The 51,179-nt window shown below is 50.0% G+C and carries 44 protein-coding genes and 1 pseudogene; 24 read left to right on the forward strand and 21 right to left on the reverse strand.

The genetic code is table 11. The features are described from left to right. Positions 1-141 precede the first annotated feature (141 nt). From JW878_06790 to nuoE, 4 genes are all read right to left on the reverse strand, one after another. The gene (locus JW878_06790) at positions 142-405 is read right to left on the reverse strand and encodes a hypothetical protein (GenBank protein MBN1762764.1); all 264 of its coding nucleotides are present in this window, start codon (positions 403-405) and stop codon (positions 142-144) included. Positions 406-638: 233 nt separating this feature from the next. Further along, a complete protein-coding gene (locus JW878_06795; protein MBN1762765.1) occupies positions 639-2,078 on the reverse strand; it encodes a Coenzyme F420 hydrogenase/dehydrogenase, beta subunit C-terminal domain in 1,440 nt (479 codons plus the stop codon). After that, positions 2,075-4,015, reverse strand: a complete 1,941-nt coding sequence (locus JW878_06800; protein MBN1762766.1) for an NADH-quinone oxidoreductase subunit NuoF — start codon at positions 4,013-4,015, stop codon at positions 2,075-2,077. The genes JW878_06795 and JW878_06800 overlap by 4 nt, the downstream gene beginning before the upstream one ends. 21 nt (positions 4,016-4,036) lie before the next feature. After that, positions 4,037-4,492, reverse strand: coding sequence for an NADH-quinone oxidoreductase subunit NuoE (nuoE, locus tag JW878_06805; protein ID MBN1762767.1), 456 nt, complete (start codon positions 4,490-4,492; stop codon positions 4,037-4,039). Positions 4,493-4,832: 340 nt separating this feature from the next. Between nuoE and JW878_06810 the strand changes: the two genes are divergently transcribed. Continuing rightward, positions 4,833-6,080 carry a Glu/Leu/Phe/Val dehydrogenase gene (locus tag JW878_06810; protein ID MBN1762768.1) on the forward strand — a complete coding sequence of 416 codons (1,248 nt, stop codon included), beginning with the start codon at positions 4,833-4,835 and terminating at the stop codon, positions 6,078-6,080. Between the two features lie 271 nt (positions 6,081-6,351). Here JW878_06810 and carB read toward each other — a convergent pair whose 3' ends face one another. The 3 genes from carB to purL form a co-directional block, all read right to left on the reverse strand. Further along, positions 6,352-9,570, reverse strand: coding sequence for a carbamoyl-phosphate synthase large subunit (carB, locus tag JW878_06815; GenBank protein MBN1762769.1), 3,219 nt, complete (start codon positions 9,568-9,570; stop codon positions 6,352-6,354). Positions 9,571-10,035: 465 nt separating this feature from the next. Then, positions 10,036-10,305 carry a hypothetical protein gene (locus JW878_06820; GenBank protein ID MBN1762770.1) on the reverse strand — a complete coding sequence of 90 codons (270 nt, stop codon included), beginning with the start codon at positions 10,303-10,305 and terminating at the stop codon, positions 10,036-10,038. Between the two features lie 242 nt (positions 10,306-10,547). Then, positions 10,548-12,872 carry a phosphoribosylformylglycinamidine synthase subunit PurL gene (purL, locus tag JW878_06825; protein ID MBN1762771.1) on the reverse strand — a complete coding sequence of 775 codons (2,325 nt, stop codon included), beginning with the start codon at positions 12,870-12,872 and terminating at the stop codon, positions 10,548-10,550. A gap of 295 nt (positions 12,873-13,167) precedes the next feature. Between purL and JW878_06830 the strand changes: the two genes are divergently transcribed. Beyond that, entirely contained in the window at positions 13,168-14,142 is a 975-nt protein-coding gene (locus JW878_06830; protein ID MBN1762772.1) for a protein translocase subunit SecF, read from the forward strand. 178 nt (positions 14,143-14,320) lie between these two features. Continuing rightward, positions 14,321-14,683 carry a hypothetical protein gene (locus JW878_06835; GenBank protein MBN1762773.1) on the forward strand — a complete coding sequence of 121 codons (363 nt, stop codon included), beginning with the start codon at positions 14,321-14,323 and terminating at the stop codon, positions 14,681-14,683. Positions 14,684-14,836: 153 nt separating this feature from the next. Here JW878_06835 and JW878_06840 read toward each other — a convergent pair whose 3' ends face one another. The 7 genes from JW878_06840 to JW878_06870 form a co-directional block, all read right to left on the reverse strand. Beyond that, on the reverse strand, positions 14,837-16,861 hold the full coding sequence (locus JW878_06840) for an ATP-dependent DNA helicase (protein MBN1762774.1): 2,025 nt from the start codon (positions 16,859-16,861) through the stop codon (positions 14,837-14,839). Between the two features lie 287 nt (positions 16,862-17,148). Then, positions 17,149-17,292, reverse strand: coding sequence for a hypothetical protein (locus JW878_06845; protein MBN1762775.1), 144 nt, complete (start codon positions 17,290-17,292; stop codon positions 17,149-17,151). Positions 17,293-17,409: 117 nt separating this feature from the next. Beyond that, the gene (locus JW878_06850; GenBank protein MBN1762776.1) at positions 17,410-18,336 is read right to left on the reverse strand and encodes a DMT family transporter; all 927 of its coding nucleotides are present in this window, start codon (positions 18,334-18,336) and stop codon (positions 17,410-17,412) included. 79 nt (positions 18,337-18,415) lie between these two features. Next, the gene (locus tag JW878_06855) at positions 18,416-19,228 is read right to left on the reverse strand and encodes a methyltransferase domain-containing protein (GenBank protein ID MBN1762777.1); all 813 of its coding nucleotides are present in this window, start codon (positions 19,226-19,228) and stop codon (positions 18,416-18,418) included. A gap of 71 nt (positions 19,229-19,299) precedes the next feature. Next, positions 19,300-20,685: a sodium:alanine symporter family protein gene (locus tag JW878_06860; GenBank protein MBN1762778.1), complete on the reverse strand. Its 1,386-nt coding sequence runs from the start codon at positions 20,683-20,685 to the stop codon at positions 19,300-19,302. Positions 20,686-21,121: 436 nt separating this feature from the next. Continuing rightward, a complete protein-coding gene (locus JW878_06865; GenBank protein ID MBN1762779.1) occupies positions 21,122-21,547 on the reverse strand; it encodes a type II toxin-antitoxin system VapC family toxin in 426 nt (141 codons plus the stop codon). Beyond that, positions 21,526-21,756, reverse strand: coding sequence for a hypothetical protein (locus JW878_06870; protein MBN1762780.1), 231 nt, complete (start codon positions 21,754-21,756; stop codon positions 21,526-21,528). The genes JW878_06865 and JW878_06870 overlap by 22 nt, the downstream gene beginning before the upstream one ends. A gap of 357 nt (positions 21,757-22,113) precedes the next feature. Between JW878_06870 and JW878_06875 the strand changes: the two genes are divergently transcribed. From JW878_06875 to JW878_06935, 13 genes and pseudogenes are all read left to right on the forward strand, one after another. After that, positions 22,114-25,581 carry an Eco57I restriction-modification methylase domain-containing protein gene (locus tag JW878_06875; GenBank protein ID MBN1762781.1) on the forward strand — a complete coding sequence of 1,156 codons (3,468 nt, stop codon included), beginning with the start codon at positions 22,114-22,116 and terminating at the stop codon, positions 25,579-25,581. After that, positions 25,574-26,605, forward strand: coding sequence for a DUF1016 family protein (locus JW878_06880; GenBank protein ID MBN1762782.1), 1,032 nt, complete (start codon positions 25,574-25,576; stop codon positions 26,603-26,605). Before JW878_06875 ends, JW878_06880 begins: the two co-directional genes overlap by 8 nt. Then, on the forward strand, positions 26,602-29,763 hold the full coding sequence (locus JW878_06885; protein ID MBN1762783.1) for a hypothetical protein: 3,162 nt from the start codon (positions 26,602-26,604) through the stop codon (positions 29,761-29,763). The genes JW878_06880 and JW878_06885 overlap by 4 nt, the downstream gene beginning before the upstream one ends. Positions 29,764-30,021: 258 nt before the next feature. Next, a complete protein-coding gene (locus JW878_06890; protein MBN1762784.1) occupies positions 30,022-30,243 on the forward strand; it encodes an AbrB/MazE/SpoVT family DNA-binding domain-containing protein in 222 nt (73 codons plus the stop codon). After that, positions 30,230-30,616, forward strand: a complete 387-nt coding sequence (locus tag JW878_06895) for a type II toxin-antitoxin system VapC family toxin (GenBank protein MBN1762785.1) — start codon at positions 30,230-30,232, stop codon at positions 30,614-30,616. The genes JW878_06890 and JW878_06895 overlap by 14 nt, the downstream gene beginning before the upstream one ends. A gap of 91 nt (positions 30,617-30,707) precedes the next feature. Next, positions 30,708-31,283 (forward strand): nitroreductase family protein, encoded by a 576-nt coding sequence (locus tag JW878_06900; protein ID MBN1762786.1) that lies wholly within the window; start codon positions 30,708-30,710, stop codon positions 31,281-31,283. A gap of 225 nt (positions 31,284-31,508) precedes the next feature. Then, positions 31,509-31,757 carry a hypothetical protein gene (locus JW878_06905; protein MBN1762787.1) on the forward strand — a complete coding sequence of 83 codons (249 nt, stop codon included), beginning with the start codon at positions 31,509-31,511 and terminating at the stop codon, positions 31,755-31,757. Positions 31,758-32,197: 440 nt separating this feature from the next. Next, positions 32,198-32,635 (forward strand): pyridoxamine 5'-phosphate oxidase family protein, encoded by a 438-nt coding sequence (locus JW878_06910; protein ID MBN1762788.1) that lies wholly within the window; start codon positions 32,198-32,200, stop codon positions 32,633-32,635. An 86-nt stretch (positions 32,636-32,721) separates the two neighbouring features. Continuing rightward, the gene (locus tag JW878_06915) at positions 32,722-33,090 is read left to right on the forward strand and encodes a hypothetical protein (GenBank protein MBN1762789.1); all 369 of its coding nucleotides are present in this window, start codon (positions 32,722-32,724) and stop codon (positions 33,088-33,090) included. Between the two features lie 33 nt (positions 33,091-33,123). Beyond that, positions 33,124-33,632: pseudogene (locus JW878_06920) on the forward strand (type 1 glutamine amidotransferase). A gap of 355 nt (positions 33,633-33,987) precedes the next feature. Further along, positions 33,988-34,206, forward strand: a complete 219-nt coding sequence (locus JW878_06925; protein MBN1762790.1) for a TRAM domain-containing protein — start codon at positions 33,988-33,990, stop codon at positions 34,204-34,206. Positions 34,207-34,477: 271 nt separating this feature from the next. Beyond that, positions 34,478-34,666, forward strand: a complete 189-nt coding sequence (locus JW878_06930) for a hypothetical protein (GenBank protein MBN1762791.1) — start codon at positions 34,478-34,480, stop codon at positions 34,664-34,666. Then, positions 34,663-36,498, forward strand: coding sequence for a cation:proton antiporter (locus JW878_06935; GenBank protein ID MBN1762792.1), 1,836 nt, complete (start codon positions 34,663-34,665; stop codon positions 36,496-36,498). Before JW878_06930 ends, JW878_06935 begins: the two co-directional genes overlap by 4 nt. 51 nt (positions 36,499-36,549) lie before the next feature. On the opposite strand, the gene JW878_06940 is transcribed toward JW878_06935, so the two are convergent. The 3 genes from JW878_06940 to JW878_06950 are packed head-to-tail and all read right to left on the reverse strand — an operon-like array spanning position 36,550 to position 39,713. Then, a complete protein-coding gene (locus JW878_06940; protein ID MBN1762793.1) occupies positions 36,550-37,200 on the reverse strand; it encodes a DUF2119 family protein in 651 nt (216 codons plus the stop codon). 27 nt (positions 37,201-37,227) lie between these two features. Continuing rightward, positions 37,228-37,590: a peptidyl-tRNA hydrolase gene (locus JW878_06945; protein MBN1762794.1), complete on the reverse strand. Its 363-nt coding sequence runs from the start codon at positions 37,588-37,590 to the stop codon at positions 37,228-37,230. After that, positions 37,587-39,713, reverse strand: coding sequence for a tetratricopeptide repeat protein (locus tag JW878_06950; protein MBN1762795.1), 2,127 nt, complete (start codon positions 39,711-39,713; stop codon positions 37,587-37,589). Before JW878_06950 ends, JW878_06945 begins: the two co-directional genes overlap by 4 nt. Before the next feature lie 90 nt (positions 39,714-39,803). On the opposite strand from JW878_06950, the gene JW878_06955 reads away from it, so the two are divergent. Genes JW878_06955 through moaC form a run of 3 tightly spaced genes read left to right on the forward strand, consistent with a single transcriptional unit; the run spans position 39,804 to position 43,014 of the window. After that, positions 39,804-42,236 carry a valine--tRNA ligase gene (locus JW878_06955; protein MBN1762796.1) on the forward strand — a complete coding sequence of 811 codons (2,433 nt, stop codon included), beginning with the start codon at positions 39,804-39,806 and terminating at the stop codon, positions 42,234-42,236. Between the two features lie 41 nt (positions 42,237-42,277). Then, positions 42,278-42,505: a preprotein translocase subunit Sec61beta gene (locus tag JW878_06960; GenBank protein MBN1762797.1), complete on the forward strand. Its 228-nt coding sequence runs from the start codon at positions 42,278-42,280 to the stop codon at positions 42,503-42,505. Between the two features lie 41 nt (positions 42,506-42,546). Next, on the forward strand, positions 42,547-43,014 hold the full coding sequence (gene moaC / locus JW878_06965; protein MBN1762798.1) for a cyclic pyranopterin monophosphate synthase MoaC: 468 nt from the start codon (positions 42,547-42,549) through the stop codon (positions 43,012-43,014). Between the two features lie 261 nt (positions 43,015-43,275). Here the strand turns inward: moaC and JW878_06970 are convergent, their stop codons facing one another. Continuing rightward, positions 43,276-44,277, reverse strand: a complete 1,002-nt coding sequence (locus JW878_06970) for a hypothetical protein (protein ID MBN1762799.1) — start codon at positions 44,275-44,277, stop codon at positions 43,276-43,278. 301 nt (positions 44,278-44,578) lie between these two features. Between JW878_06970 and JW878_06975 the strand changes: the two genes are divergently transcribed. Then, entirely contained in the window at positions 44,579-45,682 is a 1,104-nt protein-coding gene (locus JW878_06975; GenBank protein ID MBN1762800.1) for a DUF1464 family protein, read from the forward strand. A gap of 164 nt (positions 45,683-45,846) precedes the next feature. Here the strand turns inward: JW878_06975 and JW878_06980 are convergent, their stop codons facing one another. The 3 genes from JW878_06980 to JW878_06990 form a co-directional block, all read right to left on the reverse strand. Next, a complete protein-coding gene (locus JW878_06980) occupies positions 45,847-46,062 on the reverse strand; it encodes a hypothetical protein (GenBank protein ID MBN1762801.1) in 216 nt (71 codons plus the stop codon). 62 nt (positions 46,063-46,124) lie between these two features. Next, positions 46,125-46,331: a hypothetical protein gene (locus tag JW878_06985; protein MBN1762802.1), complete on the reverse strand. Its 207-nt coding sequence runs from the start codon at positions 46,329-46,331 to the stop codon at positions 46,125-46,127. 42 nt (positions 46,332-46,373) lie between these two features. Continuing rightward, positions 46,374-47,351, reverse strand: a complete 978-nt coding sequence (locus tag JW878_06990) for a hypothetical protein (GenBank protein ID MBN1762803.1) — start codon at positions 47,349-47,351, stop codon at positions 46,374-46,376. A gap of 141 nt (positions 47,352-47,492) precedes the next feature. On the opposite strand from JW878_06990, the gene JW878_06995 reads away from it, so the two are divergent. From JW878_06995 to JW878_07010, 4 genes are all read left to right on the forward strand, one after another. Beyond that, entirely contained in the window at positions 47,493-48,479 is a 987-nt protein-coding gene (locus JW878_06995; GenBank protein ID MBN1762804.1) for a GHMP kinase, read from the forward strand. Continuing rightward, positions 48,473-49,621, forward strand: a complete 1,149-nt coding sequence (locus JW878_07000; GenBank protein MBN1762805.1) for a DUF1464 family protein — start codon at positions 48,473-48,475, stop codon at positions 49,619-49,621. The genes JW878_06995 and JW878_07000 overlap by 7 nt, the downstream gene beginning before the upstream one ends. Positions 49,622-49,675: 54 nt before the next feature. Next, complete coding sequence (locus tag JW878_07005) at positions 49,676-50,809, forward strand: DUF1464 family protein (protein MBN1762806.1); 1,134 nt, start codon at positions 49,676-49,678, stop codon at positions 50,807-50,809. A 129-nt stretch (positions 50,810-50,938) separates the two neighbouring features. Further along, positions 50,939-51,112, forward strand: a complete 174-nt coding sequence (locus JW878_07010) for an AAA family ATPase (GenBank protein ID MBN1762807.1) — start codon at positions 50,939-50,941, stop codon at positions 51,110-51,112. The last annotated feature ends 67 nt before the right edge of the window (positions 51,113-51,179 follow it).

Genomic DNA, 51,179 nt, shown 5'->3' on the forward strand with positions numbered 1-51,179 from the left:
CTTGATGATGGTGCCCGTGTTCCCCTTTCGGTAGTCCGGGCAATCCCGATTCAAACATATCTGGTCATTTGAAGTTGCTCCAGCCATAGAGTAAGTTATTAGATCGGGTACTTATAAAGGTCATGGTTTGTGGGACATTACCTAAAACTCTTTCCAATCCTTCTTCCCCTGCTCTCTAATTATTTTGATATAAGGCCGGTTTTTAAAACCCCTTTTGCGATGATACGCATGATAAACTTGTGTTATGAAGACAGAGAGAGGTAATGAAAATGCTACAAGACCAGCAATTAACAAACCATCATCGGAAAGGTCCCAGCCCATTGCTAACAAACCTAAAACTATTAGTGTGATAAGAAAAGCTCCTGGTCCGGTTAGCGTTGGAATGACCTCTCTAAATTCATCCATCTTTTCGCTCTTGGTTAATAGGGTTTATACATTCAGATAGAACTAATATCCATTATATAAATTCCTAGTATTTGGTATACGTCCAAAAATCGATCACCGTTGAGGGGCTCCCTCTGATTTTGAGAATAAATGGGAAGAGCTTGTTTATCTCTAAACCCTCGCGGCTTTCTCCTACCCGTTTTGCTAAGGTTCAGAACTTGTATGAACGTTTCTCAAATAGCTTAATGGTGAGGTCACACTTCATGATCAGCGGCTCGCTTCCTCTTATACTTCGTTAGCCGCTTTATCTCCTTGAGATCGACATCCCCGGTAACTTCTATATAGCCCTGCGCCTCTGCGCCCTTGAGCAAGTCCTCGCCCCTCTCCGTCCGGGTCAGAACAGTAGACCACCCCGGCTCAGAGCCGACAGAGCCGACCGAAATATCTGCCAGTTCCGCGGTATAATCAGAACAGACGAAACAGCCGGTATTGCCATAGCCCTCGACGTCGCCGAATGGAACGACATGCAGGTTCCCTTCCTGATCATAAACGCGGAATTCCTTACCTTTGATGTCCAACTTCTTTATAGCCTCCAACGGGAGAACCTTCTCCTCGAAATACGCCATCAGCTCTTGCTTGAACGTCTCCATACAGAACAAGCCGATGAGCAGTTTTATCTTCGCTTTCGCTATGCCGTACGGTTGATCCGAGGTTATCACTTTCCGTATACCACCAATCTGGCAGGGCGTTCCGACAAAGCCTATAGCATCACAACCTGCGGCAGCAGCTTCGAGGAGCCCGATACCACTGGGATAAACGGTATATTTCGTACCCGCACCATCTTTAAAATCATCCGAACTCCGTGCAACCTTCGCGCTCGGCTCCCAGTTCCGATCCGCAACCGTAATGGCCGCACAGTCCAAGATACCTGCATCGAGTGCATACCCGAGCAACGCGGTAACCGCGCCTCCATCCTGTGCTTTCTTCAATAACTCTGCGTCGGTCGATCGAACCGCGTAAGCATTTTTGTAAATACCCACGATCTCGTCCTCTGCTCTCTGCCGACCGAACGTTCGCTCTTCGACCTTGGCAAACGGGAACGAGCTCCTTATTTTCCTGTACAGATCCTCAACCTTGATTGTTCCTGTTGGACAAACGTACGCACATGCACCACAGCCGATGCACACCTCAGATAAGTTCACGCCCAACGGTTCTTCAAGTGGCCCCTCTATTGCGCGATCAATACCGCGCTCAACAAAATTAATCGCACTCACACCAACCCGTTCGTCACAAATCCGCGTACACAATCCACAAAGGATACATGTTTCGTCTTCCTTCGTGAACCGAGGTTTTTCCACACCGTACTCCTTAGCCAGATCTTGTAGTATCTCCACGGTGGGACAGCGCGCGAGCAATAATTCGATGAGCATTTTTCGAATCGCAACAATCTCCGGGGGATTAGTCTCGACGATTAACCCCTTTTCCACCGGGTAGTTACACGCGGTGACAACTTTGCTTCGCCCTCGTTTCGTTATCTTCACCGAGCAGAGTCGACAGGCACCAAAAGGTTCCACCAGGGGATGATAACAGAGTGTGGGAATAGCAATACCAATCTCTTTTGCTGCTTCTAAAATCGTTGTCCCCTCCTCAGCCGTGACTTTCTTGCCGTCTATCTCAAAACTAACGGTGCTCATTTCGGCGCGCCTCCTTTCGTCTTGCTGGTTGACAGTTTCCGTTTCGCTTCGGGCAGTGGCGGAGGCACTGGCTCGCCCGATAGTTTCTTCACCGCCCCGAATTTCGGCGGACAGACATCAAGACACGTCCCGCATTTCGTGCATTTCGATTGATCAATGACGTGTATCAGCTTCTTGTCTCCGATTACCGCATCAACCGGACACGCCTTGAGACAGCGCAGGCATGCCCCACATTTGCTTGGATCAATGTAATACGCGATTAAGTCCTTACAGGAGAGTGCGGGGCAGCGCTTATCGAGAATGTGCGCGTCATATTCATCTTTAAAATACCGAATAGTCGTTAATACCGGATTGGCTGCCGTGGTGCCTAAGGCGCAGAGAGAAGCATTTTTCATTACCCGCCCTATCTCCTCAAGCAGCGCTAAATCTTCCTCGTTACCCGCCCCTTCGACGACACGGCTCAGTATCTCCCGCAGGTGCTTTAACCCCTCTCTGCAGGGCACGCATTTACCACAGGATTCATCGCAGAGGAAATCCACGAAGTACCGGGCTACATCCACCATGCAGGTGTCCTCATCCATCACAATCATCCCGCCAGAGCCCATCATCGAGCCGAGTTTGGTGAGCGCGTCGAAATCCACAGGCGTATCGAGATATTGTTCGGGGATGCACCCTCCGGACGGCCCGCCGGTCTGCACAGCCTTGAACTTCTTGTCACCTGGGATTCCGCCCCCGATCTTGTAAATAATGTCCCGCAGGGTTGTGCCCATCGGAACTTCCACCAGGCCGGTATTGTTCACTTTGCCCACCAAGGAGAATATCTTTGTCCCTTTACTCCCTTCGGTACCAATAGAAGCGAACCAATCAGCGCCATTATTAATGATGAGCGGCACATTCGCCCAGGTCTCTACGTTGTTGAGATTGCTTGGTTTGTCCCACAAGCCACTATCAGACGTGTGGACGTACTTGGGTCGCGGCTCGCCCACTTCGCCTTCTATTGCGTTCATCAACGCGCTTGACTCACCGGAGACGAAAGCGCCCGCACCTCTATGCACGGTTACCTTGAAGTCAAAGCCCGAGCCGAGGATATTCTCACCGAGGAAGCCATAATCCTCTGCCTGCTTGATCGCAAGGATCGTATTCTTCACTGCCAATGGATACTCCTGACGGACGTAGATGAAGCCCTCCTGGGCGCCAATGGCATAAGCACCAATGGCCAATCCTTCAAGGACGCTGTGAGGATTGCCTTCCATGAGTGCGCGATCCATAAACGCACCCGGATCCCCTTCGTCGCAGTTAACAATAACATATTTCGGGTCGCCCGGTGCATTCCGTGTAGATTCCCATTTCCTGCCGGTAGGAAAGCCGCCGCCACCGCGACCTCGTAACTGCGATCTCTTCACTTCTTCAATAACCTCTTCGGGCGTAAACTTAAACAAAACCGTGCTCAGTGCACGATACCCACCCGTGGCGATATAATCCTTGATCTTTTGGGGGTCAATCTGGATATTATTGCCAATGATGAGGCGCTTTTGATATTTATAAAAAGGGATGTCAGATTCAGGGATTGCTTTTTCACCGGTTTTGGGATCAGTGTAGACCAAACGATCGATTACCTGCTTCTCCTTTATGGTCTTGGCGATAATCTCAGGGACATCCTCGGGCTGGACCTGAAGATAGCAGACCTCCTCAGGGTAAATGACCACGATGGTGCCCTTTTCGCAGAAACCAGGACAGCCTGTTTCTCTTATGTCCACTTCAGCTTCTAAGCCGTGCTCCTTGAGTTCTTTTTTGAACGCTGCGATAACGTTATGGCAGCCGAGGGCGATACAGCCAGTTCCCGCACAGATCGCAATACAGGGCTTTTCAGGGTCTCTCTTTGCCACGATCTCTTCTCTCAATCTTTCCAGCTCAGCAGGCGAATTTAGTCGTGCCATTGCTTCTCCTCTCTTCATCCTTTAGTCGTAACGTGCTAAAATATCCTTCACCTCTGTAGGCTTTAGCTTTCCGTGGTAATCGTTATCAATTATCATCACGGGCCCTAAGGCACAACAGCCGATACAATTCACCCGATTAACGGTGAATTTCATGTCGTCCGTTGTCGTACCCGCCCCAATCCCCAGTACGTTCTCCACCTCCGCTAAAATCCGCGGGCCGCCACGTACATGACAGGCTGTGCCTAAACAGACTTGAATCACATGGCGACCTACCGGCTTTAAGCTCAAGACCTTATAAAAGCTGACTATACGATAGATATGGCTTAGAGGAATCTGAAGCCTCGTGCTTATCCGTTCGATAGCTTCCTTTGGGATCCAGTTGAATTCACGCTGTATATCTAACAGCAGTTGAATTAAAAACCCTTCTTCTCCCTCGTATTTATCTATAATCTCATCCACACGCTTATCAGATGCCATTTCTACTTAACCTCCGTATGCTGCAGAGTTACAGATGGATCAGCGCCACCTATGTCTCTATCAATGTAACAGAATATAAAAACAATAGATTTGGTTTTTCGTGGTGTTTGCGAAAAACGGATTTTCGAAATGAAGCCTGCCGTGTCGTCACGCGTTGCTCAAGCTCACCCCATAAGTCCTTTTCCGATTAGATCAATTCCGGTGTTCTCTACAAGAGTTCACAGAATGCCCGTGCGATTACAGCACCTCAGTCCATTTACAACCCGTTTCACAGCTGCAGTGAGATGAAGATATTTAAGCTGGAACGTAGTTAGATAGAACATAAAAGCAGGTAAAAGAAATGACGAAAGAAAACCCTTTTGAGATGGCACAGAAGCAGTTGGACGATTGTGCAGAGATACTCAAGTTGGACCCGAGTGCACACGAGATCCTCCGGCATCCCATGCGTGAATTTCATGTCTCTATTCCCGTTCGCATGGATGACGGCTCGACCCGAGTATTTCAAGGATACCGGGTGCAATATAACGATGCGCTGGGACCGACGAAAGGCGGCATTCGATTCCATCCTGAGGAAACGATTGATACCGTGCGGGCGCTCGCAGCGTGGATGACTTGGAAGTGCGCGCTTCTTGGTCTGCCTCTGGGCGGCGGGAAAGGCGGGGTGATCTGCAATCCAAAAGAACTTTCTGAGGGGGAGCTGGAACGGTTAAGCCGTGCCTACATCGATCAGGTCTGGCAGTTCATCGGTCCGAACAAGGATATTCCCGCGCCTGATGTGTATACCACGCCGCAGATAATGGCCTGGATGATGGATGAATACTCGAAGATAGTCGGGAGGAATACCTTTGGCTGTATTACCGGTAAGCCGGTCTGCATCGGTGGCTCGTGTGGTCGTGAGGATGCCACCGCCCGAGGCGGTATGTACGCGATCCGGGAAGCGGCAAAAGCGCTCGGTATGAACCTGAAGAACGCTACCGTTGCGATACAGGGCTATGGCAATGCAGGCTGTCATGCCGCGTTTTTATGCCAAGAGCTCTTCGGTGCTAAGGTCGTAGCGGTTAGTGACTCGAAAGGTGGCGTTTACAAGAAGGACGGCCTGCCGCTCGAGAACGTCTGCGACTACAAGACGAAGACCAGGTCGGTCGTCAGCACCCCGGATGTGGAGCAGATCTCGAATGAAGAGCTGCTGGAGCTTGATGTGGATGTACTCATTGCAGCAGCCCTCGAGAATGCTATTACACGGGACAACGCGGCTAACGTCAAAGCGAAGATTCTGGCGGAGTTGGCGAACGGCCCGACGACACCGGATGCAGATGTGATCCTGTACGACAACGGTGTGCACGTGATACCCGATTTCCTCTGCAATGCAGGCGGCGTAACGGTCTCCTACTTCGAGATGGTGCAGAACATTTATATGTACTGCTGGGGCCTGGAGGAGGTTTACGAACGCTTAAATACCAAAATGACCGAAGCGTATCGCTCGGTGTTGGATGCGTCAAAGGTCTACGACATCAATATGCGTAAGGCGGCCTATGTGGTTGCCGTTGACCGCGTCGTCGAAGCAATGAGATTGCGCGGCTGGGTGTAGTGCACTCGCGCTTGTAGTGCACTCGCGCTATTTATTCAACAGATCACGAAGGGGCGGGCTAGAGAAAGGCGGAAATGACGTACCTGCCCCAAAATGATTTTTTAATGTTTTGCACTCCTTCTCAGGTGCGCTAGTGTAACGGACTTGTTGCAAGAATAAAGACGGCCACAGTCTGACCAACTCTCGTGAAACGTTATGCTAACGTCAAACTAAATCGCGGGAATACCGCTTGCTGTAGCATCTTCACTTCACTAACCATCGCACGGCGCGGCTAATTCGTGAAACCGGCCTGTTTATGATAGTCCTGAATTGCCTTCACCTCGGCCTGTCCGCGTTTCACCGTCTCGATACCTGCGACGGTAGCCAATGCGGCTGCGGTCGTGGTAATGTACGGGATCTTGTACTGGATTGCAGCCTGCCGGATATAGCTGTCGTCATGTTTCCCTTTACCGCCAGCAGGCGTGTTAATCACCAGTTGTATCTGCCTATTACGGATCTCATCTGTTATGTCAGGTCGGCCTTCGTGCAGCTTCACCGCCAACTCCGCTTTCATGTCGTGCTCCGCCAAAAATGCCTTCGTCCCTTTGGTTGCACGTATGGTGAACCCCAGTTTGGCGAGGCGTGCTGCGACCTCAAGAATCTCCGGCTTATCAGGATCTGTAGCGGATATCAGGACCGTGCCCTCGGTGGGCACTTGCATACTCGCAGCTTCTTGCGCTTTGTAGAATGCCAGTCCAAAGGAGGGTGCAATACCCAGCACCTCGCCCGTACTCTTCATCTCCGGCCCCAGCACCGGATCAACGTCTGGGAACATATTGAACGGAAATACCGCTTCCTTTACACCGAAATACGGAAGGATCTTATCGCCACGGTCCAATGTCTTGAGTAAGTCCTTCAACTTCCTGCCTAGCATCACTTTCGTCGCTACTTTGGCGATCGGGATGCCGGTAACCTTGCTTACCAGCGGCACGGTACGAGAAGCGCGTGGATTTGCCTCCAGTATGTACACCTTCTCATCGGCGATTGCGTACTGGATATTCATCAGTCCGACGACCTTGAACGTATTGGCGATTTTCTTCGTGTACTCCGCTATCGTTGCGAGATGCTCCGATGAAATCGTCCGCGAGGGGATCACGCAGGCGCTATCGCCGGAATGGATCCCGGCAAGCTCGATATGCTCCATTACCGCGGCGATGAATACGTCCTCGCCGTCCGCGATGGCATCCACCTCGGCCTCGATCGCGTGCTCTAGGAACTTATCGATGAGCATTGGATACTCTGGACTCACGTCTACCGCCTCCTTCGCGTAATTCAGGAGCATCTTCTCGTCGTAGACGATCTCCATGCCCCGGCCACCAAGCACAAAGGATGGCCGCACCATCAACGGAAAGCCTATCTCTCGTGCCACGTTCAATGCCTCCTCGACTGAACGCGCGATGCCACTCTCGGGCTGTGGAATCTCCAGCTCGTTCATCATCGTGCGGAAGAGCTCGCGGTCCTCTGCCAAATGGATGCTTTCGGGGCTCGTGCCCAGTATCTGCACGCCAGATTCGTGGAGTTCCTTCGCGATGTTCAGTGGAGTCTGGCCTCCAAACTGCACGATCACACCATCCGGCTGCTCCTTAATATAGCAGTTTAACACGTCTTCAATCGTAAGCGGTTCGAAATAAAGCTTGTTCGAAGTGTCATAATCGGTGGAGACGGTCTCGGGATTGCAATTGATCATCACGGATTCGATGCCCTCTTCCCGTAATGCGAACGCAGCGTGGACACAGGTGTAATCGAACTCGATGCCCTGCCCGATCCGGTTCGGTCCACCGCCTAAGATCATTATCTTCCGCTCGGGCGATACCGAAACGGAATCTGATGCGTTGTAGGTTGAATAATAATATGCGGCGTCAGCACCGCTCACCGGCACCGCTTCATAAGCGACTGTTTTTCCTGCATTGAGTCGCTGTGTCCGGATTTCCAGCTCGGTCTTCCTCAGTAGTTGCGCGAGGTAGCGATCCGAGAACCCGCATTCCTTCGCCGTCTTGAGCAGCTCAGTGGGCAGCTCTCGGCCCCGGTACGTCTTTATCAATTCCTCGAGCTCGACGAGCTCCTGCATCTGACGGATGAACCATCGGCCGATTTTCGTCGTCTGATACAGTTCCTCACTGGACGCACCTTTGCGCAGCGCTTCGTACATCAGGAAGATGCGCTCGCTTGAAGGGGTGACCAATCGTGCTCTGAGTTCATCGAGAGAGAGCGAAGCGAAGTCCTTTGCGCTGCCTACGCCGTATCGTTTGATCTCCAGCGACCGAATCGCTTTTTGAAACGCCTCCTTGAAGCTCTTCCCGATGCTCATCACCTCGCCTACGGCTTTCATCTGCGTGCCCAATTGATCGCGAGTCTGACGGAACTTCTCAAATGCCCAGCGTGCAAACTTCACGACGACGTAATCCCCGCCGGGCGTATAAGTATCCAGCGTGCCGCCCCTCCAGTACGGTATCTCGTCCAGAGTGATGCCCGCGGCAAGTTTCGCGGATATTCGCGCGATCGGAAAGCCCGTTGCCTTTGACGCTAAAGCCGATGACCGCGACGTACGCGGGTTAATCTCAATTACAACGACTCGATCATCCTCGAGGTTATGTGCAAATTGTATGTTCGTGCCACCGATAACGCCAATCGCATCAACGATCCGGTACGAGAACTCCTGCAGCTTCATCTGCAGTTCTTCAGGCACCGTCAGCATTGGCGCCACGCAGAAACTGTCACCGGTATGCACGCCCATTGCGTCAACGTTCTCAATGAAACAAACGGTAATCATGCTGCCCTTCTTGTCCCGAATCACTTCGAGTTCAAGCTCTTCCCAGCCTAAAACCGATTCTTCGACGAGCACCTGACCGATGAGGCTCGCTGCGATGCCGCGGGCAACAATTGTCCGTAACTCTTCGACGTTATACACAAGCCCGCCGCCGGTTCCACCTAGGGTGTACGCGGGTCTGATGACGACCGGATAGCCCAGTTCCTGCGCGATCTGCTCTGCTTCCTCGATCGCGTAGGCAGGGGAGCTCTTCGGCATCGGAATGCCCAGTTTCGCCATCGTCTCTTTGAAAGCAATACGGTCTTCGCCGCGTTCGATCGCGTCAGCCTCTACGCCGATTATCGTAACCCCATAGGTATCCAGAATACCCTGCTTGCTCAGTTTCGCAGAAAGGTTGAGGCCGGTCTGTCCGCCGAGGTTGGGCAGCAGCGCATCGGGCCGCTCCTTCGCGATGATCTTCTCCAGGTTCTCCACGGTCAGCGGCTCGATATACGTCCGGTCCGCCATCTCCGGATCGGTCATGATGGTAGCGGGATTGGAATTCACCAAAACGACCTCATAGCCTTCCTCGTGGAGCGCTTTGCACGCTTGCGTACCCGAGTAATCAAACTCGCAGGCTTGACCAATCACGATGGGACCTGACCCTATCACCAGCACCTTCTTGATGTCTTCTCTTTTCGGCACGTCCTCTCGTATTCTTCAAAAGACTTCCGGAATAAAAATGAATGAGTCAATATATGTTTCTCGGCAAAGTTGTAAGATAATCCAACGGAATGCTTTTTTGATATCCTCTACAGTTGAATAACACAGAAATCGTACCGTACTTAGATGCAGGGTATGTGACTTTTGTATAGCCTCAGGTAACACTTGTGAATTTTATCAAATCTGCTAAACCTATTATTTTTGAGAAACTGATCTTTCAGAGTAAGACTTATAATCATATCCAAATTCTCGTAAGTGAATTATAATAATTATTACAGAAAATACTATGAACTCTGCTAGGACAATTGTTAATCTTTCCGTATAAAAGAATACAGCCAAGGATGCTACTAAACCTAAAAAACCAAAGTTTAAAAATTTTTCTTGGATAATCCAGAATAGTCTCCTATAATTTGTAAGCACCTCAATCTTATAAGAGCAAAGAAAAAGTCAAAAGCTGTATATGAGAATGATAATTATATCAATAGCTCTTTGAATATCTGCAGAATATGCATCAATTAGAAGGGCAATTCCCGCAAAAGTAAGACCACTAAGAGTTAGCGCTCTGAGATTATATTCTCTTGATTCAGGCGTAATATTCTCGCCTTTCGTTCTATCGAATGGACTCAAAATAAGTTCCTTGTTGGTGAATAGTAGGACTGCAAGCTCTAGACACATCCAGGTAAATAGTCCAATCGTAACGCTCAATCCGAGTTTCATTATCTATTTGTACCCACAGTTCCAGCATTTGGAGTTTTCAGGTGGGTTTGTCTTCCCGCATCTGGGGCATTCCCAGTTACGAGCTTTAATGATTACATTGGCAAGTCTACCACAATTCGGACATTCGGAAGCACCCGCAGGTAAAGGTTCCCCACACCCGCTACAAACCATCTTCTCACCTCTACTAATATTTGATTGTAACATATAAAATGATTTTTAATTTTGCAATCTAAAAAAAGATGTCAAAGTGCCCCTAGCCACGCTTTTCTTGCTTCTTCTAATGGGAGATTCAGTAACGCACGATTCGTATTACGAACACAAATTTGCTTCTCATCCATCGTGTTCCCTATGTTGCATATACAAACTCCACGCGTATCCATCAACCCCTCGAGTCTTCGCGCTTCTTCGTTCCGGATTTCAACTACCCAGCGTGAGTTCGATTCGGAGAACAATGCAAAATCATCCCGTATTTTTGGATTTACGCGTGCGATATCAAGAGAAGCCCCAATGTCTCCTCCTAACAGCATCTCGCAGACCGCAACGGCAAGCCCGCCTTCGGAAACGTCATGGCAACTTGCGATTGAACCCGCCCTCATCGCTTCCCGTAACACGTCCATACTCTTTCCCAACACCGCCGGATCGGTTCGCGGCACGATACCCGCATTTGAACCCCGCAACCTGGAATATTCACTGCCGCCTAATTCCGCTTTCGTCTCTCCGAGCAGATAGAGCGGATTGCCAACTTCCTTGACGTCCGCCGTTACGCACTCACGCACGTCCTCGCAGATACCGATACCAAGGATACTGGGGGTAGGCGGAATGGATTCGTTGAGCACGACGGATTCGTTATAGAAGCTTACATTTCCGCTCACAAACGGTACGCCGAGCGCGGATGCCATATACCCGAGCCCGCGACAGCATTCGTAGAAATTGCCCATACGGTCAGACTTCTCCGGATTGCCAAAGTTCAAGCAGTCGGCAAGCGCATGAGGGACCGCACCGACCGCAGTCAAATTCCTGCAGACCTCGTCTATTGCACTTGCAGCACCCCAAAACGGATTCAGTTTGCAAAAGGTCGGATTCACATCGGCGGTAATCGCAAGCCCTTTAAAAGAGCTTTCTAACGGCTTTATTACCGCGGCATCGCCGTGCGTCTCCTTCCCACGCCTACCCTGTAACGGTTTTATTATCGTCGAAGCACGCACTTCATGGTCATACTGCCGTATCACGGATTCTCGCGACGCGATGTTCGGAGCGGCAAGCAGTAATTGTAAAAGCTGGTTGTAGTCTTCAGGCTCGTCCAGTCCCACGAGCTCTTCGCGTTCTTTTATCCGCATCTCCATCGGGCGTGCATAAACCGGACAAGAGACGAGAAAATCCGTTTCGAGCTCAAATACCTGCTCGTCATGGTAAACAATCCTGATTTTGGGAACGGTAGAAACCTCTCTGCTTGCACTTTTCTTCGATGTTTGACCTAAGACCACTGCATCGACGTCCCATTTATCAAAGAGATCGAGAACCTCGTCCACGTTCTCTGGCTTGAGCGCCAGTAAAAACCGCTCTTGCGATTCCGATATCCAGATCTCCCAGGGGCTCAGGCCCTCTTCCTTCAGTTTCACTCGATCCAGATGGATCTCTCCACCACAGCCTCCGGCATGGCACATCTCGCTCACCGCGCAGGATAAGCCACCGCCACCGAGGTCTTTCATGCCGCTTATCAACCGTTTCTCATTCGCCTCGAGTATCGCATGTACGAGCGGCTCTTTCGTTATCGGATCGCCAACCTGGACTGCGCTCCGTGTTTCCTCATCGCCCGTAAGTTCCACGGAAGCAAAGGTGACGCCGTGTATACCGTCTCTCCCGGTCTTGCCACCGACCAGAACGAGCACCTCTCCGGGCTTTGCCCTGCTTCTGCTCAAATCAGACTTTTTCATTATCCCAACGCAGCCGACGTTCACCACGCAATTGCCCACGTAACCCTCGTCGAAGTAAACCATACCCGCACACGTTGGAATGCCGATCCGGTTCCCGTAGTCTCGTATCCCCGCAACGACGCCGTCAAAGATGAATCGTGGATGCTTCACCTCCGGAGGCAGCTTCTCGTAGTCGTAATCCAGCGGGCCGAAGAATAACGGATCGATCAACGCTATAGGCTGCGCGCCCATACAAACCACGTCCCGCACGATCCCGCCGATTCCCGTTGCGGCACCTCCATACGGCTCGATGGCCGAAGGATGGTTATGGCTCTCGAGCGCGAGCACGTACGCATGGTCTTTATCGAAATCCAGAACGCCTGCATCCTCGGATATTACTAACATATTCTGCGGCGCCTGAATGCCAAAGACGAAGCTTTTCAAAGCGTTTTTCGAACTCTTGTAACAGCAATGTTCCGACCACGCCTGTGCGATACTCTGGAGCTCCACATCGGTTGGCTCTCGGTTTTTCGCACTGAAATAGCCCTTTATCCGCCGCATCTCCTCCACGCTAAGCGAAAGACCCATTACCTCGCTCACACGCGCCAACTCGTCATCGCCAGCATCCGTTATCGGTACTTCAAATCGGTTCATGCACTGCTCTGTTAAAAAGAATCATTTACTAAAGATATAACTTGATCGTTGACTGATAGCCGCTCAAGCGATCTCAGCTAGAATGCACACGCCCCCCCCCCAAAAAAAACCTGTCGCTGTACTCGATAGCGTTCCGCGGTGAAAGCGCATCTCTCTTTTAGCACCGGTCAGCATTTACGAAAAGAATAACTTAAGTAATAAATGACCGTATAAGCCATTTTATTGGCGTCCCATACCCATTACGTTACCCACAAAGGATGAAGGTTTTTATTACACTAAATATAAAGGAAGTTGCATGCAAATACCAGACGTAGACAGCCTGTTCGAGAAAGTGGATATAACGAAATATCCAGTGAGAAAGTTTATTGCGATACCTCTGATCATTCTCTTCATTGCGTTTGCCGTGCTCGCGTACACGCAGGTCAGCATCGACTCGCCAGTTCGGTTAGGAACGGATTTCGAAGGCGGGACGGTGGTGAAAGTGGTAACAGGTGAGTCGCAAGAAGCGCTCGAAGCGCGATTTGCCGCATATCCCGTCTCCTCGATAAGAGCCTCCGGCGGTGAGAACGAGATGAGCATAGAATTCGGCCAGATGAGTGATTCGCAGAAGGATGAATTGATAGCTATGCTTCAAGCGGATTACGGCTCGTATGAGCTGCGCGACATCAGCCCGCTATTTGGCGAGGAATTGCAGGGGCAGGCCAAGGATGCCGTGGTGGTCGCATTCATTCTGATGGCACTCGTCGTTTTCGTGGTGTTCAGAACGGTTATTCCACCGTTAGCGGTTATCTTCGCCGCGTTCTCCAATATCGTTGTTGCTCTCGCCTGCATGAACGTCGTAGGCCTGGAATTGTCGCTCGGGACGGTCGCCGCACTGCTTATGCTCATCGGCTACTCTGTGGACTCGAATATCTTACTGACGACGAATCTGCTGCGTAAGAAGGGCGATTTAAACGAGAAGGTCCGGAATACCATGAAGACCGGTGTGACGATGACGTTCACGACGTTCGTTGCGATATTTGCCATGTTCCTCGTTTCTTCTACTATCCATCTGTTCTCCGCGCATTTCGCGCCCATACCCATTTTACGGGACATATCACTCGTGATCTTGTTCGGTCTCGTAATGGACTTGATGAACACGTGGCTCTTTAACGCCGGGGTATTACGGTGGTACTTGGAGCGGAAGGAGAGCAAGAAATACGGTAAACGACCGGTGAAAAGCGGCGCGACAAAAAAGAAGAATGCGAAGAACAAAAGTAGCATGGTGTAATTCTATCCTCTGTACAAAGTATCTTCTCTTTTTTTGATTGACCTTTTTAGCGTGGCGTTCGTGCGGCATCCGAGCGCTTCAAGAGGGTAGGTGTACTGCAGTTGGTTACCTTAGGCCACCTACTTTATATACCAACAGACAATCAATGTTAATAAGTAAGAGGAAGGTGAAGGATACTATGAGCGGAATGGGAACCACTATAAAGACGATAAAAGATGCTGGCTACAGAGTAATAATAAAGAACGAGGATGGCAGCCCAAAGAAAGTTTGGCGATGCCTCGTTAAAGAAGGGAATTACGGCAAGTTCATCTCGGTCGAGCAGCATTGGGTACGGAAGACGGAAGGCGAGAAGATAACGGAAAGCGATTGGGCGCGGAAATCAATAAATTTTCCGTACGATAAAGATAAAGCGTTTGCAACGTGGAATTCCATAATGGAGTTATTAGAAAGTGCTTTCGGTGCGGGTGAGAGTGCGGACCTGGAGCGCGAGGTAGAAGAGGAATTCGGTGAGGAACTCGAAGGGCTCGAAGACGAGCTGTAGTTCCCCTTAGCCGAGCCGTCAGAATCCCCAGGGCAGGGCAGGTATAGAGAATCCGGTAGAATTATCACGAGAGTCAGTCAGCGAGCGTACGTAATCCTGCTTTGCGTGTGTGGTTTGCACTGTCCGGTGGTGGATTTCTCTTGCAGCGGTGAGTCAGAAGAACTTTCGACAGAGCATTTCCGCGCGATCGGTGAAGGTAACCTTGTAATCAGAGGGGAGGCAGTTTTTATACGGGAACTGCGCGAACCGGTAATCCATAAGCACAATGATGCATCGGTCGTGCTCGCTTCGTATGCCTCTGCCAGCCGCTTGCAGTACCTTGGTCACCGCGGGGTAGAGATAGCCGTACAACCTTCCCTTTTCCGATCCGTATTTGCCGGTATAATAGCTTTCGATCGTTTTCACTTCCAGTGTGGGCGGACTTAACGGGAGTCCAACGACGATAATCGCCTTGAGCGTGTTGGACTCGTAATCCAGGCCCTCAGAGAACGAACCGCCCTGCACGGCGAGCAAGATCCCATCGGTCGTGTCCCGGAGCAACTCGTATAAACGGTTCTTCTCATTCTTGTTCATCTCGCGGCGCTCCACCATTGCCCGTCTGTGTACGTCATCCGGCAGATACGCGGCTATGTTGTTGAGAAGCGCATACGAGGGGAAGAAGACCGCCATGCCGCCTCGCACGTAGCGGGCCACGTCGCTTATCTTCCCTGCTACTTTCCGGTACATCTCCTCGCCCCGTTTTGTATATTTCGTGGTGAGCTCTTTCGTAACGACAATTGGGCGGTTCTCTTCAGGGAACGGCGACTGATACTCGCGCATCACGATCTCTTTGCCCCGAGTTCGGGCAGGCGTAACGCCGAGCACATCGGCATACATCTCGGCAGGGCATAACGTGCCGCTCATCATGATGGCTGCATGCACCCGGGCGAAGATCGGCGCGCTGACTACCGCGGGGTCGAGCAGTTTGAAGTAGAGCGCTGGATTCTCACGCTGTGCGAGCGAGAATATCCGTATGCATCGCTCGCGTGTGCGCCAGGTATCCAGGAACTCCGCAACGTTGAGGATATTCCGCTGTGCCGCCTCGAGATCCTTATTATATTTTGCGTGGCGCGTCGTGCTTGCGGAGCGGTATTGGTCCTTCTTCAAGCTTTTGAGGAGCCGTTTCTCTTCCGCGGAGAGCACGGAGTTGGCGCTTTCAGCGGTTTGCACTTCGTTTGTTCCCGTATCGAGCTCACCGGCAAGGCTTTGAAGCCTGGTTACGAACTCATCATAGCCTATCGCCTCGATCCGCCGTCTTAAGACCTTCTCCATCTCTTCGAGCAGGAAATTCCGCTCCACCGGTATCTCAGCCGCGTTGGTTTCACTCGCTTTCAATGCCAATTTCGCGAAGATCTTTTCTACTTCCAGGAGGTTGCCGTACATCTCGCGGTCGCTGTACTTGATTTCCCGTGCGGCACCGGTGATCGTGCTCAGTCGCAGGGTGTTGCTGAGATTGTTGCGAATGCGGTCCGGCAGGTTATGCGCTTCGTCAACGATCACAATCAGGTCGTCCAAACCCGCCTCAAGCTTCTCTAACATCCGCTCCGCAATGCCAGGATCAAAGAGGTAATTATAATCGCACACGACCACGTCAGCACGTGCAGCCACTTCCAGAGCCGCTTTATACGGGCATACGCCGCGACCGGTGCACCAATCGCAGAGCTCCTCCACGTGCAGTATGTCATCCATTATTCGCCGCAGAGCTTCTTCGTCGTTCTTGAGGAAATACCGGCAGCGTTTGTTCTTCTGCTCAGACCTGCAGAACTCGTGGAAGAGCGAATGGTACTCACGATAGATCGAGACCGCGCGTGGGCACATGGACTGCTTCGAGGTGATATCAACCGCGACGAACTTGAGGTTGGCATGCGCTTTTATCAACCGGAGCGTGTCGATCGCGATCTTGTGCTGGCTGCGTTTGGACGTGAGGAATAAGACCGTCTTTTCGTTCGCCAGTGCGTACTGTAAGGTGGGAACGAGCGCAGCAGCGGTCTTCCCGATTCCGGTCGGCGCATGCGCGAAGAGGATGTTCTCGGATTCCACCGAGTCCCGTACATCGTCCATGAACTCACGCTGACCCTCGCGTATCGAAGGGAAGGGGAAATATGCGTCGCCTCCTGGGTTAGTCGCGATTTTTGGCATTTACAGTACCACCAGAGAGAAATGGCATGGCCATAACACCTTATTTGTAAGTTGTTCTTGTTGATGTTAAATGCCCTGCACGCACCGTACCGCACCGCTCCATACCGAGGGGGGAGAGTAGCAGTTAGACCCCTGCAGGATTAAAGGGATAGGCGACGTCATCGAGTTTTATCGGAAACGGGGCTTTGAACCGCGCTGAAATTGCCTGAGCTATTCCAGAGTGGAGAGTATCAGGAGCAACTTAACATACCGCCATCCCGAAGCAAACGGTGCCGTAGCGTGCGAACTTAACTTTTCATCGGGCTAGAATACCGAACGCCCTTTACCTCGAAGATATTATTCCCCAGCCGAACGGTCTTTCCTAAGAAAGAGGCATCGTTGAGGACTTCCTCGAGTTTAAATCTCTCCCACACCGCTTTTTGCGCCGCCATCACAACCACCACTCCTTCTATACGAAATGAACCATATATATAGTGAACGGTTTACAATATTGCCAAATTTGAGCAATTCCGCCGCGCGGGTAGCTCGGTGGACTGCTCTACGTGTGCTCACCGACCGAGATTGATGGAGGGACGATTGACGAGATAAATGCCGGCACCGACGAGTATGAGGCCAAGCCAGAGTAACAGAGGTAAGGGTTCTTTTAACACCAGACCGCTCAGGATAACGCCGAAGAGCGGAGCCAGGAAGGTAAATGCCGTGAGTCGGCTCACGGGGAAGCGATGAATCATCCAGAACCAGAGCAGATAGCTGAAGAACGCGACGACGACGCACTGATAGCCGATGGCCCCTAACACCAGCGTGTTCAGCGAAAGAGGCTCGTCCAGCTCGAAGATCAGAAATGCGGCAGCCATGAGCGGAAGAGAAAAGAAGAGCTGCGCGAAGAGGGTTTGATAATGCGTGAAATCGCGGGTCTCCACGATCTTTTTGATATAAACGGTCGTAGCAGCCCAGAAGAATGTGGCAGCCAGCACCATCAGATCGCCTATCCAGAAGTGCGGACCCAGCGTTGGCGAGCGCGATCCAAAAACTAAAATAAGCCCGCCAAAAGCTGATACCAACCCGCCAGCTTTGAGCGCGGTGAGGCGATCGTTCATGAGGAGGAGATGAGCGCCGAGCGCAACCCAGAACGGGTGCATATAGAGGAATATAGTGCCCCGGGAAGCGTGGGTGAAATCCAGCCCCTGGTAGAGGCAGAGGAATTCGAGCCCGAAGAGGGTGCCAATGACCATGCCGTGCCGCAGCTCACCTCTTTTCAGAAATACCCCTTTTCCCAAGAAGCGGGCATACACCCAGAGAAGGCACGCGGCAACACCTGACCGGATCGTAGCGGCCAGAAGCGGTGGAATACCTTGATTGCTGATCTTGATGCTGACCTGGTTCCCACCCCAGAGAAAGCAGAGCAGTACGAGCGTTACACTCGCGGCAAGCGGTATGGTTCCAGAAGGCTTTCCGGTGATGTGAGGTCTTTCCATTCTCTCGTTCTCTTCAACCCGCGATAGGCAGGCAGTTACTCTCAGCCGGGTTTTCCGGCCGTGATGCTACAGTGCACTTTCATTTCGTTGCGGTGCCTTTAAAGAAGGTATAGCAGAAGGTGCCATCGGGCTCGGTTGTCCGGTAGAGGTCTGCGATTCCGTTTGCCCAGGTTTCCGCATCGATCAGGTTTAACGCTAACGCCTGCTCTCTGACGCCCTCGACCATGGCAATGAAGGTATTTTTGGTGAAGCCTTCTACCAGGTGGGGCTTGCTTGAATCGACGTAGACCATACGCGGGGCTACCCGGACATTGTCAAATCGCGCGGTGGAGAGCAGCGGGTAGAGCTGGCGGCCGATCAGGGCGTTGCCGTTCATGCGCGCCTGGATATCAATCAGGCACTGTATAGTTCGCAATGCGTCCTTACTTTCGGGATAGAAATAGGCCGAGCCGTGGTCGCCCTCGATGACGGTAATCGAGCCGCCTGGTTTCAGCACGGTCTTTAAACACGCTAGTGCGTTCGCGGGGTCTTGTAAATGTTCAAGCACGAAGCAGACAAAGATATGGTCAAACCGCTCGGGTTCAAATGGCAGCTCAAAGATGTCCTCTTTTTGAAATCTAACATTGTGTACCCCTTCTCGTTCGCATAATGCGCGTGCTTGACTGATCGACGTTTTGGAGATATCAATGGCAGTGAACTGCGCTTCAGGGCTGTTTCGTGTCAGGATAACCGTTTGAGCACCGACGCCGCAGCCGACTTCCAGAACCTCGCTTCCGGCCGGGTAAGCGGTATCGTAATGCAACAGCTCAGCTAACGTATTTGCCTGATCGTATAATCGGGCCAGTTCTCGATCCGAATAGCCATGGACGTACGCACGCCGCTCGGGATTCATTTGCGTCACTTATCGGTTTTATATTTCTTTTTGTTTGTTACGTTAAAGATGGTCTGAAGGTCTTGAGTCAGTCAGAACGGGAAATAATCCTTGAACAAGTTTACCACAATCTTACTTAGCAGAACTAACCCGATCAAGTTGGGAATGGCCATCAGCGCATTGGTGATATCAGAGAAAAGCCAGATATCCACGAGGTAGGTAGCCGCGCGTGGAAGGTCCACGACACCGGCACCGATGACGAGCCCCACCAGGAACACAGCATAGTATACCTTGAGGAATACCTGGTAGAATCCGGGGTCTTCTGACACTCGTTTCAGAAAGTATGCGAGGCACTGCTTGCCGTAGAATGACCAGGTCAGTATGGTGGTAAAGGCAAATAGCACCATGCCGAATGTTATCACCAAATCGCCCGCATAGCCGATCTGGGAGTTGAATGCGTGGATGCTCAGCGAGGTGCTGGTCTTGCCGGTCTCCCACGCACCGGTGGAGACAATGGCCAGCCCGGTCACGGAACAGACCACGACGGTATCAACGAACGGCCCGAGCATGGCAATCAAGCCCTGCTGGACGCTGTGTGGTGTCATTGCCGTGGCATGCGCCATGGGCGTGCTGCCCATACCCGCTTCATTGGAGAAGACCCCTCGGGCGATGCCGTACCGCACGGCTTGAGCCACGGTAGCACCGGTGAATCCGCCAACCGCTGCGTGGCCTGATATGGCGCTCTCGATGATCAGCACGAAAGCCCCGGGTACCGCCTCGAAGTTCAGTATCAAAACGACCATGGCCGCGGAAACGTAAAGAGCAGCCATGAACGGCACCAGATTCCCGGCCACATAGCCCAGTCTCTTTATGCCGCCAATGACCACCAGCCCCACTACAACTGCCAGCAGTAAGCCCGTGACAATTCCGGGGATGTGGAACGTATCCTTTACTGCAAGGGAGAGCGAGTTAGCCTGGGCCATATTGCCGATGCCAAAGGACGAGAAGACGCAACAGGTAGCAAATGCCATACCCAGTGCCAGGCCCAATCGCGGATTGTTCAAGCCCCGTTCAAGATAATAGAATGGTCCGCCGATCATGGTACCGTCAGGCAGCTCTTCCCGGAAATGGATGGCAAGTGTAGCTTCGACGAACGTGGTTGCCATGCCCACGAGGGCGGTCAGCCACATCCAGAAGAGCGCGCCCGGACCGCCGAGCGAGATTGCCGTGGCAACGCCGGCGATATTGCCCGTGCCGATGGCGCCCGAGAGCGAGGTCATAAACGCACGAAACGGCGATATGTCCCCTTCGCCCTCTTCCTTACGGGTGAGTATGAGCCGGAGCGCAGACGGCAGTTTACGCGCCTGAAGTCCCCGTAACCTGAGCGTGAGGAATATGCCGGTCCCGATGAGCAGAAGCATCATAACCGGACCCCAGACAATAGCATCGACCGCGGTGAGAATCTGGTGTATCATCATTTATGGCATCCTCCGATAAGCAAGCCCTCTTCCACACATATGTTACAGCCATCCGCTACTGAAGTACAGAGCAGGCACGTAAGCAGGCACGAAACGAAGGCTCAGGTGTGGCGTACTGAAACTATACCGATACGAAGGATAGATTTATCGCGGAGTAGAAAAGCTTTTCTGTCTGTCCTGTGGCTGCCTGCTGAATGAACTACTCTCGTTCGGTATCTGTGACACATATGCGCTGGTGCTCTCTCGGCAGCCTCCAAACACGTTCTTTGCGGCACTAGTGAACCTGCCCTTTTCGACGAGGATAAGGTAGAGGGTGAAGAGGTAAGTGGAATGCTGAACGAGAGTGCGTCCATATGATATAGTATAGTTCCGTCTATCAAGGGTTTACTAGTCAATCAGGCAATACCTAACGGTCAGATTATACGCACGCGCTGTTCTATTTTAGCTCTCTAATGTGCGTCAGATTTATAAGATCCTTAGCTTTGGCTACCAGTTCTTCATCCGCAGTCACCAAGCGCGCATTGACGATCCCGGCCAGAGCAACATAACTGGCGTCGTAAACGGTGATATCGAGATCCATCGCCACTTTCGCTACCTTTTGCCCGTAGGCCAGCCGTAAATCCCACAGTTCTATTCCGTACCGCTCCAGGGATCTGACAACACTCATCAGTGCATCCTTTGTGTATACACCACTGTATCGCAACGCGTTAAGAACCTCATAGGGCATAATACAGGGGCTCGCAAGTTCAACCTTGCCGCTGATGTACTTATCTCTGAGCCGAAGCGCTTCAGTGCTGTAAACTTCCTCCAGGAACCATTTTGCGACTACAGACGCATCAATTACGACCTTCTCTGCCGCCATCGTTTTATCTCCCGGGTACTGTCCCAGCCTTCAGGAGCTTTTTTGCGGAGCCGCTCGTTCAACAGAACAGCTTCCGCGAGATTCCTGCTGCTTCCCTCCTTTATCTTCGCTTCCACGGTGTTCCGTATCACCTCACTCCAGTTGATATGCTTGAGCTTCTCCATTTCACGCTTTAACTGCTCATCCACGCGCACGGTTACCACGGGCATAGTTGTACATTATTGTATAGACGTATATAAAAATCTTCTCAAGCCGCTCGGGTAAAGGCTGGTTGTTTGTAAGTAACGTAAGGTTTGCACTGCTTCACCTTTTTCGCTTCCGGCTTGCTGCCGTTGCGCAAGGACGCAAAGCACGGGCTACAAAACAAAAGCCCCAGGTAGCAGCAATCCGAAAAAGCATGAGCGTGAACCTGCCCTTTGTCTACGCGGATAAGAACGAGCGTGAAAACGAAAAGCAGTGAGTAGGGGCTAGGGAAAGCATAACGTCAAAAAAACACACAAACAGGAAAAAAGCGAAAGCCATATATAGATGTTTTGTCTTAGGTAAAACTTGACACAGGTGCCATGATGGTGAGTACGACAGATTGGCGAAGAATCCTACCAGTTCTTCAAGATCTAAATGACATCGAAACCCTAAGAAGACTCTTTATCGACGAACTGAATTATGATTATGAAAACCAAGATCTGGTTATCGAATATCCTGAGAGTATACGCGAAGCGATACACTCGACGAAGATAATTGCAGAAAAGGGCGCGTTTAAGATTGTTCTCTGCAACATCGAGACTCTTTTAAAAGGCATTGAACTCCATGCTGTCAAAGCTATCTCGCGTTACTATCTCTATAATCTCATCGTTTTTACGAATCCAAAGAGCGACGAGTTCCATTTCGTGAACACCAAATATATTGGCGGTATAAGACCCAATAATGTTCGCGGATTCCGGAGGATCACCGTTGGTAAAACCGAGAGGCTGAGAACCGCTGCGGATAGATTGGCAAGAATATTCGCTCCCGAAGGCATAGCGCCGTCGGCTCTGATGGCTCAATGTGAAGATGCCTTCGATGTCGAGGCAGTCTCTAAAGCGTTCTATGAAGAGTTTGTGAAAAGATACAAGGATTTAAGAGACGCTATTAAATCGCATAACCGTCTGCTGGATAAAAAGGACGCTGACAAGCTGACGCAAGAGATTACAAACCGCTTGATATTCCTGTACTTCATCCAGAAAAAAGGCTGGCTCAATCAAGATTACAGCTTCCTTTACAACGGCTTCACACGGCTAAATTCAGAAAACCGGGAGTTTTACAAAGAGTTCCTCGTGCCGCTCTTTAAGAGGCTCTCTGACCCTGATTTCGACCATCCTGAGTTTGAAACGATTCCATTCCTTAATGGTGGTTTGTTCGAGTTCGATGACGGGCTTGAGGGTAACGTCACTATACCAAACGACGCCTTCAAGAGCCTGTTTGATGACCTGTTGGAACGATTCAATTTCACCATACGCGAGGACACCGAGTACGAAGAGGAAGTCGCAATCGACCCCGAGATGCTGGGCCGAATCTTCGAGCAGCTTATCCTTTCGTTAGAATCCGAACAGTTCAAAGATATTCCTGATCCCCGTCGCGCATCGGGCAGTTATTACACGCCACGCTTTATCGTCTCGTTCATGGTGAAACAGGCGCTTTTGAATTATCTCGTCACTGAATTACCCCAAATTCCAAGAGAAGCGTTAAAGGCGCTCGTGTTCGAGCTCTCTACCGAGGGAATTGACGACCCGGCACTTGTAAAGGAGAAACTCCTCGTATTGAAGATCGTTGACCCTGGTGTCGGGTCAGGTGCCTTTTCCGTCGATATCCTCAATAAATTGGTGAGTTTGATCGAGAAGCTCAATGAGCACTTAGGCACACAGGAAGAGCGGTATTACTTGAGAAAGAAGCTCATTGAGGATTGCATTTACGGCGTTGACTGCCAGGAGAGAGCGGTGCATCTTGCACGGCTGCGATTGTGGCTCTCCTTAATTGTAGACATTGAAGTTGAAGATCTCGGGGCTATTCCACCGCTGATTAACCTCGATTTCAAAATTGTCAGAGGCAACAGCCTGGTATCAAAGATCTGCGGCTTCTCGTTTGATCTCGAAACCCAACTGAGTGGCAAGGTGAAGAAATCAGAGGAGCAGATGAGGCTGCTGGGGTTGCGAGGGAAATATAACTCCCTGAAACTCAAATACGCCGAGGCGATAACGGCTGCCGAAAAAGAGAAGCTGAAATCGCAAATAGACAAAACGAGACGGGAAATCACCATCTGGGTGCTCGAGCGTATCCGCACCAAGAAGGAGAAAGATTTGAAGGCCGTAGGTGCCCAACGCACCCTGGTCGAAAAGAGCACAAGGGAGCTTGCTAATGAAGAGCGCTTGAGGGAGGCGATTAAGCAGGAATTATCAGATATCGACGAAAAGATCAGGGAAATCAAAGCGGGCAAGGAGATCGATGCGTTCAACTGGGAGCTGAACTTCTTCGAGGTGATGGACGTTAGTAGAGGCGGGTTTGATATTGTTATTGCCAACCCTCCTTACGGCGTTGCGGTTGATAAATCGATTTCTAATGCGGAATTTGGTCTCGGTAGTAAAGACAGTTACGGTGTCTTTGCTGCGCTTGGTGTAAACATCTTAAAGCCCGGCGGCACGCTCTGCTACATCATGAGCGATACGTGGCAGACCATCCGAACGCACTATCCGTTGAGAAAGAAACTGTTCGAAGAGACCAAAGCGCAGTATCTCATATCCGTGCCGATGCGGACATTCAAAGCCACCGTTAACACCGGCATTTATCTCTTCAAGAAAAGCGCTCCTGACAAGATTAAAAACAATTTTATTATAGCTGCAGACTTCCACGGGCGGGATATCAAAACCGGGGATTTAGAAACCGCCTTTGATACCTTGATTCAAATTGAACCAGATGAGACTGCGCAAGACGGGTATACCATCATCTCAGATGAAGAGAAGGCGATCTATGTCTACCGGCAGAAGATGATCAAACGGTTTTCCAATCTCTCGTTCTTCATCGCCTCGCCGAAATTATTTGCGCTGATGGACGATACTACAAACGTTATCCCGGGGAATCCGCCGGTGATGAGCGTCAAGTTCAATGGAAAAGCTATTGAACTGGTGAGACTTGGAAATATTGCAAAGGTACTGGCGGGGCTTCAAACCAGTGACAATAAGTATTATTTACGGCAATTTCCAAATACCAAAGGTTCGAATTACCGGGAGATTGACTTAAGTCTCGTGTTAAAAGAAGAAGAACTTGAGAAGATAAGAGAAGATGAGAAACTGAAGCAAGAGATCATCGAAAAAGGTATATCCACAAACCCGATACATCAACACCGATATTTTGGTGGTAGATACTTTGTCCCTTATGACAAAGGTGGTGCATCAGATGTTGAAGAAGGCTGGCTGCCAAACTATTATGTGCCTACGCCTTACTTCATCGACTGGTCTGAAAAAGCAGTGAAAAATCTTTTAGAAGGCACACTCATCAGAGCGCAATCAAAAAAACCATATCCAAGAAATATTAGGTATTACTTCAAAGAAGGAATTAGCTTTTCTTCGAGAGGCTTGTTTTCCCCAACCTTTAGATTGGGCTCTATTTCACCATTTGATAAAGAAAGTTCTTGCATTTTTGTGGATAATGAATATTGGTATCTAGGTTTGCTCTCTTCTAAGTTTGCAAAATTTATATTTAGATCTTATATTCAACATACCGTATCATCTGATGTTGATTCATTGAAAAAGATAATAATACCCTTTAATATATCCAACAATAAAAAAATTGAAGATTATGTTATATCTATTATTTCAACACAAAAACAAAATCCAAAATATGACTACATGACCAACGAGCAGCTTGAGATTGATAAGCGGGTATACGAGCTGTACAATCTCAACGAAGAAGACATCCAGGAAGTTGAGAACTGGTATTACCGCAGGTATCCGAAGTTAGCACACGCGATTGAAGAGCGGTTGAAGGCGAAGAACAATGGCTGAGTTGAGCGAATACACGGCGTTTCTGAACGAGCTGAAAGTAAAAATACGGCACGCGCAGTACCGGGCATACCGGGCGGTAAACAGGGAACTCATCGCTCTTTACTGGGATATCGGCAAGTCCGTTGTGGATAAGCAAGAGGAACAGGGCTGGGGCTCGAAGATCATCCAGCAGCTCTCTCACGATTTACAAACTGAGTTCCCGAGAAATAGCGGGTTCTCCTACGCAAATCTGGACCGGATGCGGAAGTTCTATCGCACCTACAAGGATAAGCCAAAACTCGCACAGCTTGTGCGAGAAATCCCATGGGGGCAGAATATCGTTATCCTCGAGAAACTGAGTGATGACTATCAGCGCGAATATTACCTGCGCATGACCGCCCGAAACGCATGGAGCAGAAACGTGCTCGTGCATCAAATAGAAACCCGATCCTTTGAACGGTTCTTGGCAGAGGCGAAAAGTCATAATTTCGACGAAACACTGCCCGTAACAATGCTACAGGACGTAGAGCCGCTCATAAAGGATAGCTACATGCTTGACTTTCTTGACATTGCTGCAAGTATAAAAGAGCGCGAATTAGAGCGCAAGCTCCTGGAGCATATCAAAAGTTTCCTCTTGGAACTCGGGAAAGGATTTTCTTTTATCGGGCATCAATATAAAATTGTGCTGGGCGAGAATGAATACTTCATCGACCTGCTCTTTTACCATCGTTACCTGAAATGCCTGATCGCCCTTGATTTAAAAATCGGTAAATTCATTCCGGAATACGCGGGGAAGATGAATTTTTACCTTAACCTTCTGGACGATACCGTTAAACTGCCAGATGAAAATCCCTCCATCGGGCTCATTCTCTGCAAAGAGAAAGACAATATTGTCGTCGAATACGCTTTGAGGAATATCGAAAAACCGATGGGTGTCGCAAAGTATTATTTGACCAGAAGATTACCTGCTGAATTAGTAAAACAATTACCAGCTCCCGCGGTCATTGAAAAGAAACTGAAAGAACTGGAGGCGAGCGGGAGATGAGTATGCCAGAATATTCCGATATCATTGACAACCGGAATCGCTACCTGAAAGACGAGATAAATGCGTGCCTTAAAGGAACGGAAGAGGCGAAATTCGCCGTCGGGTATCTCTTCCTCTCGGGATTTAATGAGATCGTCACCAACATTGCACATCTGGACGGACTCAAACTTATCATCGGCTCGACATCTAATTCGCAGACCCTTGAGGAGATTGCCGAAGGTATGGCGCGACGGGAAGAGCTCGAAGAAGCTGCTGAACGATTGAAATACCAGAAATTAACCGATAAAGTCGCGATCGTTGATACGGTAAAGAACAAAATGGCCCGCAACATCGGTAGTCTCGAGCAGTCAGAAGAGAATGAGCTGATGCTCTCTTCGCTGCAGGAATTAATCGCAGCGGAAAAGGTGAAGATCAAGGTTTATACAAAACAGCGGCTCCATGCGAAGGCATATCTCTTCAAATATGCCCCTGAATCTGCAGAACTGGCGAGAAGTACCGGCATTGCCATTGTTGGCAGCAGCAACCTCACACTCTCCGGCTTCAAACACAGCACTGAGTTGAACGTCTATGTACGGGATAACAAGAGTTATAAAGAGCTTGATTCCTGGTTTGAGAATCTGTGGAGCGAATCCGAACCTTTCAGTGAAAAATTCAGGAACTCACTTGAAGATAGTTGGGCCTTAAGGTTTGCCGATCCGTATGATCTCTATATCCTAACCCTCTACAATCTCGTGCAATCACGGATGAAATTCCGCTCTCGTGTCCTCTTTGACTGGAGTCGAATGCCGCACCTGTATACGTTCCAGAAAAAAGCAGTACTGCAGGCATACGAAACCTTGAACCGTTACGATGGCGTCTTTATCTGCGATGTCGTGGGGCTCGGAAAGACTTTCATCGGTGCCGCATTGGTCAGCCAACTGGGTAAACGAGCAGTTGTTATTTGCCCGCCACGCGTGCAGAGCATGTGGGACGAGTTCGGTGAACGCTTCCAAATCGACATCAAAACTGTCTCGCACGGCATGTTGAACAAAGGCGTTTATGATGAGAACAGCGAACTCTGGAAATGGCGCGAGCGAGACGTTGTGCTCATTGACGAGAGTCACTATTTCAGAAATTCCGACACCAAACGGTATGCCGAACTACATCCGTTTTTGGTCGGTAAAAAGGTCATTCTCGTCACCGCAACGCCGCAGAATACTTCCATCTGGAATATTTACAATCAGATACGACTCTTCAATCAGGAAGGCACAAACGATTATCACGTACCTGGGGGCTCTCTCAAGGAGTTCTTCAATATGGTGGAATATGGAGATTCGAGAATAGAAGAGTTACTCACGAAAATCTTGATCCGGCGAACACGGACATTCATAAAGAAGCAGTATCAGTCGCAGGAAGGGGAGTATGTCGCATTCCCGAAGCGGAAACTCGAAACCGTTTCCTACAACATTGATGAGACCTATAATAATCTCTTCGGCAAGATAGAAGAGGCGTTAAAGAGGCTCACCTATGCGAAATACAACCTCTGGCCATTCGTTAAGGAAGAGAAGAGAGGTGAACAGGTTTACAGAGATTTGAAAAAGGTAACAGGACTCTTGAAAGGATTGCATAAAGTTATGCTCTTTAAACGATTGGAGAGCAGCATATTTGCGTTTTCTGAAACTATCAGAAGATTGTGTAGAATTCACAAGCGATTTCTCGCTGCTTTAGAATCAGATATCGTCCCTGCCGGCGAAGAAGCACAGGATTTGATTTACAGCGAGGATGTTGATATCGCAGATATACTGGGAGACCTAAAGGAAGCCTCAAAAAAATATCAGGTGACCGACTTCAGAATAGATGATCTTAAACGCGACCTCCAAAATGATATTGAAATCTTTGAGGACATCGCAGAATTTTTGGGACGTGTCCCTGAGAGTAGTGATAAAAAGTTTGACGAATTACTGAAAATAGCCCAAAGACACAAGGGGGAAAAGTTGCTTATCTTTTCGGAATACGCCGATACGGTCAAATACCTCCATAAACGATTAAAAGGAAGGGTCGAGAATCTCGAGTTTGTAACCTCAAAGACGAAAGATGCAGTGTCAATTATTAAACGATTCGCCCCGAAAGCTAACGAATACATCATTAAAGGCGATGAATCTCCGATTGATGTTGTTGTTTCCACCGATGTCTTCAGTGCTGGCTTGAACCTTCAGGACTGTGGCACCGTGGTAAATTATGATCTTCACTGGAACCCCGTGCTCCTCATCCAGAGAATAGGCCGCGTTGATAGAATAGGGACCGAACATGATGTTATCAGAACCTACAACTTCCTCCCGCATAAACGAATCGATGAGAAGATCTCACTCAAGGAGCGGGTTTCTAGGAGAATCCAGGAGATACACGATCACATCGGCGAGGATGAAAAGATCCTCGATGAATCAGAACGACTGAATGAAGAAGCCATTTATGCCATCTACGATAAAAAAGATGTTGACAGCATAGAGGAGCAAATGGATGGAGAAGAATTTAATATCGAAGAAGCAGAGCTACTCATCGATAATCTTGAAAAGAATAACACCAAATATTTGCGAGTCATTAAAAACCTGCAGCTTGGTACACGAAGTTGTAAGAGGGACGAACATTACAGAGGTCTATTTGCTTATTTCAGAAAAGACGATTTCGAACAACTCTATGTCCTTAAACGGGACGGAGAGATCATGTCAGACATTGGAAAGGTGATCTCTGAGCTGAGATGTCCCGATGAAGAGAGACTACTTTCTGTGACCCACGAAGACAAAAGATTAATTTACGCCGGATTAAAAACCTTAGAAACGCGATTCAAAACAGATTATCAGCGTAATGTTGAATTAGAGTCCAAAAAGGATCCAGTCATCCAAAAAGTCGTGCAAAGACTCGCACAGCTGAGAAAGGAACTACAGAATGAAGAAGACTCAGCACTGATAGACGAAATAAGCAGCGTATTGAACAGGGGTATTCCTGATAGGGCGCTAAAGGAGCTGAGACGGCTTGAAAGGACGAAAGTCAAGGGGAAAGAGTATCTACAAGGCCTTGTGGACGTATATAATCGGTATAGAATGGGGGATTTAAAAGCCGAGGAAGTGGTAAAGAAAGAATATAAACCTATTGAATTAGTCTGCTGCGAAGTGTTAAAATAAAGGCATAATTTGCAAAAAGGAGATGAGAAATAACCCCCTGCTCGGTCTGCATCGTTCACACGCTCACGCACCTAGGAATGAACGCCTGAACCGACCCGGAAACGGCGAACCAGCACTGAAACAAAGCTTGATACGGGTAGTTGCATCGCTCACGCATCTGCGCTGCAGAACCTGGGCTAACGCTGGAAAATGGCACAATCTTATATATGCTAGTACCATGAATAGTACATATATAGTAACGTACCATGAGTGATGGAAATGGGTGAACTGATAGCTATGGATAAAAGTGGGCGGATCATCATTCCCGCGAAGATCAGGCAGAGATACAGGACGAATAAATTCGAGATCCGTATCGATGACGATAAGATCGAATTACGTCCGGTAAAGCCGTTAGAATCGCTATTTGGCGCGCTTCCTGAACTCGATCTCGCAACGATACGCAAAGAGCATGCCGACGAGGTGGACGATGAGCACTTCTAGCTCTAGCATCCTGGTCGATAGCTTTGCATGGCTCGAGATCCTCCAGGGCTCTGAAAGAGGCAGGGCTGCTTTGAACCTCATAAGGCAGAGTGAAAAGGTGTTTATCTCGGTTTTAAATCTCTATGAGCTGCGATATCGGATAGAACAGCTCAAAGATGAGCAAACCGCAAATGAGTTCCTCAAAACTATTCAAGTTCATGCGAAAACGATCAATGTCGACGACGAGATCGCACTACAAGGCGCTCAGCTCAAATTAAAGTACGGGTTAGGCGCGATTGACTCACTCCTGCTTGCAACTGCACGAGTTCACAATCTGAAGCTCCTAACCGGCGATAAGCATTTCGAAACGATGCCTGATGCGATACTGATATGAATATGAGTGCCGTTATCTTCTTTTAGGTTGGTGGTGTACTGTAGTATAGAGTAGTGTAGAGTAAAGTAGAGAGGTGAAGCTTTTCATGAGTATGATACGAGATTTAATCCTGAAGAACAGGAGCTATCGCCGCTTTTATCAGGACGCGACCATCGACCTCCAGACCCTGCGCGAGCTCGTTGATCTCGCACGACACTCCGCATCGGGCGGCAATATGCAACCGCTCAAGTATATTCTCTCCTGCGATCCCGCAAAGAACGCACTGATCTTCCCGCACCTCGTCTGGGCCGGGTATCTCAAAGACTGGCCCGGGCCCTTGGAAGGTGAGCGGCCTGCGGCGTATATCATCATCCTCTGGGACAAAGAGCTCGCAAAACACGCTATCGGTTGTGACCACGGCATAGCAGCGCAGAGTATTCTCCTCGGTGCCACGGAACGAGGATTAGGCGGGTGCATGATCGGGTCGATCGACCGGTACGGACTCGGAAAAGACCTCGAGATCCCGCGCCGCTTCGAGATCCTTCTTGTCATCGCGCTTGGCAAGCCCAAAGAAACCGTCGTCCTCGAGACCGTCGGGCCGGCCGGAAGTATCGAGTACTGGCGGGATAACGAAGGGGTACACCACGTGCCCAAGCGACCGCTCGATGAGATCATCATCGCTCAGTAAGGTACGAGAAAGAAGAAAGATAGATCAAGATAGACCAGACCGTGTGTGTATCTGAGCGGCTGGAGTGCTCGTAACTTATACGACTAAAAACGGCTACGGAAGACGCGGCTCGTGGACGTACAGTACAACTCAAAGCAGATCAAAATCCTCAATCGAATCAACTGGATCGGAACCATACCTTATATATACTTATGGCGCGAACCTATAGTGATAGATAGTGTAACCATGAAAAAACTGATAGTACGCAGTCAAAGAACCACTTCGGGCACGATACACCACTTGCGGGTCGAGGGCGTGCAGGATATAAACGACGTCCGAACGATTTATAACGAACTCCCGGGCGCCCGCGAAAAAGTTCACTATAACACTAAATTCTATCAGGGGACGTTGGAACTGATCGTCGGGAACGTCGACATCAATCAACTGTTAGCAACGTGCGGCTATGAAAAAGTTAAAAATTACATCATGGTATGACGAGAAATGAGCGGCTCGTACTCGTAGTAAACCGGGCAATCGACTTATCTATCAGGGCGGATAGTATCTATCGTAACGAGCACGAAGAAGCGGTTATTATGGCGAAGCTGCTCCTCCAGTTTTTAAAGCTTTATATAGTAAAAAGTTATAATATTAATCGCCCATGCCAGTGCACGTCTAAAAACCCCACACATCTTCCCCTTCACGCACGATACCGATCGATCACCTCGTCTAAATCTAAAAATACGGCTACAGCATCACCAATACAGTACAGAGAACTCAGGATACATACATACGGCAAATCACCTGCATTCATCATCTGCATTTTCATTCAATACTGGCTGGCGATTGCGGCATGGGCAATACCTGTGAATTGGTGGTTACCACGACCTCAACCTTTAAATGACTGCAAGAACTAATCAGAACGTTAGTGAGCACAAATGAATCTACAAGATTGTATTACGTTTGCCAACGAGAATCCTGTGGCGAGTGTAGCAACGATTGAAGGCGATCAGCCACGCGTACGGCTGTTCGCGATGTGGTTCGCGGATAAAACTGGGTTTTACTTCCATACTGGTACGATAAAGTCTATCTACAAGCAGTTACAGCGCAATCCGAAGGTGGAGCTCTGCTTTTACAATCCGGGAGACGCACTGGGAGGCGGTAAAATGCTGCGAGCGTCCGGCGTGGTGGATTTTGTCGATGATACCGCACTCAAAGAGCGTTTGTTTGAAGAGCGCCCCTTCCTCAAGGCCATCGCGGCAAGCCTGCCGAGCGATCACTCGGTGGTTATCTTCCGCGTGCATAAGGGCGCAGCGTGGTTCTGGACAATGGAGATCAACACGCGCGAGTCAGAAGCCGAACGAATACCGTTCTGAATCGGGATCGAGTGAACGAGGGCAGCGAGCGAAGGTTCGTGTGCTAAAACCTTCTTATCCAATACCACCGAATGTGAAATGAAGCTATGTATACGTTGCTCAAGCAACTGGGCATCGAAGCGGAAGAAAAGGGCAAGCAAGAGCTCGAAGGGCCTGCGAAAGCGATCAAAACCGCGTTCTACAGAGTGTTAGCGCCCATTGTCTTCAATATTCAAACAGAAACGGAATGCTATTGCTACATATTTCAGAAGGACGGCTCCGTCACCCTTCTCACGGAATTGGATGACAAACCGGACGTTACACTCATCGGCCCCTATGAAGAAGTGCTCTATCTGTTACAGACGCGCGATAAAGAGCGATTTGAAATGGCGCAACGCACGCGGACAATAAAGATCGACACCAACACGTTTCAAGGTTCGCTGGCCGTTACGAAGCTCCGAGAAATGTTCTTATAATCCACGAGGCGGGAGGTTAGGGGAGAAATAAGAATGAGTGAAATCGCGGTACTTATTACCGATTTGTTTGGAGATGTGGAGTACACGAAGCCCGCCGCAGCATTCAGAAAGGCAGGGCACGATCTGATCCATATCGGCATAAACGCGGGACAAACGGTCAGGGGTAAGAAAGCGGGAACGCCCGTTAAAATTGACCGAGCAGTCAAAGACATCTCCGTCGACGAGTTCGACGCACTCCTGATCCCAGGCGGGTATTCACCCGATAAGTTGCGCGTTGATTCGGATGCGGTAAATTTCGTTAAAACCTTCGTCGAAAGCAATAAGCCCGTATTCAGCATCTACCATGCGCCACAGCTCCTTATCACCGCGCAGGTTCTCGCCGGGCTAAAATAACGGGTTGGAAGTCCATCATCCAGGATATCAAAAACGCGGGCGCGGAATACATCGATCATGAGGTCGTCGAGGACGGCAATCTCATATCGAGCCGTCAGCCAGGCGATCTCCCCGCGTTTATCGCCGCCTCGCTCGCGAAATTGAAATAACGGGCTGCGGTGCGGTCATTTCATTCTCGATAGATACGCTCCCTGTTGTGATTCGCACGCGGCGCGAAGCGAAGCTTACAAGAAGCGATAGTGCTTGCTAACTAAAACCCGACGTGAATAGGGAACGAAAGACGGCTGTGAGAAGGGCGTTTCGTATACCGAATGGATTGCAATAATCGTCGTCGTCTTAGTGGTGAGCCCGCGTCTTTCTGTCCATTTATTTATATGTACAAAGACTATAATTTTGTTCAAGTGGTAGCGCGGAATGAGCGACTTTTATTGTAAAGGACGCGATTTCGCGTTGTATCACGAACTAAAACGAGAAAGGAAGGAATAAAAGGAGGTCATGTAAGGTATGGAATATAGTGGAGAAAGAAGGGGTTTCAGTGCCCCTATAAATGTTGGCGAGACCTACGACGTCACGATAGAGGACGTAGGTAGAGAAGGCGACGGTATCACCCGAGTAGAGGGTTTTGTGGTTTTTGTACCCAACAGCCAGAAAGGGGATAACGTGAAAATCCGCATAACGAAAGTATCGAGGAGAGTTGGATTTGGGGAAGTAGTTACGGAATAAAAGATCGTTACGCTTCTAACATAGAAAACGACTTACCAATGCTATAGCGTTACTGTTATAGCATTCCTCTTTTTTATTTTATCTGAGGATTTTGAAAAACCCCTAAAAATAGCAAAATACGACCAAAAAGTATATAAAGGATGGGGCGATATGAGAGGTAAATCAAAATCCTCATCTATCTATCGTATCGTCAACGCTTTGCTTTGTTCTGCAGCACTATCTTTAAGTACTCAGGCCGACTACCAAGTGTAAGGGTGATCTCATCGGTACTATGCCGCGAACCGTCCATTTTGTGCTCAATCAATGCGGACGGATGGACGAGCCGGTAAGGGCGGGCGATACGAGTTTATGCGAACGTATGTATTCGACCGGACAGTTACGAGCTGTCCATTACCACTACCCTGGCCACGAGCCCACCGTAAACGGAATCACCACAGTATTTGAGGGCAAACGCACATGAGCACCACATACGTGCTGACATCCCTGGTGGGGGTAATGATCATAGGGATCTTCGCACACATGCTTGGACGAGTCATAAAAATCCCGAGCATTGTCTTTTTGTTACTGGCAGGGATTGTGCTAGGCCCTGAAGTTACGGGACTGATAGAACCCGGCAGATTTGGCAGCGGTATCGACTTGCTCGTCGGATTCGCCGTGGCCATCATCGTTTTCGACGGCGGTCTGGACATTGATGTCCGCCAACTGCGGAAACTGCAGCACAGCATCTTGAATCTGGTCACAATTGGCGTTATCATCACTGTGGTCTTCACTACGGTCACTGCTTACTCCCTGCTCGGCATTCCGTTCAACATCGCCCTGCTGTTTGGCGCGTTCGTTTCCGCAACCGGTCCCACCGTAATTACGCCGATAATCAGGCAGATACGGGTGAATACGAAAGTGGCCAGCACGCTCCAGGCGGAGGCGGTACTGAATGACGGTACAAGTGTGATACTTGCTGCACTCGTCTTCGAGTGGATTGTCACCTCATTCACAGGCGTCAAAGCCCTTGAATTCCTGGCCATCCGGCTCTTGGACGGCGTTTTCTTCGGTGCACTCAGCGGGATTGTTCTCATTCTACTCCTACGTAACATACCACTGCTTACGGAGCAGTACGCCCGGTTGTTCACCATATCGATCCTTTTGGCCGGCTTTGTCATTGCCGAAAATATCGGAGCCCAATCGGGTGTGCTCGCAATGGCGCTCTTCGGCATACTGATCGGCTCATCTGATCTTCCGCATAAAGCGTCGATAAAGCATTTTAAGGAGGATCTATCGATTATTTTACTCTCTGTCATCTTCATTCTGCTCGCTACCATTATCGATTTCGACGCCATTCGCGCAATAGGGCGCAACGGGGTCCTTCTGGCGGTCTTGCTGCTCGTTATTATAAGGCCGGTGGCCGTGTTTACATCCACGCGGACGTCAGACCTGAAGCGCGGTGAGAAACTTTTCATCTCGGCAATGGGACCTCGGGGGGTCGTTCCAGCCTCAATGGCGGTCTATTTTGCCATTCGGCTGGGCGCGTTGGGGTTCGATTCCGAAGCGACCAGTCTGCTCGGCTTGGTGTTCATTACCATCATCATTACGGTACTCGCAACGGGAGTCTCCGCAAGCTTTATAGCAAGACGAACAGGAGTAATACCTATGGAAATCTTGATAGTTGGGGGAGGCGGGGTCGGCCGGGCTCTGGCGGACCGGTTCCTCATCCGCGGCGAGAACGTTGTTATCGTCGACACCGACGAAGCAAATTGCAACAAAGCGCTGAGCATGGGTATACGAGCCGTTCACGGTAACGCCGAAGATGTCGCAATACTCAAAAAGGCGGGAATCGAACACGCCAAGTACTTCGTCGCAACGACGGACCAGGATAACACCAATTTGCTGGTCTGCCAGGTAGCAAAGGCAAAGTTCGGATTCACGAGCGAAAACCTCGTGGCACGCGTGAACGAGCCAGAAAACCTTCGAGCGTTTATGGATCTCGGGATTCGCTCTATTAGCCCTATCACCGCCACGGCGACAATGCTGGATGGTATGGTGGGCCACCCCGATCTCTTCAGCATGTGCGAGGTCACTGAAGAAGGCGATATACTCGAGGTTGAAGTGTCTAACAAGCGCGTAATAGGAAAGGCGATTAAAGATATCGTGCTACCACGGGATACGCTGATCGTATTGGTTCGACGAGATGGTAAATCGCTGATTGCCCACGGAGATACCCGACTCCTCGATGGCGATTATGCGACCATCATCGGCAAATTGGGCGCGGTACAGGAAGCCGCGAACAGGCTACGGTGATCGAGCGTTCGTCCGTTCGTCCGCCCGTTGGGCTACTATCCCCGCCGCAGTTTAAAACGGCTTTAACCGATGCCGGTAGTATTGATAGAACAACTGCTCAGCCATTTTTACCTGCTCGGGATACGTTCGCCTATATTCCTGCATCAGCGCCTCTCGTTCGGTATGTTTCAGCGCAATTCGCAAGATCTCTAGGACTTGCTCTTCGATCGCGGCACGCGCGCTTTGCCATTTAGGGACCTCGATGGTCATGCAGAAATCGTGCACCGTGAATCTCCGCCTCAGAATCGGCGAGATAGACCCGATGAGGACCCCCTCACCCATATCTACAAACTGCGGTACGCCGATCCGCTTCACGCGTTCCGGATCGGTCAATCGTGGATACGACTGCTCGCCATAGGCATGGAGCTCGAAATAAAAGCTCGGGTTGTACTCTGAGATGAGTTGCAGTAAGCGCATACCTGCTTCGCTTTGGTAATATTCTTCGGTCAAAACGCCGATGTATTTACTGTTCTCGACCAGGCTCGGCACGATAATCGCTTCTCCGGCTTTTACGGTATCCTGAGCCAACCGCTCGAGAATCAGCGCGGTATGCGCACCTTCGTCACCGTGTAGACCGCCAACGAACAGTTTTGTCGGGCCTTCCTCAGGTGCAACGGCTCGAAACAAGGTTACACCGTGAACGGTCGATTTTTCAAATGTCATTTTCTTGGGGTGGTTGGTGCGATTCAGTCAAAATAACTCCAGATCCTTCGTCACCTTATCTATCTCATCCGCACGAGCAGGCCCTATTCCCAGTGCTGTTACCGTTCCCGGCGGTATTTCTGTCAGGCCCGCATCCTCGACAATTGCACACGGCAGGCCCAGCCGCTCCACATCGTCCCGTACTCCATACAGCTTCGCAAGACTTGATACTTTCAGTGCGACCTTCTTCTGGCCCTGATTTTTCCAGTTGCGTCGATCGGGCAATGGTGCACGTTCGTAGCTCAGTATAGCGGCATGCGCGGCCTGCACTGCGGCCTTACCTTTCGAGAGCTTCAAATCCTCCCTGAGGACGATACACTGCTTATATTCGTGTTGTGTCTTACTGATCATTGGTTGCGGTTCTCTCCTTCTTCTAATTCCTCTAATCGTTTACTGACAATTTCAAAAACTGAACTGCCTTCAGCAAGAGGTTTTGCTTCTCGATAGTATTCCAAAGCGCGCTCTTTATCACCTTTCTGAATGAAAATTTCACCAATATTGCCCAACGTTTGGGCTGTTTCTATTCTGCTTCCCACGCCTTTGAAAATTTCTAAAGCGTTCTCGCAATATTCCAATGCTTTGTTAAGTTCCCCTTGGTTCAAGTAAGCATTACCTATATTCGCAAGATTTATCCCAAATCCTTCTTTATAACCTATCGCCTCATCAAGTTTCAATGCTCTCTTAGAATATTCCAAAGCCTTTTCAAATTCTCCTTTGTGCAGATAGACAATCCCTATGTTCGCGTAGTTTATTGCTATCCCTTTCTTTCTGCCTAACTGCTCATTCAATTTCAAGGCCTTCTGGTAATACTTTAACGCCTTACCAAGTTCTCCTTTTTCTTTGTAGACTATTCCTATGTTCCCAAGCTGATTTGCCATGCCCTCTTTTCTGCCTAATTCCTCGTTGAGTTTCAGAGACTTCTCGTGATATTCCAACGCTTTGTCAAGTTTTCCTTTGGTTCTGCAGATAAGGCCCATGTTTCCAAGGTCTCCTGCTATTCCCTCTTTTCTGTTCAATTTCTCATCTAGTTCCAATGCCTTTTTCTGGAATTCTAAAGCCTTGCTAAGTTTTCCTTTGGTTCTGTAAATATTACTTATGTTTCCATAGCCCTTTGCCACCTCATCTTTCAGTCCTAACTTCTCATGCAGCTCTAAAGCGTTCTTGAAATATTCCAAGGCTTTATCGTTTTCTCCGATATCCCGGTAAGCAAGGCCGCTATTTCCTAGTGCATTTGCTTCCCAGTTTTTATCTACATCTTTTGCCTCTTCATGGAGATGACGCCACACACAAAGTGCCTGCTTCGTTTTACCCCAGGTATACGCCTGAATTCCGACGGAATTAAGGACTTTGTAATTCTCTGTTTGTTTCAGCAAGCTCTCAAAAAAAGGTTCATCGAGGACTTCAAGAAGGATAATAACCGAATCAAGCTCATCTTTGACCTTTTCTAGTGCTTCACTATAAATCTTCTGTTTAGTTTTGAACGCTACTGGTTGTATGCTCCTCAAATACGCTCTAAAAAGCGGATGATAGATGCGGTAGATTTTTTCTTCTGATGTTACAAGAATCCCTCGTTCGATGAGATCGGTAAGCGAAGGATCCACATCGTCACCACAGAAAGCCGCTATCAAATTCAGAGTCAACGTTGCCGGAGCAATCGCCAGGGATTTTATAACCTCTCGAGAACCTTCGTTCAGCGTCTCTAAAACTTTTTTATGAATACGATCGAGATTATGTTCCATGTCCGCGTCTCTTAAAGTCTGCAGAAACTGAGCTATCTCTTCTTCTGAGTCTTTATTATCGCAGATATACGCAAGCGACCGCGCAACGTACGGATAGCCCTTTGAAAGAGCGACAATCCGGTGCACAATCGCATCTGAAAACCCGGGGCATTCTTTTCTCACAATCTGCTCTATGGCGTCCTCGCTTAGTTCCGACAGTTGAACAACTTCGTAGGAACCTGGTCTGATCGTGACATCGGGCAGATAAGGAGTTGCAATTTCGAGAACGAACCGCAAGCGATCGTTCCTACGAGTTGCCTCCAAAATAGTTTCAAAATCCTCCTTCTTCAATTCATGGGCGTTCTCCACAAACACAATCTTATCCTTCGATTTCTCCATGTATTCCAAAATAAAGGGCTCTCGCGGATCCCAACTCAATCCTCCACCTGCGCCTGCTATAGGTGTTGAAACAGAACCGGAAACACCCGTAAGTCTTTTAGAAGGCGCAAAAATCCTGTTTACCTCCTCATAGAAGAATGAACCATTAACGTGATAGCATGGTTTTTTCTTCAAAAAACCCGCTTTTTCTTCATTTAATGCTTTCTCAACGACGAGCGCTAAGTTTGTCTTCCCGATGCCCCTGTCTCCGGTTACAACGACAAAACCGCTGTCTTTAATCTTTTCTTTAAGCTCGGCGATTTTTTCACTGCGTCCTACAAAGTCGTTCCCATACTGCGGATCTAAAATCTTAACCATTGATATTATTAAAAGAACTAAAAATAAAAGCACTTAACGTAATCTTTACTTAACGTAATACCGGAGAACCAAAGAGCGCTTAAGATGAACATGAAAATGGAAAAGAAATACAAACCAGAGATAGTAGAGAAGAAATGGCTGGAGAACTGGGACGATTCACTTTATTATTTTGATGCTGACTCGGCTAAGTCGCCGTATATCATTGATACGCCGCCACCGTACCCTACGGGCGATTTTCACGTCGGTAACGCCTTGAACTGGTGTTATATCGATTTTATCGCACGATACAAGCGGATGCGCGGTTACAATGTGATGTTCCCGCAGGGCTGGGACTGTCACGGGCTGCCGACCGAGGTGAAGGTAGAGGAGCGGCACGGGCTCTCCAAGCGTCAGATCGAGAAGCAGGAGTTCCGAGAGCTGTGCAAGCAACTGACGCGAGAGAACATCGCGCAGATGAAGGGCATGATGCAGAAGCTCGGCATGTCCATTGACTGGAGCAAGGAGTTCGTGACGATGGACGATCGCTACAAGCGATTTACGCAGCTCTCTTTCTTAAAGATGTATCATAACGGGTTGATTTATCAAGAGGAGTATCCGGTGAACTGGTGTCCCCGCTGCGAGACCGCAATCGCCTTTGCTGAGGTGGAATACGAGGATCGTGACGCCTCGCTGAATTATGTCATTTTTAAGAAGGCTGGTACCGAGAACGAGTCTGTTGAGATCGCAACGACGAGACCGGAACTGCTCGCGAGCTGTGTCGCCGTAGCGGTGCACCCGGACGACGACCGGTACCGGGACATCGCGGGAAAAGAACTGGTCGTTCCGATCTTCGAACATGCCGTGACGGTCTATGAAGATGAAAGTGTCGATCCTGTGTTTGGCACCGGCGTGGTGATGATCTGTACGTTCGGTGACCGGCAGGACGTGCGCTGGTGGAAATTGCATAACTTACCATTAATAGAATCGATAGACGAGCGCGGACGGATGACCGCAGTGGCTCGGGGTTACGAGGGCCTCAGCGTAACGGACTGCAAAAAAAAGATTATTGCGGATTTGAATGCGCAAGGGCTGCTTAAGAGCCGGGAACCACTGCAGCAGAACGTGGGTGTTTGCTGGCGCTGTAAAACGCCGATCGAGATCATTTCCACGCGGCAGTGGTTCGTGCGCGTGATGCATGACGATATAATAAAAGCGTCAGAGGAGATCGCGTGGTATCCGGAGCATTTCGCCATCCGCTTGAAGAACTGGGTTGACTCAATGGAGTGGGACTGGTGCATCTCGCGCCAGCGGATCTTTAGCGTGCCGATTCCTGTTTGGTATTGCCTGAACTGCGGCACCGTGAAGGTCGCCTCGGAAGATGATCTGCCGGTTGATCCCTCGATCGTCAGTCCGAAGGGGTCGTGTGCGAACTGCGGCGGCACGGAATTTAAAGGTGAGGAAGACGTCCTGGACACCTGGATGGACTCGTCACTCAGTGCGCTCTGGGTCTCCGGTTGGGACCTCAATGCAGGGGCACCGTCAGGAATTACGTTCCCCGTTGCACTTCGACCGCAGGGGCACGATATTATACGGACCTGGGCCTTTTACACCATTCTCCGCTCGCTCGCACTTGCTCAATCCAAGCCCTGGGACACGATCTTGATAAACGGCATGGTCCTGGGCGAGGACGGCTATAAGATGAGCAAATCGCGCAATAACTTCATTTCGCCGGATGAGGTGATCCAGAAGCATGGCGCGGACGTTTTCAGGCAGTGGGCGGCAATTGGCGGCGCCGTGGGCTCGGACGTCCAATTCAGATGGAAGGACATCGTCGCAGCGAGTAAATTCATGCAAAAGCTCTGGAGCATTCTCCGGTTCGCGATGCTGCACCTCGCGGATTACAAACGCGAAGAAGGCGCAGCGGTAAACCTCCGCGTTGTTGATAAATGGCTGCTCTCAAAGTTGAACAGGCTCGTTCAGTCGGTGACGGACTCGATGGAAACCTACAAGTTCGATGAGGCGATGAAGGATATACGAACGTTCGCATGGAACGTGCTGGCCGATGATTACATCGAACTGGCGAAGTCGCGGCTGTACGGTCAGCCCGGCGATGAAGGCAAGGAATCCGCCAGATATGCATTGTACGTGACGTTAGAGACACTGGCTAAACTGCTTGCGCCGTTCGCTCCGTTCTTCGCCGAAGAGATGCATTACTACATCGAGAATGACGGAAGTGTGCACAACGCGGACTGGCCCGTGGTGGAGTCTGAACTGATTGATAGAGAAGCAGAGGCGGAAGGTGACCTCATCGCAGATATCGTCCGCGCAGTCAGGAGATACAAGTCCGAACAGGGTATCGCGTTAAACGCACCATTGGGTACGCTGGCGATCTACATGACGGATTTAAATCAGCGTGATACCGAGGACATAGAGAACGCAACGGCAACGAAGGTGGAGCTCTGCACTGATGAGATGGCGAGTGAACCGGAAGCAGAAGGGACGGTTCTTGACGTTAACGGCACGACAGTGCGTATAAAATCATAAAGGAATAAACGGTAAGTAAGAGTAAGAGGTGGGGGTTGATCATGGTGAAAGGCAAGGGCGCGAGGAAAGCGAAGAAAGAGGAGAAGAAGGGTGGAGGGGGCCGAGCAGAAGAGCGCGGGCTTATGTCCTCCGCCGGATTGATGCGCTATTACGATGTTGAGGAATCCGCGGTGAAATTCTCACCGAAGATGATACTGCTCCTCGGCGCGTTTATTGGTGTGGTACTCATCGGGCTGGAGATCTATTTCGGTGTCTGGCCACCACCGTGAGTAAGTGAGTGAGCGAGCGAGTTGAGTGAGGTACGCGAACAATGCAGCAACGGCGTAGCGCGGGCATGATAGACATAAGCCAGAAAGGCGAAGTCGAACGCGTAGCGACAGCGTCTGGCAGGATACAACTGAGACGGAGCACGATCGAGAAATTGCAAAGCGGCACGACCAAGAAGGGGAATGTGCTTGCGAGTGCAGAACTCGCAGCGATCTTAGCAGTGAAGAAAACGCCCGAGGTCATTCCGCTCTGCCACCAGATAAATATCGCGAACGTAACGGTTGACTTTACCGTCGGCGACGAGGATATAAGAGCCTCGGTATCGGTGAAATCCGTGGGGAAAACCGGTGTGGAGATGGACGCGCTTCATGGGTTAGCTGTGGCGTTACTGACGGTCTGGGACATGGTGAAAGCGGAAGAGAAGGACGAAACGGGCAACTATCCGTACACGAAGATAGAAGAGATCGTCGTGGATAAGAAGGAGAAACGACCTCTCAACCAAAGTAACTAACGTCCGGACTTATTTCTTCCTGTTGGTTTCGTCTAACGTAGGTGGTTTGGCAGGTAAGAAGTTGACGACCGCGTGAAGGTGCTATGGACGGTAGGTAATCCAAAGGTCTCTGATACGGAAGCATACCTAGCTCACGGGAAAGTGTGCTTGCTTATGAAGCCCTGAATGATGATTACCTTAAGCTTCCTGAGCTCGTTTGGTTTCAAATGCATCGTTAAGGTTCGTTCTTTGATATGATCGCTGCGGCTGAACTCAATAGACTCAAGCGCTGGTGCCCGTTATGCGCTCCCAGTTCTCACGCACGGCGTAGAAAATCGCGCCGAAGCCAAGACTGAACGCTACAATACGTATGAGCCAGCCAGCAACGGGGATCCGGAAGAGCAGGCTGAGAATGACGAAGCCGAGGATGAAAATGAGCATGTCGTTGGTCTTGACGTTAAGCAGGTTAGCAATCGTCCTTCCGAGGGCGAACGAGACGAAGAGGCTGGAGAGCATCAGCGCGATGATGAACAGCATGCCCATAACAGCAGCAAGGGGGAAGCCGATGACGGTTATTGTAAGCAAGAATAGCACGACGATCGAAACGATGATGAGCACAAAGCCGACAGCGGTGTCTCTCAACGGTGACTTCCGCACTTCCGCTTCCACATGGTGGAATTGCGCCGGGAACACCTTGAGCAGGATGAGACCGAGTATAAGGAACCCAATAATCATAAGGATGTAAACGATGGTCATGAGTTGCTGTACCCGTGCTTGCACTTCTTGCAGGCCCTCGCTTCTCGTATAATCGACATTGCCTGCGGTTCCGGTATTCTGGAACTGCTCGGCTCTCACGGTTAAGTTGCCCGCGACCGTACCGGCATTGATAACCGAACTACCAGCTATGACTGCATCCTTACTAATAACCGTATCGGGGCGGATATTGACCATGCCACCTGCAAGTACCGCGTTCGTAGCGCTGCCGCTCAGATCGATTTCGCCACCTGCAGCTACAATCTTGCCGTCGACATCAGAATTCACTACTATTGTTCCACCAGCGGCAAAAACGTCACCGCTTACCGGCGCATTGATCGTAATATTGCCGCCTGCAAGTACGACGCCTGCAACGGGAGCGTTAATCGTTATGGTATCACCCGCTGCGAACACATCGTCATCTATGGGGCTATCCACTGATATGTTATCGCCGGAGAGCATCTGCAGTGCCAGCGTCTGTGGTACGAGGAGCATCAAAATGATGGCAATGAGCACGAATCGCCGCCTCATACGGCACCCACCCATCAATGGTCTAAAAGCCATGGTTATGCTTCTATCGTTGGTTTCAAGGTATAAAAGCCTTTCGATTGATAATCCGTTTGATGTCTCGTGTTGCCCTGCAGCAGAGCGCATTCAGCTTGCGAGTTATTTCACGTTCGTGCAAACGCCCGGGACCACATTGACAGCCCCAGAATTTCGAAAGTGAGATATAGGTATGCGAAGAATATCAGCAGAGGAGAGAGTGCAATGGTAAACCGAATTGAAAAAGTCGAGACGGATAACTGGAAAGAAGGATTAGGAGGTTACGGATATGAAGGCGTTAGGAATAGATCCCGGTACGAGTAGCTTTGACTTCTGCGTTCTTGATGATCAAGCGGGGATCGCCCTCTACGAAGCGTCTGTACCCACAGCTGTTGTGGCTAAGTCACCGGAGAGTCTCCTCAGTGTTGTCAAGGAAGCGAACGCCGACGTGATTGTCGGGCCGTCAGCCATGGGCTTGCCCGTGACGCATATCTCTGAACTGACCGATCTGAAGCTTGCGCAAGCGACATTAGGAAAGAACACGGAGGTTGATATCGCCATCAGACAGTTCATCATGATGCAGAAGGAGCTTAACTTAAACGTCTTCTTTACCCCAAACGTCATTCAGCTCCCGACGGTGCCGCGGTATCGTAAGCGGAACAAGGTCGATATGGGGACGGCGGATAAGACCTGCATCGCCGCGCTCGCACTCTGGGACTACGCAAACAGCCACAGTGAGAACTATCAGGATGCGAACGTCGTCGTGCTGGAGTTAGGCTTCGGGTTCAACGCAATCATGGCTATCGAGGCGGGCAAACTAATAGACGGTATTGGCGGGACGCTCTTTCCTGGCCCGGGCTATCTCACGATCGGCGCGATGGATCTGGAAATAGCGCACACGTTGGGGAGCTTTACGGAGGCGCAGCTCGGATTTGGCGGTATCGCGTATGCTGCGGGGGACGTTATTCCACCGGAAGAGTATGTCACGCGACTCGACGAAGAGAATTTTGCCACTGCGTGGAACAGCCTCGTCGAAGGGATTGTCAAAGCGGTTGCGATGGAACTGACGGTCTTTGAAGAGACTCCGACGGAGATTATTCTTTCAGGGCGGCTCACACGGGTGCCAAAGTTGTATGCACGGCTGGTTGCGAGTTTGGGGCGGGTCAACATCCCGATCAGAAAGCTTGAAGGCTATGCGACGAAGAGCAAAGAAGCTGCTCAGGGTGCCGCACTCATTGCTAGCGGACTCGCAGGTGGCACGCACGCCGAGCTGGTTGACGTACTCGAGTTACGCGGTGCGAGCGGTACCGTTTTAGATTATATTCGCTGGCCGGGATTCAATGCAGAGGAGACCATACGTAAGAAGCTGCAGGCAATGAAGATGAAGCTTTAGCCATTTTCACACAGACTTGTTAACTGGTCGGTTTTTGGTTTAATCTTGGGAACTTACAACCACCTGATAAAAAGCTGGAGCTGGGCTAGAGAGTGGAAGTTTTAGTCCCCGCCCAAGCACTCTTGCCACTCATCCCTTCGCCTTTACTCTTACTACCGCTGATACTAAGTTTGCTTAAGCAATTCCACCTTCGTCAAAAATGTAAGCAGATAACCTATAAGAATTCCCAGGAGCAACGAAAAATTGCTACTATCAAGAATACCGGTTGAAGTGAGCCAAGTTGCTACACCTAATATAGCGCCAATCAAAACCACCACGATAATCAGTCGAATACCTAAATAGATCAAATTATCTCTCTGGATTTTCTTCCAGTTTCCCATTACCGTCTCGACGACATCTTTTATACCTTCTTGAATCAAAGCCCTTGTGCCTTCAGGATTGCTTAGGGCAGTAGTCCAGAATTTTGGTTATTTTGCCCTTGAGTTGCCCAATATTGAAGGCGATCATACTCTTCACGAGAAATTATTAGTTCTTCTTGTCCTTGAGCATCAGGAACATCAGAGGTCGTTTCTTTTTGTTCTTCTCCCATATTTTCTACCCCCATAGCTTCATGTGATTTTTCCTTATCTATTATGATATATGCTTTCAAACTATTTATTGGGATTCGTTCTACAAAAAATCTACTCTTTTCTTAAACGATTCCGATGCGTGCACCTTGATTGTCCGATCCGACCACTGAGACCTCAGCCTTGCCCCGCGCCTCCGCTTCGATCGTATCCGCAATGCACTGCGCAGCTTCAGGGCTATCAGTAAAGGCGTAGACGGTCGGCCCCCACGAGCTTTGGCCGATACCCAATGCGCCGCTTCGGTTAAGTATCGGAATGAGCCATTGCGATGCGGGATTGAATAGTTGCTCCTGAACTGGCTGATAGATACGGCCAACGGTCATCTGAAGCTCGGTGAGCGCTTTACCAAAAGCTGCTGCATTCCGTTCAAGGAGCGCAGGCAGCATTTTCGCGGCGAGTACGAAGTAGCCTTTGTGAATGAGCTCAGCCGGCGCTTTTCTGTCCCGCAAGGTGCTGAAAGCCACCTCCTCCGACTCCTTATCAGGGCTCTTCGGCGCCACTAACGGCCGCGTCAAGACGAACCGCCAGTCCTCAGGGAAGTCCCCACGGAAGATTAAAGGTGGTATCAGCGTCTCTTCTCTCAACCATATTCGCTCGCCAGGTTTCACGGGGAAGCCCCCGGCAACGACAAAACCCCCCAGTTGAAACGGGTAGATCCCTCCGGTCGAGGTGCGTTTGAGCGCCTTCACCAATTCGAGGAGCGGCACGTCAAGACCATAAGCCTTTGTCACCGCCCGCCCCACGGTGAGGCTGAGTTGCGTCGTTGACCCAAAACCTTGATTTCGTGGTGCAGCGGCTTTAACGGTAACTTTAGCACCTTTGAGATCAAACGCATCCAGGACACGCTGAGCGTACATGCGAGCATCATCTTTTTCAAGGCCGTCAATTTCCAGGCCATCGGCCTCTTCAGCTTCAATGACAGTTCGCGGCTCCGTTATGGCCAAGACGGGCGCATAACCAAACCTACCGAGCGCAAACGGGTCTAAATCGCCCAAATGGAGCCGTGCTGGAGCAGAAATCGTAACACGCATTTTGAACACCATCGTAACTGTACGTTGTGAACTATTATAAATGTTTCTTTCAAAGAGTTCGGCGTGCAGTGCATAATTACGCGGTGTGTTAGCGTGGTTATTAAAATAAGAAGTGATAAGAGATGGGTAATGATACGGAGGAAATGAGAAATAATGGCTAACGTTGGGGATATTGGAAGAGTCGTTGTTGTACCTGCTCATCTACACGCAGGCAATATGGACCTAACTGGCGACCTTGGACGGCTCTACGGCACCGCAGGCTTCACCCTCGACTACCCGCGAACCGTCATAGAGGTCGTTAAATCTGATAAGATCACGATCACGGGGGAAGACACAAAGAACGCGGAGGAATATACAAGAGTATTTATGGAGCGTTTCAAGATCGCGGGCGGAATAGCTGTTAACGTCAGGGAAACCATTCCCAAGCACCTCGGCATGGGCTCTCAGACCGCACTTGCATTATCCATCGGCCACGCGATAGCGGAACTCTACCATCGCTCTATCGATATAGAGGAGATGACTATCGCGCTCGGAAGATCTGACATTGTCGCTCTCGGGTTCAACTCGTTCCAAACCGGCGGGTTCATCGTCGATGGCGGATACCGGATAGCAGAGAAAGGTCGGAGGGTTCCTCCCTGCCTATTCAGATACCCTATACCTGAGGACTGGCTCTTTGTCGTTTGCATTCCTCGCAAGCCGATACCGGAGATACTGAAGATAAAAGAGCACGAGGAGAAGATACTGAACAACCTGAAGCTGATGCCAGAGCAGATGTCCGACCGGCTCTCGAGGATAATGCTCATGCAGGTGATGCCCTCGATCATGGAGCACGACATAAAGACCTTCGGCAAATACATAACGGCATTCAACAGCCGCCTGGGGAGCTTCTGGGAAGAGTTCCAGGAGGGCAACACCTACTGCGATCCCGTCGTCGAGTCCGGCATAAAGATCCTCTTGGAGAACGGCGCGTATGGGGCCTGCCAGACCTGCTGGGGTCCGACGTTCTACGGGATCGTTGATAACGGCGACATTGCGAGAACGCTGGTTAAGAAACTTGAGGAGCTGCTGGAAACGCATGGCGGAGGCGACGTCTTTTACACACCGGGGAACAATAAAGGAGCGGTGATAAGAAGATGGTAACCGCAATTGGGATAGATCCCGGAACCAAGAGCATGGACCTCTTCGGGTTTGATGATGCATCCGATGAGGTCATCATAGACCTCGCCATACCGCGAGTTGAGGTGACAAAGGATCCAGAAATCGTGCTGGAGGCCATACGTGCACTGGACCGTGAAATAGATGTCATAGTCGGGCCAAGCGGCTACGGGCTGCCGATGGTAAAAGCTTCAGAAGCTGCGGACGGAGAAATCAATGCCGCGACATTCATCACGCAGGCCGACGTTGCGCGAAGGCTCAACATCGTGGGGTTACGGGAGTTGATGTTCCTCATGAAGAAATCAAACCTCAACGTTTGGTTTCCGCCTGGTGTTATCCATCTGCCTACCGTGCCCGAATACCGGAAGATTAACAGAATAGACATGGGTACCGCAGACAAGGTCTTCACGGCGGTTTCCGGGATAAGAGATCAAGCGGAGAGATACGATCTCGATTACTCCGAGACGTCGTTCATTGCGCTTGAGATTGGCTTCGGCTATACGGCTGCGCTGGGGATAGAGAACGGTAAGATCGTTGACGGCGTCGGCGGGACTATCGGCGGGGTCGGATACATGGGCATGGGCGGAATGGACGGCGAACTCGCCTACGCCTTAGCAAATACGGTTGGAGCGTTCTCGAAGATGATGCTCTTTAATGGCGGTGCTGCCTCGATTTCGCAGATTGATCCCCAGAAAGTTTCGATTGAGGAATTCCTCCATCGCGCACGGAGCAACGAGCAGCTGGTGAAGCTCGCCTATTCCGCCATGCTGGAATCACTACTCAAGGATACGTACCTCATGCTTTCGTCGGTCAGGCAGCCAAAGGAGATCTTACTGAGCGGGCGGTTCACGCGGATTGACTCGTTCGTTCAGGACGTAACATCTTTACTGCAGGACCATCTCAGCGAACGCGGAGTCGACGCGGGGATAAGAACCCTGACGAGGACTGGCGGCGAAGTAAAGGAAGCTGCGGAAGGCGCGGCGGTTATTGCGAACGGAATAGCAGGCGGGAAATACGAAAAGCTGGTAGAAATCATGGAGCTGAGAAAGAGTTCAGGCGGAGTGTTCAGCCACATCTATCTTGATGAGGAAACAAGGCGAAGAATAGAAGAAACTTTTACACAGTAACGCCTTAGTATTTAGAGAATGCTAAAGAATGATGCGTTCTATTAGGGGAGGGGTATGACGCGCGCAGCAGGTGTTGATCCGGGAACGAAGAGCATGGATATCTGTGCCATCGAGGATGGCAGGGTGTACTATGAGAACCCGTTTGAGAACCTCGTCATAGCGAATGCTCCTGAGAAGATAATAGCGGGGATACGCGAAGCGTTACCCTTAGACCTCATTGCCGGGCCGTCGGGTTACGGCGTGGAACCCACACGGCTCGACGAGATCCCGGAAAGCATCTTCGAGGACTGGTATTACAATTACGTCTTACTCACGACGAAGGAGGAGATCCTGAAGGGGATAGAAGACGGCATCTTCGGCGCGATCCTGTACAAGAACATGACCGATTTCTCGGTCTGGCTGCGACACGAGCAGTTACTGGCGATGTTCATCCCGTCGGTGATCGAACTGCCGACCGTGCCGTATTACCGGAAGCTAAATAAGCTCGATATGGGCACTGCGGACAAGTTGGCGGTGGCGGTGCTCGGCGTTCATGATCAATCGCGGCGGTTCGGCATCCCGTACTCGGACGTGTCGTTTATCCTCGTCGAGGTTGGCTTTGGGTATAATGCGGTCATCGGCGTCGATGGCGGCCGCGTGGTGGACGGTATAGGCGGCACGAACTTCCCCGGTATTGGGTTTTTAACGGCTTCGGCGGTGGATGGCGAGCTGGTGCAGATCGTGCATAACTGGGAGCGGAAGGACACCTTCGAGGGTGGTGTCGTCTCCGTCACCGGCGAGATGGATCCTGACGCGTTTGTCAGCCGTAAGGGCGTTAAAAATGAGATCGCGTTTGACGCAATGATGGAAGGCATCGAGAAAGCGGTTGCCGAGATGACCGCGTCCGTGAAGAAGCCACGGGAAATTCTCATTTCCGGACGCTGGACGAAACAGAACGAGATAAAAAGAGAGTTGATACGGCGGCTGCTACCGTACGCTGACGTGCGCTCAGTCGGTTTTTTAGAGGGCGCCGAGAAGACGAAGGAGACCGCTCAGGGCTATGCGATGGTTGCCGACGGACTAGCCGGGGGCACGTTTAAGGAATTGATCGAATGGATGCAGATCAACAAAGCGAAAGGGACGGCGCTGGAGTATGTTCATCATCCAAAGCTTTCGGGGCCCCCGGAGCGGTTTGTGGGGTTCAAATAGGAAGCAAATAGCCTCGTAGCTGCTTAGGAAATCGAAGTACGGCAGGTGCTCTGACATGGGAAGCATACCAAAATGTGCTCAAAGGCGTTAGCTTTAAATAGTTTGCACATAAAGCATTAACTGATAAAAATGATTTCGAATATAGAAATTGAGAACTTTAAATGTTTTGGGAAAGGAAAAAATTTTGGAAAAATATCGGAGCTAGGTAGAGTTAGTGTCATCTACGGTGCAAACAACTCTGGAAAGTCATCTATCTTGCAAGCCATTAGTCTTTTAAAGCAGTCAATTATAGTGAGGTACTAAACTTTTAATACTTATCTTTCGTATCTTAGTTCATGTCTAAACCCGAACAGATCCCTATTCATCGATC

The sequence above is a fragment of the Methanomicrobia archaeon genome (genome assembly GCA_016930255.1).
GTDB lineage: Archaea > Halobacteriota > Syntropharchaeia > Alkanophagales > Methanospirareceae > JACGMN01.

Bases quoted from the DNA above. Each gene is read 5' to 3' on its own strand.
- JW878_06970 (MBN1762799.1), bottom strand. From the start codon at position 44,277: ATGAGGCGGCGATTCGTGCTCATTGCCATCATTTTGATGCTCCTCGTA.
- nuoE (MBN1762767.1), bottom strand. From the start codon at position 4,492: ATGGCATCTGATAAGCGTGTGGATGAGATTATAGATAAATACGAGGGA.
- JW878_06885 (MBN1762783.1), top strand. From the start codon at position 26,602: ATGAGTATGCCAGAATATTCCGATATCATTGACAACCGGAATCGCTAC.
- JW878_06950 (MBN1762795.1), bottom strand. From the start codon at position 39,713: ATGGTTAAGATTTTAGATCCGCAGTATGGGAACGACTTTGTAGGACGC.
- JW878_06995 (MBN1762804.1), top strand. From the start codon at position 47,493: ATGGCTAACGTTGGGGATATTGGAAGAGTCGTTGTTGTACCTGCTCAT.
- JW878_07010 (MBN1762807.1), top strand. From the start codon at position 50,939: ATGATTTCGAATATAGAAATTGAGAACTTTAAATGTTTTGGGAAAGGA.
- JW878_06990 (MBN1762803.1), bottom strand. From the start codon at position 47,351: ATGGTGTTCAAAATGCGTGTTACGATTTCTGCTCCAGCACGGCTCCAT.
- JW878_06960 (MBN1762797.1), top strand. From the start codon at position 42,278: ATGGTGAAAGGCAAGGGCGCGAGGAAAGCGAAGAAAGAGGAGAAGAAG.
- JW878_06895 (MBN1762785.1), top strand. From the start codon at position 30,230: ATGAGCACTTCTAGCTCTAGCATCCTGGTCGATAGCTTTGCATGGCTC.
- JW878_06910 (MBN1762788.1), top strand. From the start codon at position 32,198: ATGAATCTACAAGATTGTATTACGTTTGCCAACGAGAATCCTGTGGCG.
- JW878_06865 (MBN1762779.1), bottom strand. From the start codon at position 21,547: ATGGCGGCAGAGAAGGTCGTAATTGATGCGTCTGTAGTCGCAAAATGG.
- JW878_06840 (MBN1762774.1), bottom strand. From the start codon at position 16,861: ATGCCAAAAATCGCGACTAACCCAGGAGGCGACGCATATTTCCCCTTC.
- JW878_06800 (MBN1762766.1), bottom strand. From the start codon at position 4,015: ATGGCACGACTAAATTCGCCTGCTGAGCTGGAAAGATTGAGAGAAGAG.
- JW878_06935 (MBN1762792.1), top strand. From the start codon at position 34,663: ATGAGCACCACATACGTGCTGACATCCCTGGTGGGGGTAATGATCATA.
- JW878_06870 (MBN1762780.1), bottom strand. From the start codon at position 21,756: ATGCCCGTGGTAACCGTGCGCGTGGATGAGCAGTTAAAGCGTGAAATG.
- JW878_06925 (MBN1762790.1), top strand. From the start codon at position 33,988: ATGGAATATAGTGGAGAAAGAAGGGGTTTCAGTGCCCCTATAAATGTT.
- purL (MBN1762771.1), bottom strand. From the start codon at position 12,872: ATGAACCGATTTGAAGTACCGATAACGGATGCTGGCGATGACGAGTTG.
- JW878_06955 (MBN1762796.1), top strand. From the start codon at position 39,804: ATGAAAATGGAAAAGAAATACAAACCAGAGATAGTAGAGAAGAAATGG.
- JW878_06890 (MBN1762784.1), top strand. From the start codon at position 30,022: ATGGGTGAACTGATAGCTATGGATAAAAGTGGGCGGATCATCATTCCC.
- JW878_06900 (MBN1762786.1), top strand. From the start codon at position 30,708: ATGATACGAGATTTAATCCTGAAGAACAGGAGCTATCGCCGCTTTTAT.
- JW878_06850 (MBN1762776.1), bottom strand. From the start codon at position 18,336: ATGGAAAGACCTCACATCACCGGAAAGCCTTCTGGAACCATACCGCTT.
- JW878_07005 (MBN1762806.1), top strand. From the start codon at position 49,676: ATGACGCGCGCAGCAGGTGTTGATCCGGGAACGAAGAGCATGGATATC.
- JW878_06875 (MBN1762781.1), top strand. From the start codon at position 22,114: ATGGTGAGTACGACAGATTGGCGAAGAATCCTACCAGTTCTTCAAGAT.
- JW878_06795 (MBN1762765.1), bottom strand. From the start codon at position 2,078: ATGAGCACCGTTAGTTTTGAGATAGACGGCAAGAAAGTCACGGCTGAG.
- JW878_06820 (MBN1762770.1), bottom strand. From the start codon at position 10,305: ATGAAACTCGGATTGAGCGTTACGATTGGACTATTTACCTGGATGTGT.
- JW878_06855 (MBN1762777.1), bottom strand. From the start codon at position 19,228: ATGAATCCCGAGCGGCGTGCGTACGTCCATGGCTATTCGGATCGAGAA.
- JW878_06945 (MBN1762794.1), bottom strand. From the start codon at position 37,590: ATGATCAGTAAGACACAACACGAATATAAGCAGTGTATCGTCCTCAGG.
- JW878_06940 (MBN1762793.1), bottom strand. From the start codon at position 37,200: ATGACATTTGAAAAATCGACCGTTCACGGTGTAACCTTGTTTCGAGCC.
- JW878_06830 (MBN1762772.1), top strand. From the start codon at position 13,168: ATGCAAATACCAGACGTAGACAGCCTGTTCGAGAAAGTGGATATAACG.
- JW878_07000 (MBN1762805.1), top strand. From the start codon at position 48,473: ATGGTAACCGCAATTGGGATAGATCCCGGAACCAAGAGCATGGACCTC.
- JW878_06860 (MBN1762778.1), bottom strand. From the start codon at position 20,685: ATGATGATACACCAGATTCTCACCGCGGTCGATGCTATTGTCTGGGGT.
- JW878_06980 (MBN1762801.1), bottom strand. From the start codon at position 46,062: ATGGGAAACTGGAAGAAAATCCAGAGAGATAATTTGATCTATTTAGGT.
- moaC (MBN1762798.1), top strand. From the start codon at position 42,547: ATGCAGCAACGGCGTAGCGCGGGCATGATAGACATAAGCCAGAAAGGC.
- JW878_06845 (MBN1762775.1), bottom strand. From the start codon at position 17,292: ATGGCGGCGCAAAAAGCGGTGTGGGAGAGATTTAAACTCGAGGAAGTC.
- JW878_06790 (MBN1762764.1), bottom strand. From the start codon at position 405: ATGGATGAATTTAGAGAGGTCATTCCAACGCTAACCGGACCAGGAGCT.
- JW878_06930 (MBN1762791.1), top strand. From the start codon at position 34,478: ATGCCGCGAACCGTCCATTTTGTGCTCAATCAATGCGGACGGATGGAC.
- JW878_06835 (MBN1762773.1), top strand. From the start codon at position 14,321: ATGAGCGGAATGGGAACCACTATAAAGACGATAAAAGATGCTGGCTAC.
- JW878_06915 (MBN1762789.1), top strand. From the start codon at position 32,722: ATGTATACGTTGCTCAAGCAACTGGGCATCGAAGCGGAAGAAAAGGGC.
- JW878_06810 (MBN1762768.1), top strand. From the start codon at position 4,833: ATGACGAAAGAAAACCCTTTTGAGATGGCACAGAAGCAGTTGGACGAT.
- JW878_06880 (MBN1762782.1), top strand. From the start codon at position 25,574: ATGGCTGAGTTGAGCGAATACACGGCGTTTCTGAACGAGCTGAAAGTA.
- JW878_06905 (MBN1762787.1), top strand. From the start codon at position 31,509: ATGAAAAAACTGATAGTACGCAGTCAAAGAACCACTTCGGGCACGATA.
- JW878_06975 (MBN1762800.1), top strand. From the start codon at position 44,579: ATGAAGGCGTTAGGAATAGATCCCGGTACGAGTAGCTTTGACTTCTGC.